The 48,081-nt window shown below is 40.1% G+C and carries 46 protein-coding genes and 1 pseudogene; 23 read left to right on the top strand and 24 right to left on the bottom strand.

Features of this window, described 5'->3' with window-relative positions:
• Positions 1 to 128: 128 nt before the first annotated feature.
• The gene (locus D9K81_RS15825) at positions 129 to 701 is read right to left on the bottom strand and encodes a peptidylprolyl isomerase (RefSeq protein WP_120375806.1); all 573 of its coding nucleotides are present in this window, start codon (positions 699 to 701) and stop codon (positions 129 to 131) included.
• A 90-nt stretch (positions 702 to 791) separates the two neighbouring features.
• Here D9K81_RS15825 and D9K81_RS15820 point away from each other — a divergent pair, with 90 nt between their 5' ends.
• A complete protein-coding gene (locus tag D9K81_RS15820) occupies positions 792 to 1,463 on the top strand; it encodes an acetoacetate decarboxylase family protein (protein WP_120375804.1) in 672 nt (223 codons plus the stop codon).
• Between the two features lie 25 nt (positions 1,464 to 1,488).
• Here the strand turns inward: D9K81_RS15820 and D9K81_RS15815 are convergent, their stop codons facing one another.
• On the bottom strand, positions 1,489 to 2,562 hold the full coding sequence (locus tag D9K81_RS15815) for an alpha/beta hydrolase (protein WP_120375803.1): 1,074 nt from the start codon (positions 2,560 to 2,562) through the stop codon (positions 1,489 to 1,491).
• A gap of 198 nt (positions 2,563 to 2,760) precedes the next feature.
• On the opposite strand from D9K81_RS15815, the gene D9K81_RS15810 reads away from it, so the two are divergent.
• A complete protein-coding gene (locus tag D9K81_RS15810) occupies positions 2,761 to 3,225 on the top strand; it encodes a hypothetical protein (protein ID WP_120375802.1) in 465 nt (154 codons plus the stop codon).
• A gap of 245 nt (positions 3,226 to 3,470) precedes the next feature.
• Here the strand turns inward: D9K81_RS15810 and D9K81_RS15805 are convergent, their stop codons facing one another.
• The gene (locus tag D9K81_RS15805) at positions 3,471 to 3,704 is read right to left on the bottom strand and encodes a hypothetical protein (protein WP_120375801.1); all 234 of its coding nucleotides are present in this window, start codon (positions 3,702 to 3,704) and stop codon (positions 3,471 to 3,473) included.
• Positions 3,705 to 4,508: 804 nt separating this feature from the next.
• Here D9K81_RS15805 and grpE point away from each other — a divergent pair.
• The 4 genes from grpE to D9K81_RS15780 all read left to right on the top strand — a co-directional run bounded on the left by grpE (position 4,509) and on the right by D9K81_RS15780 (position 8,717).
• On the top strand, positions 4,509 to 5,048 hold the full coding sequence (gene grpE / locus D9K81_RS15795; RefSeq protein WP_120375799.1) for a nucleotide exchange factor GrpE: 540 nt from the start codon (positions 4,509 to 4,511) through the stop codon (positions 5,046 to 5,048).
• A 155-nt stretch (positions 5,049 to 5,203) separates the two neighbouring features.
• Positions 5,204 to 7,150, top strand: coding sequence for a molecular chaperone DnaK (gene dnaK, locus D9K81_RS15790; protein WP_120375798.1), 1,947 nt, complete (start codon positions 5,204 to 5,206; stop codon positions 7,148 to 7,150).
• Between the two features lie 168 nt (positions 7,151 to 7,318).
• The gene (locus D9K81_RS15785; protein WP_120375797.1) at positions 7,319 to 8,230 is read left to right on the top strand and encodes a matrixin family metalloprotease; all 912 of its coding nucleotides are present in this window, start codon (positions 7,319 to 7,321) and stop codon (positions 8,228 to 8,230) included.
• Between the two features lie 103 nt (positions 8,231 to 8,333).
• Positions 8,334 to 8,717, top strand: a complete 384-nt coding sequence (locus D9K81_RS15780; RefSeq protein ID WP_120375796.1) for a hypothetical protein — start codon at positions 8,334 to 8,336, stop codon at positions 8,715 to 8,717.
• A 58-nt stretch (positions 8,718 to 8,775) separates the two neighbouring features.
• On the opposite strand, the gene erpA is transcribed toward D9K81_RS15780, so the two are convergent.
• From erpA to D9K81_RS15755, 5 genes and pseudogenes are all read right to left on the bottom strand, one after another.
• Complete coding sequence (erpA, locus tag D9K81_RS15775; RefSeq protein ID WP_106986194.1) at positions 8,776 to 9,111, bottom strand: iron-sulfur cluster insertion protein ErpA; 336 nt, start codon at positions 9,109 to 9,111, stop codon at positions 8,776 to 8,778.
• Positions 9,112 to 9,231: 120 nt separating this feature from the next.
• Positions 9,232 to 10,197 (bottom strand): putative solute-binding protein, encoded by a 966-nt coding sequence (locus D9K81_RS15770; protein WP_120375805.1) that lies wholly within the window; start codon positions 10,195 to 10,197, stop codon positions 9,232 to 9,234.
• Between the two features lie 268 nt (positions 10,198 to 10,465).
• Positions 10,466 to 11,476, bottom strand: a complete 1,011-nt coding sequence (locus D9K81_RS15765; protein ID WP_120375795.1) for a putative solute-binding protein — start codon at positions 11,474 to 11,476, stop codon at positions 10,466 to 10,468.
• A gap of 249 nt (positions 11,477 to 11,725) precedes the next feature.
• A pseudogene (locus tag D9K81_RS15760) lies at positions 11,726 to 12,741 on the bottom strand (putative solute-binding protein).
• Positions 12,742 to 12,751: 10 nt separating this feature from the next.
• On the bottom strand, positions 12,752 to 12,976 hold the full coding sequence (locus D9K81_RS15755) for a hypothetical protein (protein ID WP_120375793.1): 225 nt from the start codon (positions 12,974 to 12,976) through the stop codon (positions 12,752 to 12,754).
• On the opposite strand from D9K81_RS15755, the gene D9K81_RS15750 reads away from it, so the two are divergent.
• Positions 12,975 to 14,909, top strand: a complete 1,935-nt coding sequence (locus D9K81_RS15750) for an ATP-binding cassette domain-containing protein (protein ID WP_120375792.1) — start codon at positions 12,975 to 12,977, stop codon at positions 14,907 to 14,909. The two genes, D9K81_RS15755 and D9K81_RS15750, sit on opposite strands and share 2 nt — an antisense overlap.
• Before the next feature lie 403 nt (positions 14,910 to 15,312).
• Here the strand turns inward: D9K81_RS15750 and D9K81_RS15745 are convergent, their stop codons facing one another.
• The 5 genes from D9K81_RS15745 to dnaA all read right to left on the bottom strand — a co-directional run bounded on the left by D9K81_RS15745 (position 15,313) and on the right by dnaA (position 22,106).
• Positions 15,313 to 15,675, bottom strand: a complete 363-nt coding sequence (locus D9K81_RS15745) for a hypothetical protein (RefSeq protein WP_120375791.1) — start codon at positions 15,673 to 15,675, stop codon at positions 15,313 to 15,315.
• A gap of 166 nt (positions 15,676 to 15,841) precedes the next feature.
• Positions 15,842 to 18,310 carry a DNA topoisomerase (ATP-hydrolyzing) subunit B gene (gyrB, locus tag D9K81_RS15740; RefSeq protein WP_120375790.1) on the bottom strand — a complete coding sequence of 823 codons (2,469 nt, stop codon included), beginning with the start codon at positions 18,308 to 18,310 and terminating at the stop codon, positions 15,842 to 15,844.
• A gap of 49 nt (positions 18,311 to 18,359) precedes the next feature.
• The gene (recF, locus tag D9K81_RS15735; protein WP_120375789.1) at positions 18,360 to 19,442 is read right to left on the bottom strand and encodes a DNA replication/repair protein RecF; all 1,083 of its coding nucleotides are present in this window, start codon (positions 19,440 to 19,442) and stop codon (positions 18,360 to 18,362) included.
• Between the two features lie 23 nt (positions 19,443 to 19,465).
• Positions 19,466 to 20,614 (bottom strand): DNA polymerase III subunit beta, encoded by a 1,149-nt coding sequence (gene dnaN, locus D9K81_RS15730; RefSeq protein ID WP_120375788.1) that lies wholly within the window; start codon positions 20,612 to 20,614, stop codon positions 19,466 to 19,468.
• Positions 20,615 to 20,726: 112 nt separating this feature from the next.
• Positions 20,727 to 22,106, bottom strand: coding sequence for a chromosomal replication initiator protein DnaA (gene dnaA / locus D9K81_RS15725; RefSeq protein WP_120375787.1), 1,380 nt, complete (start codon positions 22,104 to 22,106; stop codon positions 20,727 to 20,729).
• A gap of 659 nt (positions 22,107 to 22,765) precedes the next feature.
• Between dnaA and rpmH the strand changes: the two genes are divergently transcribed.
• The 5 genes from rpmH (at position 22,766) to mnmE (ending at position 26,877) form a co-directional block, all read left to right on the top strand.
• Entirely contained in the window at positions 22,766 to 22,900 is a 135-nt protein-coding gene (rpmH, locus tag D9K81_RS15720; RefSeq protein ID WP_000831329.1) for a 50S ribosomal protein L34, read from the top strand.
• 30 nt (positions 22,901 to 22,930) lie between these two features.
• On the top strand, positions 22,931 to 23,326 hold the full coding sequence (gene rnpA / locus D9K81_RS15715) for a ribonuclease P protein component (protein ID WP_120375786.1): 396 nt from the start codon (positions 22,931 to 22,933) through the stop codon (positions 23,324 to 23,326).
• A gap of 9 nt (positions 23,327 to 23,335) precedes the next feature.
• Positions 23,336 to 23,656, top strand: coding sequence for a membrane protein insertion efficiency factor YidD (gene yidD / locus D9K81_RS15710; RefSeq protein ID WP_120375785.1), 321 nt, complete (start codon positions 23,336 to 23,338; stop codon positions 23,654 to 23,656).
• Between the two features lie 5 nt (positions 23,657 to 23,661).
• Positions 23,662 to 25,428 carry a membrane protein insertase YidC gene (gene yidC / locus D9K81_RS15705; RefSeq protein WP_120375784.1) on the top strand — a complete coding sequence of 589 codons (1,767 nt, stop codon included), beginning with the start codon at positions 23,662 to 23,664 and terminating at the stop codon, positions 25,426 to 25,428.
• A gap of 93 nt (positions 25,429 to 25,521) precedes the next feature.
• Complete coding sequence (gene mnmE / locus D9K81_RS15700) at positions 25,522 to 26,877, top strand: tRNA uridine-5-carboxymethylaminomethyl(34) synthesis GTPase MnmE (RefSeq protein ID WP_120375783.1); 1,356 nt, start codon at positions 25,522 to 25,524, stop codon at positions 26,875 to 26,877.
• Positions 26,878 to 26,957: 80 nt separating this feature from the next.
• On the opposite strand, the gene D9K81_RS15695 is transcribed toward mnmE, so the two are convergent.
• Both D9K81_RS15695 and D9K81_RS15690 read right to left on the bottom strand, forming a co-directional pair.
• Entirely contained in the window at positions 26,958 to 28,142 is a 1,185-nt protein-coding gene (locus tag D9K81_RS15695) for an MFS transporter (RefSeq protein WP_120375782.1), read from the bottom strand.
• 122 nt (positions 28,143 to 28,264) lie between these two features.
• A complete protein-coding gene (locus D9K81_RS15690; protein WP_120375781.1) occupies positions 28,265 to 28,531 on the bottom strand; it encodes a metal/formaldehyde-sensitive transcriptional repressor in 267 nt (88 codons plus the stop codon).
• 363 nt (positions 28,532 to 28,894) lie between these two features.
• Between D9K81_RS15690 and D9K81_RS15685 the strand changes: the two genes are divergently transcribed.
• Complete coding sequence (locus tag D9K81_RS15685) at positions 28,895 to 29,596, top strand: DsbC family protein (RefSeq protein ID WP_120375780.1); 702 nt, start codon at positions 28,895 to 28,897, stop codon at positions 29,594 to 29,596.
• Positions 29,597 to 29,680: 84 nt separating this feature from the next.
• Here D9K81_RS15685 and D9K81_RS15680 read toward each other — a convergent pair whose 3' ends face one another.
• The 3 genes from D9K81_RS15680 to guaD all read right to left on the bottom strand — a co-directional run bounded on the left by D9K81_RS15680 (position 29,681) and on the right by guaD (position 32,175).
• Positions 29,681 to 29,938, bottom strand: coding sequence for a GlsB/YeaQ/YmgE family stress response membrane protein (locus D9K81_RS15680; protein WP_120375779.1), 258 nt, complete (start codon positions 29,936 to 29,938; stop codon positions 29,681 to 29,683).
• Between the two features lie 176 nt (positions 29,939 to 30,114).
• Positions 30,115 to 30,642 (bottom strand): hypoxanthine phosphoribosyltransferase, encoded by a 528-nt coding sequence (gene hpt / locus D9K81_RS15675; RefSeq protein ID WP_117007997.1) that lies wholly within the window; start codon positions 30,640 to 30,642, stop codon positions 30,115 to 30,117.
• 216 nt (positions 30,643 to 30,858) lie between these two features.
• Complete coding sequence (gene guaD, locus D9K81_RS15670) at positions 30,859 to 32,175, bottom strand: guanine deaminase (RefSeq protein ID WP_120375778.1); 1,317 nt, start codon at positions 32,173 to 32,175, stop codon at positions 30,859 to 30,861.
• A 99-nt stretch (positions 32,176 to 32,274) separates the two neighbouring features.
• Between guaD and D9K81_RS15665 the strand changes: the two genes are divergently transcribed.
• On the top strand, positions 32,275 to 32,841 hold the full coding sequence (locus D9K81_RS15665) for a nucleotidyltransferase family protein (RefSeq protein ID WP_120375777.1): 567 nt from the start codon (positions 32,275 to 32,277) through the stop codon (positions 32,839 to 32,841).
• Positions 32,842 to 32,876: 35 nt separating this feature from the next.
• On the opposite strand, the gene D9K81_RS15660 is transcribed toward D9K81_RS15665, so the two are convergent.
• Complete coding sequence (locus D9K81_RS15660; protein ID WP_120375776.1) at positions 32,877 to 33,842, bottom strand: TerC family protein; 966 nt, start codon at positions 33,840 to 33,842, stop codon at positions 32,877 to 32,879.
• Between the two features lie 330 nt (positions 33,843 to 34,172).
• Positions 34,173 to 35,354 (bottom strand): sugar transporter, encoded by a 1,182-nt coding sequence (locus D9K81_RS15655; RefSeq protein ID WP_121523632.1) that lies wholly within the window; start codon positions 35,352 to 35,354, stop codon positions 34,173 to 34,175.
• 147 nt (positions 35,355 to 35,501) lie between these two features.
• Here D9K81_RS15655 and D9K81_RS15650 point away from each other — a divergent pair, with 147 nt between their 5' ends.
• Together D9K81_RS15650 and D9K81_RS15645 are read left to right on the top strand one after the other, a co-directional pair.
• Positions 35,502 to 35,783 carry a GNAT family N-acetyltransferase gene (locus D9K81_RS15650; protein ID WP_120375774.1) on the top strand — a complete coding sequence of 94 codons (282 nt, stop codon included), beginning with the start codon at positions 35,502 to 35,504 and terminating at the stop codon, positions 35,781 to 35,783.
• A gap of 423 nt (positions 35,784 to 36,206) precedes the next feature.
• Positions 36,207 to 36,491: a GNAT family N-acetyltransferase gene (locus D9K81_RS15645; protein WP_120375773.1), complete on the top strand. Its 285-nt coding sequence runs from the start codon at positions 36,207 to 36,209 to the stop codon at positions 36,489 to 36,491.
• A 95-nt stretch (positions 36,492 to 36,586) separates the two neighbouring features.
• Here D9K81_RS15645 and D9K81_RS15640 read toward each other — a convergent pair whose 3' ends face one another.
• Positions 36,587 to 36,934, bottom strand: a complete 348-nt coding sequence (locus D9K81_RS15640) for a hypothetical protein (protein ID WP_120375772.1) — start codon at positions 36,932 to 36,934, stop codon at positions 36,587 to 36,589.
• Positions 36,935 to 37,137: 203 nt separating this feature from the next.
• Here D9K81_RS15640 and D9K81_RS15635 point away from each other — a divergent pair, with 203 nt between their 5' ends.
• Positions 37,138 to 37,608, top strand: a complete 471-nt coding sequence (locus D9K81_RS15635; protein WP_120375771.1) for a BLUF domain-containing protein — start codon at positions 37,138 to 37,140, stop codon at positions 37,606 to 37,608.
• Positions 37,609 to 37,682: 74 nt separating this feature from the next.
• Here D9K81_RS15635 and mpl read toward each other — a convergent pair whose 3' ends face one another.
• Positions 37,683 to 39,047, bottom strand: coding sequence for a UDP-N-acetylmuramate:L-alanyl-gamma-D-glutamyl-meso-diaminopimelate ligase (gene mpl, locus D9K81_RS15630; protein WP_120375770.1), 1,365 nt, complete (start codon positions 39,045 to 39,047; stop codon positions 37,683 to 37,685).
• 241 nt (positions 39,048 to 39,288) lie between these two features.
• Between mpl and D9K81_RS15625 the strand changes: the two genes are divergently transcribed.
• The 4 genes from D9K81_RS15625 (at position 39,289) to D9K81_RS15610 (ending at position 43,421) form a co-directional block, all read left to right on the top strand.
• On the top strand, positions 39,289 to 39,630 hold the full coding sequence (locus D9K81_RS15625) for a DMT family protein (protein WP_120375769.1): 342 nt from the start codon (positions 39,289 to 39,291) through the stop codon (positions 39,628 to 39,630).
• A gap of 193 nt (positions 39,631 to 39,823) precedes the next feature.
• Complete coding sequence (gene purE / locus D9K81_RS15620) at positions 39,824 to 40,336, top strand: 5-(carboxyamino)imidazole ribonucleotide mutase (RefSeq protein WP_120375768.1); 513 nt, start codon at positions 39,824 to 39,826, stop codon at positions 40,334 to 40,336.
• A gap of 27 nt (positions 40,337 to 40,363) precedes the next feature.
• Positions 40,364 to 41,485: a 5-(carboxyamino)imidazole ribonucleotide synthase gene (locus tag D9K81_RS15615; RefSeq protein ID WP_120375767.1), complete on the top strand. Its 1,122-nt coding sequence runs from the start codon at positions 40,364 to 40,366 to the stop codon at positions 41,483 to 41,485.
• 655 nt (positions 41,486 to 42,140) lie between these two features.
• Positions 42,141 to 43,421, top strand: coding sequence for a lytic murein transglycosylase (locus tag D9K81_RS15610; protein ID WP_120375766.1), 1,281 nt, complete (start codon positions 42,141 to 42,143; stop codon positions 43,419 to 43,421).
• 60 nt (positions 43,422 to 43,481) lie between these two features.
• Here D9K81_RS15610 and D9K81_RS15605 read toward each other — a convergent pair whose 3' ends face one another.
• Positions 43,482 to 44,609, bottom strand: coding sequence for an anhydro-N-acetylmuramic acid kinase (locus tag D9K81_RS15605; RefSeq protein ID WP_121523630.1), 1,128 nt, complete (start codon positions 44,607 to 44,609; stop codon positions 43,482 to 43,484).
• A 63-nt stretch (positions 44,610 to 44,672) separates the two neighbouring features.
• Here D9K81_RS15605 and tyrS point away from each other — a divergent pair, with 63 nt between their 5' ends.
• On the top strand, positions 44,673 to 45,905 hold the full coding sequence (tyrS, locus tag D9K81_RS15600; RefSeq protein ID WP_171356371.1) for a tyrosine--tRNA ligase: 1,233 nt from the start codon (positions 44,673 to 44,675) through the stop codon (positions 45,903 to 45,905).
• Positions 45,906 to 46,345: 440 nt separating this feature from the next.
• Here tyrS and D9K81_RS15595 read toward each other — a convergent pair whose 3' ends face one another.
• Positions 46,346 to 46,981, bottom strand: a complete 636-nt coding sequence (locus tag D9K81_RS15595; protein WP_120375764.1) for a YczE/YyaS/YitT family protein — start codon at positions 46,979 to 46,981, stop codon at positions 46,346 to 46,348.
• Positions 46,982 to 47,193: 212 nt separating this feature from the next.
• Here D9K81_RS15595 and D9K81_RS15590 point away from each other — a divergent pair, with 212 nt between their 5' ends.
• Positions 47,194 to 47,472, top strand: coding sequence for a hypothetical protein (locus D9K81_RS15590; RefSeq protein WP_120375763.1), 279 nt, complete (start codon positions 47,194 to 47,196; stop codon positions 47,470 to 47,472).
• Positions 47,473 to 48,081 lie beyond the last annotated feature (609 nt).

Below are 48,081 nucleotides of genomic sequence, written 5' to 3'. Positions count from 1 at the left end.
TTTAATCACTTGTTTTATCGTGTGTTTCTTTTTTATGCACTGATTTGTTTCATATTTGTACATAATAAAGCCCAAACATCTGATTTTAATAATTTAATATTAATTTTTTATGAATGGGCTTTTTTTACTTACTTGTTCTCTTTTGGTGCTTTTATCTTCACACTCTGAATAACAATCGATTGTGTTGGTACATTTTGGAACATACCACGATTGCTCGTTGCTGTTTTTTCAATTTTCGCAACAACATCCATGCCTTTAGTCACCTTACCAAATACAGCGTAGCCAGCATTCATCGCACTTTTATTCAAAAAGTCATTATCTACAGTATTAATAAAGAATTGGCTACGTGCTGAATTGGGATCGTTTGTACGCGCCATAGCTAATGTGCCACGCTTATTCAGCAAGCCATTTGAAGATTCATTTTTAATAGGAGCTTTATCTGTACTTTTTTCTATTAAGTCACTGCCTAGGCCACCACCTTGAATCATGAAGCCCGGAATAACGCGATGAAATACGGTGCCATTGTAAAAACCTGATTTTGCATAGTCTTCAAAGTTTTTTACTGAAATTGGTGCTTGGTCGTTAAATAACTCAATCTCAATATTGCCCATATTGGTATTCATTTCTACCAAGGTATTTTGTGCGAATGCACCGAAACTGCTTAACGTTGCCGTTAGTGCGATAAAAGCATGTTTTAACATTTGCTCACTCATCTATATGAAGTTGTGCTTGTCACTGTATGTATTTTAGTCTTTCATGAGAAATAAAGCATTAATCAAAATGAGAAAAATATGAATACCCCTTCCAGTACCCTAGAAATGATTCAAGCACCTCCCCCTTGGAAGCTACACGGCACGGGCTTTATTTTAAACTACTGGTTAACGCCACGTTTTATTCAACAATCACACCTATTACATCACTCCCCCTCCCCAATCGGTAGAATGATTCAAGTGATATTGGTTCGTTATGAAAGCTCACCTGTTGGTGCTTATGATGAATTGTTGATTTTGGATCACCCTCTGATTAGTAAGCGAGTGTTAAGTTCTATCCCTAAAATATACGTTTCTACGCTTACTTCAGTCACTCACGGACAAGCACTTTGGGGAATTCCAAAAGAACTAGCGCAATTTGAATGGCAAGACACAGAAAACGGCCTCACGTGTACAGTCCGTGTTTCAGATCAACATTTCGCCTTAAAGCTATATAAAGCTAAAAAACCGAAGCTGTTTTATATTAATAGTCATCATATTCCATCTTCAATTTTGCAGATCCGACAATCTTGGAAAAATAAACGTTATAGTTTTGCCCCCCAATTTAGAGGGCATATTGCAAAATTAGCTGGCGTGGAATGGTCAGATACCCACGGACTATTTCCAGACTTTTCTCAGGCACGTTTATTACAGAGTTTTTTTGTGCCGAAATTTAGTCTAATTTTTCCTGAAGCTAAAATAAAAGACAGATAACATGGTTTCACGTGAAACCATGTCTTCAGCCATTTTTCTTATCCCAAAATTTACGGAAATTCTTACTTAGCTCGATATGGTATTTTTTTGCACGTGCCGAAACCGTAGTTAAATTAATAAAGCCATGGGTTTGATCTAAGTATTCTTGGTAGTGTAGCGCAACGCCCTGCTGACGTAATTTATGCGAATAAATCTCGCCTTCATCATGCAATACATCATGCCCAGCCGTCACAATAAAAGCAGGCGCCAAACCTTTTAATTTGCCATAGGTTGGTGAAATCAGCGGGTCATCAAGTGCAACCTGATGCTGTTCTGCATAAAAAGCAGTTACATGATCGACATCAACCCCTGTCAACACCAAACCATCTTTATATGCAAAGAATGAAGGATGACGGCTTTTAAAATCCACAACAGGATAAATCAACAATTGTGCATGAGGAGAATAAGCTTTTTGTGCTGTGCGCTGTGCAACCACAGTCGCAATATTAGCGCCCGCACTATCTCCTGCAACTGCAATACGGCCTTTTAGGATTTTTAGTTGCTTGCTATTTTGAAATACCCAAGCCAACGCATCTTCACAGCATTGTATGAGTTGCTGAGGGCTAGCTTCAGGTGCCAAAGGATAATCAATACTTAATACCTGTGCTTTAGCATGGACAGCCAATAAACGGCAGGCTTCATCATGTGTATCCAAACTACCCACCACAAAACCACCACCGTGATAAAACACAATTAAAGGAAGTTTTTTGCCAGGTGCAGGATGATAGTGACGCGCGAATACCGTGCCACTTTGCAAAGGTAAACGTAAATCTTCAACATGCTTGACCGCAGTAACTTTATTGCGTAGCGACTGCATCTGTAAGTCAAATTGCTTACGTGATTTTTCGTAATCTGCACCAATAAAACCCTGACGGCCTTGCTTAAGCTGTGCCGCCATCATGCATTTAATAAAAGGATCTAGGTCTGGAAATATATAAGGATAACCCAATGCTTTGGCTAAATTCTCTTGTACAAAACTAGGAAGTTTATCGAGTGCACGTGCAGCCGTGCCTTGGCCTTTTTCTAATAGTTGTTGCAAGTTTTGATTAAAAGCGGTCATTGCTATTTTTTTCCTTGGCTTTCTTCATACTTTCTACATGATCAACATTTATGTGACCATACTTGTATACAAGTCCCAACATCTGCATACACAGATATTTCATTCATTAAGCTAAGCTTATTTAAATCACTTGTCATTGACAATTATTTCTTAATTTGTGGAGTTATTTTGCTGCTCCCATTCATCAAGGACATCACTATGACGACTAAAATTATTGCAATTTCGTTGGCCACTGCTTTTATGGCCGTAGGATGTGTGGCATTTCCAGAGGATGGTTATTACGATGGACGTTATGATCAGCGCCAATCCGACCGTGGTTATGATGCGCGATACGATCGTGAAAGAGATCGTCAACGCTGGGAATATCAACAGCAACGTAACCGTTTAGAGCAAGATCGACGCAGACAGCTGTATGAGCGTCAACAATGGGAACAAAAACGCCAGCAACAACAAGCGCTCGAACGTAGAAAAAATGAAATTGAACGCCAACGTAATGAGCAACAGCGCCAACAAGCGCAAAAAGACCGTGAAAAGCGTGCAGAATGGGACCGTAAAAAACGCGAACAAAACCGTAACTATGATCAACGCAAACAATCTGCAGATCAACGACGTGATGAACAGCGTCAACGCTGGGAAGATCGCCGTCAGGACAACCGAAATTAAATCCTGTCCTTTATTCAGCACCAGTCTATAGCACAGCTATGGGCTTTTTTTATGTCTATTTTCTATGTCATAACTACAACATTACACATGTAGCGCTAAGCTGTTTAAATCTAAGTGATAACCCTGTGTAAATTAAATCACGATACACGATGCAAGTAGACAGAAAAGGGCGCCATCTTCTTTCTACTGTGTAAATCTGCCATCAGCCCAAATAATTGAACCGAATGTACAGATGAATTAAATGTTTATTGTGCTGTTGCTTGTGGTGCTTGTCCCTCTACTGCAGGTGCAGATTGAATCCCATCCATATTTTGCATACTCGGATCTGCTTGCACTGTTGCTGTAGATTGCTCTTGCGTAGCAGGCGCTGTATTTAATTGTGAAGTTTCTGGTGCTGATACCGCATCTTGAGATGTACACCCCACAGCCACTAAAGCAAAGCCTGCGAGTACGGACAGCATTAACATGGTTTTCTTCATCTTTATATATTCCTTTCATTTTCAAATAAAACGCAAAGTCACTGCTTTGCGATGCTGATTATGAAAAAAATCCTTTGCTTATGCCCACCTGCTCGGTAGTAGTTTTAAGGTGGAGCAGTACGCCTTCTGCAACGTTATATTAATTCTATAGTTAATATGTTTTAGGCTAATTTGGCTTAGGTCCTGTCAGATCTGACATCTATGCTATATGTTGCCAATTCCAGTTACATGAAACAAAAAAAAAGCTTACCCAGAGGTTGGGTAAGCCTTGAAAAACACATTCAAAATATACTAAAAGAAGAAACTTCAGCGATAGAATCTGAGATCTATAGTAGTGGTCTATCCACATTTTGTGAAAGACTTTATAAAATAGTTCTAATCGTTTTTATGTATAAATATTAACCAGTGTAAAAATCACACAACACAAATAAGTAAACAGAAGCCATATCTTGCTCTCTCTTCAAAATATGACTGCTGTTGATTTGATTATATTGCCTTGCATGACAGAAAAATGAAAACTGATAAAAATCATGATATTAATCGTTTTTTTAGATCCATTTGTATATTTTAATCTAATTTGCAGTTTTAAAGATCGAGCTTTTATCCATAAAACTGTGCTTTCTCTATGAATTCTCACAAGATGCGTAAAAATTATGATACCTCTGCTTGAATTTTTCACAGAAGCCCCGATTTCTTCTTTAATCGTGGCATTTAGCAAATCATGGCAGTTCAGAATTAACGCAGTTAGAACTGACGGCCCAAGGACTGTACATGTTTAAGAACCCATTTAAACGGAGTAAATCAATGGCGACTGAGCAAAACCCGAACTCTCAAGAATTAGAGCAAGAGCAAGCAGAAGCGCAAACTCAAGCTGAAAATGAGCAAGCAGAAGTTACCGTTGAGTCTTTACAGGAACAGATTGCTCAGCTTGAAGGCGACTTAAAGCTGGAAAAAGCGCGTACTGCAAATGCAGTATATGAAGCACAAAAAAGTGTAGAACGTATTCAACGTGAGTCTGAAAAGCATAAAGATACTGTGCTTGAAAAGTTTGCTAAACAACTTCTAGATTCAGTTGACAACCTTGAACGTGCTATTGCTGCAGCAGGCGATGAAAAAAACTCATTGTCTGAAGGTGTTGAACTCACACTTAAATCATTGCTCTCTACTTTAGAGAAATTTGGTGTGGTAGCTGTGGATACCGCAAATGGTTTTAATGCAGATCTACATCAAGCTGTAGGTATCGACCCATCTGCTAAAGCTGATCAAATTGGCACAGTTTTACAAAAAGGTTATAGCCTTAATGGTCGTTTATTACGTCCAGCTATGGTTATGGTTGGCGCATAAACCCAAGAAATTCGAGAGTTTTTGAAAAATTTTCTAAATTTAAACTTGAAAATTTTTGATTGGCTCTCATATCGGATAACAAGTAAATCCCTTTTTATTTCCCTTTGAGAAAGGGAAGAATTTGGGAATAAAAGAATTTTAGAGGAAACATCCAAATGGCGAAAATCATTGGTATTGACTTAGGTACAACTAACTCTTGCGTAGCAGTACTTGAAGGCGACAAAGTTAAAGTAATCGACAACGCTGAAGGCGCACGTACAACTCCATCTATTATTGCGTATAAAGATGGCGAGATCCTTGTCGGTCAATCTGCGAAACGTCAAGCAGTAACTAACCCTAAAAACACATTATTCGCGATCAAACGTTTGATCGGTCGTAAGTACCAAGACCAAGCAGTTCAAAAAGACATCGGTCTTGTACCTTACAAAATTATCCAAGCAGACAATGGTGATGCTTGGGTTGATGTAAACGACAAGAAACTTGCGCCACAACAAATCTCTGCTGAAATCTTGAAAAAGATGAAGAAAACAGCTGAAGATTACTTAGGCGAAACAGTAACTGAAGCGGTTATTACTGTTCCTGCTTACTTCAACGATGCGCAGCGTCAAGCAACGAAAGATGCAGGTAAAATTGCAGGTTTAGAAGTTAAACGTATCATCAACGAACCAACTGCAGCTGCACTTGCGTTCGGTATGGACAAAAAAGAAGGCGACCGTAAAGTTGCTGTATACGACTTGGGTGGGGGTACTTTCGACGTATCAATCATCGAAATCGCTGACCTTGATGGCGACCAACAAATCGAAGTGTTGTCTACAAACGGTGACACATTCCTTGGTGGTGAAGACTTCGATAACGCGTTAATCGAATTCTTAGTTGAAGAATTTAAGAAAGAACAAAGCGTAAACTTGAAACAAGATCCTCTTGCTCTTCAACGTTTAAAAGAAGCTGCTGAAAAAGCAAAAATCGAGCTTTCTTCTTCGAATGCAACTGAAATCAACCTTCCATACATCACAGCTGATGCGACTGGTCCTAAACACTTAGTGATCAACGTAACACGTGCGAAATTAGAAGGCCTAGTTGCTGACCTTGTTGAACGTACAATCGAGCCTTGCCGTATTGCACTTAAAGATGCTGGTCTTTCAACAAGCGACATCTCTGATGTAATCTTGGTGGGTGGTCAGTCTCGTATGCCACTTGTACAACAAAAAGTACAAGACTTCTTCGGTCGTGAGCCGCGTAAAGACGTGAACCCTGACGAAGCTGTAGCAATGGGTGCTGCGATTCAAGGTGCTGTACTTTCAGGTGACAAAACTGACGTACTTCTTCTTGACGTTACACCGCTTACACTTGGTATCGAAACAATGGGTGGCGTGTTAACTGCGATCATCGAGAAAAACACTACGATTCCTGCGAAGAAATCTCAAGTGTTCTCAACTGCTGCTGACAACCAGCCTGCTGTAGACATTTCTGTGTTCCAAGGTGAACGTAAAATGGCGCAGCAAAACAAATTGTTAGGTAACTTCCAATTAGGCGACATCCCACCTGCTCCACGTGGTGTGCCGCAAATTGAAGTATCTTTCGACATCAACGCTGATGGTATCTTGAAAGTATCTGCAAAAGACAAGAGCACTGGTAAAGAACAATCAATTCAAATTAAAGCAAACTCTGGTTTGAGCGATGCTGAAATTGAAGCGATGATTAAAGATGCTGAAGCGAATGCTGAAGAAGACCGCAAATTTGAAGAGCTTGCAAAAGCACGTAACGAAGCGGATGCTTTAGTTTCATCTTCACAAAAAGCAGTGAAAGATCTAGGCGAACAAGTAACAGCTGACGAAAAAACTGCAATTGATACTGCTGTAGCTGAACTTGAAGCTTCTACAAAAGAAAATGACGTAGAAGACATCAAAGCGAAAACTGAAGCACTTCAAAACATTATTATGCCGATTACACAACGTGCGTATGAAGCAGCTCAAGGCCAAGGTGGCGCTCAAGGTTTCGACCCTAACGCTTTCCAAGGTGATGCTGCTGGCCAACAACAGCAAAAAGCTGACGATGGCGTTGTAGATGCTGAGTTCACTGAAGTTAAAGATGACAAAAAATAATTTGTCGCTTTAAATGAAAAGACCGCGCGAAAGCGCGGTTTTTTTATGTGCCAAATATAAGTGCATCTCAAAGACGCACCTTTAAAACCGAGGTTTTAGAAGAGGTATCACTACTTATTTTTGTTTAAATATTATACATTAAGCCTATATTGTTCATGTGCTTGCATTATGCGTTTTATTATTATTGCTCTTGTACTGTTGTTTGTTGGGTTATTAAATTATCAACTCAGAACACATGATCAATTGCGTTATAACTCGCTGTCCGACCGCGTACTGCATCCTTTTGACACCCGTTTACGTTATCAAATTGCCGATGTCGATCCACGCTTTGATATTAGTCAACAAGAACTAATTGAACTCACCCAACAAGCGACTGATCTTTGGGAAAATGCCTCTGGGCAAAAGCTCTTTGTCTATGACCCAAATGCACAGCTCAAAATTCATCTTGTGTATGATGAACGACAAGATAACTTTAATGCATTTAAAAAAATGGAGACAACGCTCAATACTGAGCAAAATAAAAATCAACGCGTCTCAGAAAATTTAAACACTTCACAAGCATATTTAGAGCAATTGCAAACGAGTATTCAACAACGTCGTGTACTAATCGATGCTGAATATCAAAATCTCAATCAACAACGACTGAGCTGGAGTCGCCTTGAAGACAGCCAAGGGGAAAATCGTCAGCGCATTGAACTTCAATATCAACAATTAAAAGAGAAGAGTCAGCAACTCAAAAATGATATTGATTACTTCAATCAATTAAATGCGCAATATAATCAGCAAGTCGACCAATACAACCACAATATTCATCGTTTTAACCAAAATGTCACGCATGCCAAACAGCAGTTCCCTGCCCGCGAATTTCACAAGGGTGTATTTATGGGGCGAGAAATTCAAATCTATCAATTTGAGAACAAAGATGATTTACGCTTAACACTGGCACATGAGTTAGGACATGCACTTGGGCTTGGACATAACTCAGATCCTAAGGCCTTAATGTATCCGATGCTTGGCGCACAAGATTTAACACATTTTCAATTACAAGCATCAGATTTAGCGCTCTTAGCGGCACGTTAGAAACATTAAATTCCTTATTTTTTATAAGGTTTTCTATCTGCTTTCGCAACAAAACCTAGATTTCATGTTAATCTAAAATTATACAATCCGCCTGAATATATAACTGGAGAGCAATGTGAGTTACTACCATATTCTTATTGAAGTGAATGACCACATCAGCACAATTGAACAGACGCGTGATATCGAAATTTTTAATATCACAGAAATTCAACCGTATCTCCACTCGATCTTATTGCCATTTTTTAATGAGCACATGATTGAACTCGAAGATGAAAATATTGAGTTTAAAGATATTTTACATTTATCAATCAAACAGACCTTATTACCTATTCAGGATTTGATTGAAGAAGAACAAAAGTTATTGCCAAGCGATACCGACGTTTCAATTACAGCTTACGAAATTTTTAATAATCGCGACCTCAGCCAAGATGTCACTACAATTGTGTTAGATCTTTTAGAAGCCATCAAATTTGATACCAAAGACTAAAAAGCAAAAAGCCCTCAGATGAGGGCTTTTTTATGCGAATCTAAATGCCATGAAAGATTTAGATTGAGAATGAAGAACCACAACCACAGGTTGTTGTTGCATTTGGGTTTTGCACCACAAAACGCGAACCTTCTAAACCTTCTAAATAGTCAACCACTGAGCCAACTAAATATTGATAGCTCAATGAATCCACCAACATTTTTACATCGCCATTTAAAAACTCTGCATCATCTTCGTTTTGGCTTTCTGCAAAGTTAAAGCCATAAGAGAAACCTGAACAACCGCCACCAGTAACATATACACGGAGCATTAAGTCTTGGTTTCCTTCACTGTCACGCAATTGGCGCACTTTATTTGCGGCATTGTCAGTCAACACAAGTGCAGGTGCATTCATGGTGGATTCCTCTAATTGAATGGGATGTCTTAATCAAAAAGACCATAATTCAAGTATATCATACTCGAACTATGGTCATACTTTGCAAAACAAAGTTAAATCAGAGTAAATTTATCAGGTTTATTTGTAGTTTTCATCCTGCAATGCACATTCAAAGTTTTTCGCATCTTCTTTACAACGGAATTGCCATAACAGCTTCATCATGCGCTTGTCATATACACCACGTTTGGTCAAATCAATACGGGCTTCACGCATCATTTTTTGATAGCCCGCACGATCAGCAACTGGAACATCCATCCAATATTTACTTGGAATATCCGACTTCATTTTACCCAAAATAGTAAATGCGCGTGGCAATTGTGTTTTCACCCATTCACGTGATTTTTGGCCATAACCTTCTGGGAATTTATCTGGACGAATAATAATATTGCCAGTGACCTGCAAAATTGGATAATTCACAATTGCGCCTTTAGTTCCTAAACCCTTATGTAGTTCTAAAGGTTTAAATACCGCAGCTGGTGCACCAATAATATCCACCTGACCATTATTAAACTTGGCGCCAAAGTTAGTCACATCTGCACTTACGGCTTGTGCACCCACCTGCTGGACCATAATTTTTTGCGCTTCGTCATAGTCTAAAACGGCAATTTTTTTGCCTGCTGCTTTGGCCACAGTATTGATACTGCGGTCGTTTACCAATAAATAAGCATCACCTACTGGAATAACCCCGGCCACTTCATAACGACCATTGACCATGCTTTTTGCAAAGGTTGGACTGGCTAAACCTTGCATCACTTTAACCGCCAGTTTTAAATCTGGAATTGCGCCAATCGCATCTAAAGAACCTGTAAATGCATTAAATTGACGACCACGCATGCCCGTCACACTAATACCATCACATTTACCTGCTTTAAAGTCTTCCGCAATCACGGCTTCGTTTTGCCCAACGCGTAGTTCAATATCAGCTCCCCAATTTTTGGCAGCCAATTGATAATCTTTCATTAGGGTAAAAACATCTCCATTTTTACCCACTAAATCAAACACACACACCACTTGTTTTGCTTGAGCCACATTCATAGCGAGCATTAAGCCTGCACCAAGCCCGAAGACTTTTAACGCTTTTGCTTTATCCATTTTTTTCATCCTTGTTACTTTTTTTATCGTTTCATTATTGTGTTTATTTACATCTACATGGCGTTTTTGATTCATCTCGCTATGTGTATCAATGCATAAAAATTTAACACTGTTTGATTGCATCATCTTCGAATTTAATCATAGATACAATTGCAAAAATGCCTGAAAATGAGCATTAAAAAAAGCCTAGCATAACTAGGCTTTTTTGTTAAAAATCAAATCATTCACCACCAAGTGAACATTCGAAGTTTGCTTTATCGACAGAGCAACGTGCTTTTTTCAGTACACTCATCATCGCTGGGTCATAAATACCACGTTTGGTCATGTCCATACGGCCATCACGTAATAATTTTTGATATTTGGTTTTGTCTTCCGCTGTTAAATTCATTTTGTATTTTGCTGGAATGCCCGCTTCTAAGCGATTAATCATTGCAAAACCTTTTGGTAAGTTTTGAATAAACCAATCACGAGATTTTTGACCAAAACCTGCAGGGAATTGTTCAGGACGAATAATAAAGTCCGCTGTCACTTGAAGGACTGGGAAGTTAAACATTGCGCCGTTGCTACCTAAACCTTTATAAATTTCCAAAGGTTTGTACGCATAAGCAGGCGCACCCACCATATCAACCTGACCATTGTTGAACTTCGCCACAAAGTTAGATACATCAGAAATGACAGCTTGAGCACCCACACGTTGCACCATAATTTTTTGTGCATCGTCATAGCCCAATACTGCAAATTTCTTACCTGCTGCTTTTTCAATCGAGTCAATGCTCTTATCACGTACAAAGATAAAAGCTGAACCTAGAGGTGCAATACCTGCAACTTCATATTTTTTACCGCCTAGGTTGCTAATCATTTTGCTTTCATTACGTTTGTCTAAAGCAAATGTAATCGCACGTTTTGCAATTTCATTGCTTGGTGCACCACCAAGGGCATCAATTGAACCTGCAAATTTATTGTATTGGCGTGCGCGCATAGCTGTCATAAACACGCCATCACATTTGCCAGCTTTAAAGTCATTGTCTGCAACAGCTTCGTCTTGACGTGCAATCAGATTAATATCTGCGCCCCAGCCTTTTGCCGCTAGCGCCCATTCTTGCGCCATTTGGAAAGACTCACCCGACTTACCTAGTAAGTCGAATACGCAAATATCTACTTTTTCTGCTTGTGCTGTGCTTGCAAAACCAATCACAGAGAAAGTTGCCAAAGACAGGAGGGCTTTTTTCATTGTATTTATCCTTTTGAGATTTTTTTGTTCATGGGTATCCATTCATGACAAAGTTTAAGCAAGTTATTTTTAAAAAAATAGAGCATTTACTCAATTAATTCATGTCATTTTGGCCTCTTTTGCCAATTTTGATGACCTAAATCACAACTCAAAAATAAAACATATTTTAAATCAATATACTTAGCACTTTTCTCGAAAAGTGTAATTTGCATAAAGCAGATGATTGTTTACAAAGAAAATACATGATGGCTATTCACCACCGAGTGAACACTCAAAGTTAGTCCGCTCAACCGTACATCGTGCTTTTTTCAATACCGTCATCATACTGGCATCATAAATGCCCATTTGAGTCAGTTGAATACGCTCATCTCGTAGAATTTTTTGATATTCATCACGGGATTCTTTCGTCAGTGACACCTTATATTTAGCGGGAATTTCCGCTTCCATACGTTTGACCATCGCAAAGCTTTTAGGCAGTTGCTTCACAAACCATGCTCTAGAATTTTGCGCATAACCTTCCGGAAAAGCCTCAGGTCGAATAATTAAATCGGCAGTCACATTCACCACGGGAAAATCAATCATTGCGCCTTGCGCACCCAGCCCTTTGCTAATTTCTAAAGGCTTAAAGGCTTAAAGGCATAAGCAGGTGCAGCCACAATATCCACATCATTTTGATTAAATTTACGAATAAAATTAGAGATATCTGACATCACAGGCACAGCACCAATACGTTCAACCATACTTTTTTGCGCGCGATCATAATGCAAAATGGCAAATTTTTTACCTTTGACTTGCTCAATGCGATTCATATTACGATCTTTCACAAAAATATACGCTGAACCAATCTGACCAATACCCGCAACTTCGTAGGTCTCTTTACCCACTTTACTCACTAATCTACGATTATTACGTTTATCAAGCACGTAACTAATGGCTTTTTGAGCAATTTCATTATTGGGCACACCGCCTAAAGCATCAATTGAACCTGCAAATTTGTTATAGGCGCGTGCACGCATGGAGGTCATATAAAAGCCATCGCACTTGCCGTCTTTAAAGTCGCTATCTAATTTTGCTTCATCTTGATAAGACGACAGCTGTACGTCTGTGCCCCAGGTTTTACTCGCTAAAGCCCATTCTTCAATCAACTTATAAGATTCGCCCGATTTACCTAATAAATCGAAGACACAAACTGTGGGTTTTGCCTGTGCAGACATGGAACACATTAATATTGTGGTTGCAGACAATGCCAAAAATCCTTTTTGCATGCGCGTCATCCTATTCTTTTGCCGTATTTTGTTTGTTTTTTGAACTTGTTTTTTTACAATATAAGCAACTTCTATCAATAAACCTAGAAGATTTCACATATTTTCTAGAAATCTGTTGAATGACGCGGTTTTTACATCTATTTGCAACTTTCTCTATAAAGCGATGCGGTTTTTTTGTTTTTTGGTAGGCTTCCTTTAGAATAGCGCCATCTTTTTGCTGTGTTTTTAATTTCATGATTCAGTTAGACCAACTTTCTATACGTCGCGGTGGCCGTGTTTTATTTCAAAAAGCATCCATGCAACTTCACCCAGGTTGGAAAATTGGCCTAACAGGTGTCAATGGTGCGGGTAAGTCCACTTTATTTTCTGCACTACTCGGTGGAATTGAATCCGATAATGGTTCTTTAACCCGCCCAGCAGTCTGGACTGTGGCACACATGGCCCAAGAAATTAAAGCCTTAGACATGAAAGCCATCGATTTTGTATTGTCTGGCGATGAAGAATATTGGGATATTCAGCACAAATTAGAACATCCAGAACAATTGGATAATGACGAGCTTGCACATCTATATGGTCGTTTTGACGAAATCAGCGGTTATTCTGCACCGTCTAAAGCCTCTCAGCTCATGGCAGGTTTAGGCTTTTTTGAACATCAATCTCAATTGAATGTTTCAAGCTTTTCTGGTGGTTGGCGTATGCGTTTGAACTTGGCACGTACCTTAATGAGCCGTTCAGACCTATTATTACTCGATGAACCGACCAACCACTTAGACTTAGACGCAATTTTATGGTTAGAAGATTGGTTAAAAGCCTATGAAGGCACTCTAGTGCTCATTTCACATGACCGTGATTTTCTAGATGCAATTACTGACCATATTTTACATATTGAAAATCAGGAACTGATTCTTTATACAGGCAACTATTCAACCTTTGAAACCACTCGCAGTGAACGCCTAGCACAGCAACAACAAGCTTTTGAAAAACAACAAGAAGCTCGCGCACATTTGCAAAAATTTATTGACCGATTTAAAGCCAAAGCGACCAAAGCCAAACAAGCCCAAAGCCGTATTAAACAATTAGAACGTATGCAGGAACTCTCTGCGGCACATGTAGATACGCCGTTTACCTTCAGTTTCCGTGAACCAACTAAAATGAGTTCGCCACTGTTGCAGTTAGAACATGCAGATATTGGCTATGGTGACAAACTCATTGTGACCAATGTGGGCCTACAAATTACGCCAAATAGTCGTATTGGCTTATTAGGGATGAATGGTGCTGGTAAATCTACACTGATTAAATCTTTGGTGGGTGATTTAAACTTGCTTAAAGGTGAACGAAAAGCATCTGAACTGTTAAATATTGGTTATTTTGCCCAACATCAAATGGATGCCTTAGATGGTCATGCCAGCCCAATGTTACAACTGGGTCGAATTGCAGGCAAAAGTATCAGTGAAGCAACTCTTCGCTCCTTCTTGGGTAGCTTTGGCTTTAGTGGTGAACGTATGGACACCCCAAGTGAAAGCTTTTCTGGCGGTGAGCGTGCTCGATTAGCCTTGGCACTTATTGTGTGGCGACGTCCAAATGTGCTCATTCTAGATGAACCGACCAACCATTTAGATTTAGATATGCGTCATGCACTCACCATGGCCCTACAAGATTTTGAAGGCGCTGTGGTCTTGGTATCGCATGAACGTCAATTGATTGCTAGTGTTTGTGATGAGCTATTACTGGTACATCAAGGTAAATGCCGTGAATTTGATGGTGACTTAACTGCTTATGCAGAGTGGTTACGTCAAGCACGTGCTGAAATGCTTAAAACAGCAAATGTGCCTGTAGCCCCGATCAAATCTGAAGTACAAAATAAACCTATGAGCTCTAAAGGTGATAAAGAAGCTCAACGTAAAGAAGCAGCACAGCGACGTGAGCAAACTCGTCCAATTCGTAAAAACATTGAAAAATGTGAAAGCCAAATTGCCAAAATACAACCGCGCTTAACTGAGATTGAAAATTTACTGGGCGATGCAGGCTTATATGATGCTAGCCGTAAAAACGATTTACTCAAGTTAATGAACGAGCAAACTGAACTCAAAACTAAATTAGAACAAGCAGAAGAGCAAATGCTTGAATTAATGATGGAATTAGAAGAATTAGAAAGTAGTTTTGATTAATAAAAATCATTATTTAGTTTAACTAAAACAAAGCAACCGCCGTGAAATTAATGTTTCACGGCGGTTTTTAATTCAACTAAACAATAAGATTCACTAAAATAAATACTCAATATCAACATTGGATTGAGCTATTTAAAGTTCAACACTCCAGCACAAATACCCACAATCCTTGTAAGCCCTGAAAGGATGTTTTGAATTTAAAAACCAAGCACAGTTTTAAATTCAAAAATGCTCGAATTTTTTAAATTCAAAATAAATCACAGCAAACTCTATTAAATCACCCACCACATTGTGGATATTTTTTATTTTTCACGTAATAATTCTATGGATAACTATTATATATATCCACAATTTTTACACAGATCATTCTTAAAAAATCCATGTAAGCACAGATTTTTCTGCTTTATTTTGCTCTTTTTTGTTTTAAAAATCGCAATTCTTTTATTTTCCATGTCTCTTCAAATTGCCATAATTCTTGTATTTGCTGCTGGTTTTCGGCAAGGCCAATTAAAATTTTACATGCTGTTTGGTCACGATCAAACTCATAAGCTTCAAATTCGACATCTGGTTTCTTAGGTTTCCACACGCCATTTTTTACGGCATGTGCAATGCGATCATAGCGTGTGAAATTACTTTCCGTACGCCCATCTTGCTCATAAACGACTTTAAAATGCTCATCTTCATACTGCAAAAGCACCTCATAATTGCCTATAAAAAAAGCATTAACCCAAATATCACGTATTTGTTCTAACTGATTATCCATCATATCAACCTCTCATTTTTACAGCATTGTGCCCATTTTAAGAACATCATGACACAGCAATGCGTCAGTTTGATAAAACCAATATGACTATATTTTATACAAAATCAGATTCATTTAGCATAAAAAAGCACCCACATAGGGTGCTTTTTTTAAGATCTTGAATTGAACATTAAGCATCAATATCTGCGTTTAAGGCATTCTCTTCAATAAAGGCACGACGTGGTTCCACATCATCACCCATTAAGCAAGAGAACATACGGTCTGCTTCAATGGCATCTTGCACAGTCACTTGTAGCATGTTGCGGTTTTCTGGGTCCATTGTGGTTTCCCAAAGTTGCTCCGCATTCATCTCACCCAAACCTTTATAGCGTTGGATCATCATGCCACGGCGAGAGTCTTGCAAAATGTGTTGCCATACTTGATGGAAAGTGTTTACCGCAATTTTACGATCGCCTTTTTGCAAGTATGCGCCATCTTCAAGCAACGTGAACCAGCTACGAGAATTTTTCAATAATCGAGCGTATTCACCAGAACCTAACAGACCAGCATCTAATAAATATGGATGCGGTAAGTTATGAATATAAATCGTAATACGAGGCAAATAGGTTTCAACTTTTTGACCATCTGCCAGCTCTTTCTCAAACACTTCAAGCGTTAACTCTGGACGCAAGCTTGGCTGTTTTTGTGCAATAGCAGCACAAATTTGTTCGCCCCATTGCTCCACATAAGCACGATCCACAATTTGATCTAGCTTAAAGCCTTCCACAGCAATCAACGCGTCCAATAAACTTGCTGGATAACGTACGGTTAAACGGTGCAAGCTCTTTTGTGAAGTTTGATAATCTGCAATCACTCCGGCTAAAGCTTCACCACGAATGGCTGGCGCTTCTGCACTTACGTGAAGTTCGAGCTCATCAATCGCATTTGAAATCAAATAAGTTTCAAGCGCATCGTTATCTTTGATGTACTGCTCTTGCTTACCTTTTTTCAACTTGTACAACGGTGGCTGTGCAATATAGATATGACCACGTTCCACAAGCTCCGGCATTTGACGGAAGAAGAATGTCAGCAATAAGGTACGAATATGCGAACCATCGACATCGGCATCGGTCATGATGATGATTTTGTGGTAACGCAATTTATCTGGGTTATATTCTTCACGGCCAATACCACAGCCCAATGCAGTGATTAAAGTACCCACTTCAGCAGATGAAATCATCTTGTCAAAGCGTGCACGTTCCACATTCAGGATTTTACCTTTCAGTGGCAGAATCGCTTGCATTTTACGGTTACGGCCTTGCTTTGCAGAACCGCCCGCAGAGTCACCTTCGACCAAGTACAATTCTGAAAGTGCAGGGTCTTTCTCTTGGCAATCTGCCAATTTACCTGGAAGACCTGCAATATCAAGCGCACTCTTACGACGTGTCATTTCACGTGCTTTACGCGCCGCATCACGCGCACGTGCAGCATCAATAATTTTGCCAGCAATTGATTTAGCCGCTTGTGGGTTCTCTAAGAGATATTCAGAGAACGATTTATTCATGGCCTGCTCAACTGCAGTTTTAACTTCGCTCGACACCAATTTTTCTTTGGTTTGTGAAGAGAATTTTGGATCTGGCACTTTAACCGAAACAATCGCCGTTAAGCCTTCACGCGCATCATCACCAGAAACCGCAACTTTCTCTTTTTTGAGTAAGCTTTCGCTTTCCATGTAGCTATTTAAACCACGCGTTAAGGCAGCACGGAAACCAGCTAAATGCGTACCACCGTCTTTTTGCGGAATATTGTTGGTAAAACAACGTACATTTTCTTGATAGGTATCATTCCATTGCAACGCAACTTCAACACCAATGCCATTTTCTGCTTGGGTGGTGAAATGGAAGATTTCATTCAGATGTGTTTTGCCCTGGTTAATGTATTTAACAAACTCAGACAAACCACCTTCGTAATCGTACACGTGTTCTAAGTTAATACGCTCATCACGTAAAACAATACGTACACCCGCGTTTAAGAAAGATAACTCACGTAAACGACGTGCCAAAATATCCACATTAAAAATCGTTTGGCTAAACGTTTCTGCACTTGGATAAAAACGTACAGTTGTGCCTGAAGTCTCTGTGGTACCTGTTTCACGTAGCTTATAAACAGGATCACCATGGTGATATTCTTGTTCGTAGGTTTTACCCGCACGACTAATATTTAACAGTAATTTTTCAGATAAAGCGTTTACAACCGAAACACCAACGCCGTGTAAGCCACCAGAAACTTTATAGCTATTGTCGTCAAACTTACCGCCCGCATGCAGAATGGTTAAAATCACTTCTGCTGCTGAAACACCTTCTTCAGGGTGAATATCAGTTGGAATACCACGGCCATTATCTGACACGCTGACCGATTCATCTTCATGGATTGTGACAAGAATTTCATCACAATGACCTGCTAAAGCTTCGTCGATTGAGTTATCAACGACCTCAAACACCATGTGATGTAAGCCTGTACCATCGTCAGTATCACCAATATACATGCCTGGACGTTTACGAACAGCATCTAGGCCACGCAATACTTTGATACTAGAGGAATCATAAGCTTTTTCATTGGTTTGTTCTGTATTAGAGACAGATTGCTCTTCTGAACTCATGGTTTCTCCCTAGTGAAAAATAGGTCTATCCCAAAAAATGGGTAAATCGTCATTGCACAGCAAGCTGAACGCTACCGTCTTTAACATTGAATAATTGATAAGAAATAGACAAATCATGCAGGTGCTGTTGCACTGAGTCACAATCTAAAGTGGTAATAAAAACCTGGCTACCAAGTTGGCTTAATCGCTCAATTAAACGTTGTTGTGCGGTTAAATCTAATTCTGCTGTAAGATCATCTAATAATACCACAGTTTCCTTATTACACGCATGTAGCATTGCAATCTGTGATAGTTTTAGCGCCATGATCAGAAGCTTTTTTTGCCCTCTCGATAGCACCACATCAGCATCCCCCATCGGGGTTTTTAAACGTAAATCTGCCCGATGCGGACCATACTCGGTATAGCGCCTTTCTAAATCTTTATAATGCGAATTGGTCAAATCATTGAGCAACCCAGTTTCACTATGGAAGCCCGCACTGTATTCCATGCAAATTTCTAGATTAGGCAACAGTTGTGCTAAATCTTGTTGTAAATATTCCTTCCACTGTTCCACAACAGCTTGACGCTGGCGATGCAAAATTTCGCCATAATCACTCAGCATTTGGTTCCACGGTTCTAGGTCGCTGAGACTTAAATTGCGCTGTGCTTTTAATAAACTATTGCGTTGTTTGAGTGCCCGTGAATAGTATTGCCAAGCAGGATAAAATTCGGGTTCCACGTGGAACATCATCCAATCCAACATTTGTCGTCTGGGTTTTGCACCATGATCGATAATATCGCTACTTTGTGGATCAATCAGTTGTAAAGGTAAGATTTTGGCCAATTGACCTTGGGTTGCAACCAGATCACCATTCACCTTAATCAACTGCTCACCACTTTGCATTTTTTGCATTCCGATTTTATCGCTATCAGATTGCGCAAAAACAATGGCATCAACACAGGTATTTTGAATATAGTTTTTGGGAATATGCGTGCGAAATGAACGCCCTGTTGCTAACAAATGAATGGCTTCCAAAACAGAGGTTTTACCTGAACCATTTTGGCCATAAAAGACATTAAACGGCTGCAATCCTGAGAGTGCAACCGTTTTTAAGTTCCGTACACGTTCAATATGTAAACGCGTAATATGCATATAAATGGGCGTCTAAAACTTAATTAAACACGCATTGGCATCACAACGTAAGTCTGATCTTGATGCAATGGATCTTGTACCAATACAGACTGGTTCGCCTCAGTCATGGTCATCAACACATCATCACCATCAAGCACACTCAGTACATCTAACAAATACTGTGCATTAAAAGACATTTCCATCGACGCATCTGAATATTGAATCGCTAAGTCTTCAACAGCTTCGTCTTGCTCTGGGTTATTCGCACGCAATTGCAATGAATCTTCATTAAAATGTAAGAATACACCGCGAAGTTTTTCATTACTTAAAATCGCAACACGTTGCAATGATTGCTTAAATACATCATGTGCAATGCGTACATTTTTATCGCCACCACGTGGAATCACACGACGGTAGTCTGGGAATTTACCATCAATCAATTTGGTCGTGAAACGCACCATAATGTCGTATTGTTCTTTGTCGCGGCTTGGAATGCGAATAGTCACATTTAACAATTCACGGCCAATTAACAAAGCCAATTGTTCATCTTCAACACTCAACAAACGCTGTAACTCACCCACTGCCTTACGCGGTGCAATTGCTTGAACTAACTGTGTAGCATTTGAAGTCGCAGTCGTTTCGCACAACGCTAAACGGTGGCCATCTGTAGTTACTGCGCGTAATTGATTCTGATCAATTTCCAACAAGGTACCCGTTAAGTAAAAACGTACATCTTGCACAGCCATTGCAAAGGCTGTTTTTTCAAATAAACGTTTTAATTCACGTTGTGTAACGGTAACTTCTGTACCTTGTGTATTTTCAGTGGTCAACAATGGATAGTCTTCTGCAGGTAAAGTACCCAACACAAAACGGCTATTGCCTGATTTTAAAATACAACGTTGATCTTCTGTGATTTGCAAATCAATCAAAGCTGCTGAAGGCAATGATTTACAGATATCCACCAACTTACGTGCAGGAACTGTCGTCTCACCCGCTTGTAAGCATGCACCTTCAGATAAAGTAGTCGATGCAACCAGTTCCACTTCAAGGTCAGAACCTGTAATGGTCAGAGCTTGCTCAGTGACTTGGATTTTAAGATTCGATAAAATGTTGAGGGTATGGCGACGTTCAACCGCTCCTACGACATGTGATAGAACATTCAGTAAGTTTTCTTTCGCGATTTTTAAACGCACGATGCATTCCTCTAAAAACTGAAGATTAAGAACAAATAAAATTAATTTTTTAGCAGTGTACTATGCGGCAGTTATAGCCACATTGCAAGAATAGAATTTAACCAAAAATGCTTTAGCTTTGCAGCAAGCGTAACAGGTTTTTGTAATCTTCATTGAAGATTGGATCTTCCTCACGCAAGCTCTGAACTTTTTCACATGCATGCATCACCGTACTGTGATCACGCCCGCCAAAAGCCATACCAATTTCAGGGAAACTATCCCCTGTTAACTCACGTGCAAGGCCCATCGCCAGCTGACGAGGTCGCGCATAAATACGTGTACGCTTCGGACCAACCAGCTCCTTTAATGGAATTCGGAAGTATTCACTTACCACACGCTGAATATTTTCAGTACTGATGGTACGCGCACGAATCGCCAAAACATCTTTTAAAGATTCACGCACAACATCCAAATCAATTGGCGTACCTTTAAAACGTGAAATCGCAACCACTTTGTTTAAGGCACCTTCTAGCTCACGAACATTGGCGACCACTTGCTGCGCAATAAACAAAGCACAATTTCGCGGTAATTCCACATCATTGCTTTCGGCTTTTTTTAACAAAATTTCAATTCGAGTTTCAATGTCTGGTGGTTCCACACCCACAGATAAGCCCCAAGAAAAACGTGAAACTAAACGTGGATCGAGTTCAGTCAGCTCTTTGGGATAACGGTCCGAAGTTAAAATAATTTGTTTCGATTCATCTAATAAAGCATTAAAGGTATAGAAGAACTCCACCAAACTAGCTTCTTTACCTGCAAGCAAATGAATGTCATCAACCAACAACAAGTCTAATGAACGACAATTCTTTTTAAACTCTTCAACCTTACCTTGTTGTAATGAGCTAACAAAGTCTTGAACGAAACTTTCAGCCGTCATATACATGACACGTGCATTCGGCTTAGCTTGCAATAAAGCATTACCTACAGCTTGCATTAAATGCGTTTTACCTAAACCTGTCGGTCCATATAAAAATAATGGATTATGCTGTGATTCACCCAATTGCGTCAGAACTTTACGACACGTTTCTGCAGCCATTTGGTTAGAACGACCTTCAACAAATAGCGAAAAACTAAATAAAGGGTTTAATTGACGCTTACGAATCTGTTTCGATCCGCTGTCTTCGCGTTCTTTTTTAGCTTTGGCAACTGGTGCTGGGCTAGCTGATAAAGCAGCTGTCGTTGTTGCAGGCTGTTCACTGGCAGATAAAATTGCGCCAGGACGAGAATCCACCTGAATTTCAACTTTACGTACCCGACCTTCAGACAACTGCTCAGCTAAAATTGTAATTAACTCGAGATGATGCTCTTGTATATAACGTGTCCAATATGGATTGGGTGCATATAAACGTAAAGTGTCTTCTGACTCTTCAGCCACCAACGGACGGATCCACATCGTAAAGACATTTCCCGAAAGCTCTTGTCGCAAGCGATTTAAGCAGTCTGTCCAAAGCATGTGAAACCCCTATTCATTCCATTGTGCCAATAAAAAATATGCTAGCCCGCAAAGCGGGTCGCCATTCTAACCAAGTTATCCACATCTGTCATGAACAATTCAGCAGAAATTAATCAAATAAGCCATTTTTGAAAGATAAATTTAAATTTAAATCCAGTGTGGATAAGTTTATCCGCAAGCTGTGGATAAAATATAGCATAAAGTTATCCACAATGTATCAAAAAAATAAAAACATAGTTATCCACAAACCAAGTAAATGTTTTATAAGATGTAAAATAGGATTTCCACAGAAAAAAAGCTCCCTAATAGTAATAAATTTAAATTTATAAATTTGAATTTATTTATAAGATCACGATTTTCTGGGGATAAATCAGAGCATGTTTTAAATTCAAATTTCAAACAAGGAGTGAATTTAAATTTAAAGCGATTTGTGGATAAGTTTGTGGTTAAAGCTGTTAGTATCTTATTTGTCTTTAATAAACAATATTATAGCTTGTGTGTAAAACTTTATATAATTGAAAACATCTTTTTTGTTTTCATCACTTTTATTCTCTTAACTTAATTTGTTTTTTAAAGAAAGTCGGTTTTTAATTGACAGCTCAAGCAATGAGCACTAAAATCGCGAACCTTCATAGAAAGATCATTTTTGGAGTTTCGATATGAAACGTACTTTCCAGCCTTCTGAACTTAAACGTAAACGCGTTCATGGCTTCCGTGCTCGTATGGCTACTAAAGCTGGTCGTCAAGTATTAGCTCGTCGCCGTGCAAAAGGCCGTCATAGCTTAACTGTTTAATTTGTTAAAGCTATACACGACTTGGGTGTTATGACAACACTTTATGGGTTTAGCACAGATGTTCGCATACACTGTGCTGACGACTATAAAAGTGTGTTCGATGGTGCGCTTTTTAAAGTGCATCAGCCCCATCTCTTATTTCTTGCGAAATTTTCCGAACAGCCTAAAAGCCGTTTGGGTATTGTTGTTGCTAAGAAAAAAGTACGTCGTGCACATGAAAGAAATAGAGTAAAACGTCTGGCTCGCGAAAGTTTTCGCTTGCATCAGCAGCAATTAGATGTATTGGATATTGTGGTGATGCCTAAAGTAGGTATAGAAGCAGTCCCAAATGCAGAATTGCATCAGCAATTACAATTTGCTTGGCAAAAGCTTCAACGTATTGCCAAAAAGCATTCAAAAACAGCTCCCTCCTCACAGAAAAAGTAGAGGCAACCAATGGTACGTCTACTGCATTGGTTCATTCGTTTCTATCAAATCGTGATTAGTCCCTTACTCGGGCCTCGTTGTCGCTATATTCCAACCTGTTCTCAGTATTCTTTGGAAGCAATCCATCGGCATGGTGCTGTGCGTGGTGTCTGGCTGTCTGTTCATCGTATTTGTCGCTGTCATCCTTGGGGTGGCTCAGGGTATGACCCAGTGCCTGCCAAAGCAGTTCGTTTTATTTCATTTCAGCAAATAGATTCTCAAACGCGTCACGTTGTTGTACCCTTTCGTGATCGTTTATTGAACCAAAAACACTCTAACCACTTGGGGTAATAGATATGCAACAATGGGCCAGGATTGCCATTCTAGGAGCCATGTTTGTTGTCGCTTATTTGCTCATTTTGGCGTGGCAAAAAGATTACGGTCATGCAGAAGTAAAAGCACAGCCAACCGCTGCTGCAGTTTCGCATGAAGTATCAGCCGATTTGCCAAATGCTCAAACAGCGGCGTCAGCGACCACTGATGTGCCACAAGCAAATGTGCCAGCACAACAAACAGCAGATGCAACAGCACCAGTAAGCCAACAGCTTATTTCTGTAAAAACTGACCTTTATCATCTTTGGATCAATCCAAAGGGTGGTGATATTGTTCGTGTTGAATTACTCAACCATGACAAGAATAAAGACAGTGATCAACCTTTTGTAATGCTTGAAAGCGATGTAAAACGTACGTATGTAGCGCAATCAGGCCTCATTGGTCTAAACGGCCCAGACAGTAGCCGTGCAGGACGCCCATCTTATGAGATTGAAAAATCTGCATATACTTTAGCTGATGCAAAAGCATCTAAAGATAAAGATGGTAAAGAGGTAAAAGTCCTTACTGTACCAATGGTGTATAAAACTGCAGATGGCGTTGAAGTTATCAAGTCATTTACCTTCACTCAAGGTGATTACCCGATTATCGTAAATCACAAAGTTGTGAACCGCAGTGCACAAAATTGGCAAGGTCAAATGTTTGGTCAAATCAAACGTGATAATTCAGAAGATCCAGGTAAATCGGATCAAGGGATTTTCACTTTGGGCACCTTCCTTGGTGGCGCATGGGGTACACCAGATGAACATTACAACAAGCTAAAATTTGCCAACTTTAATGATGAAAAATTGAATGTTGAAGCAAAAGGCGGTTGGGTTGCTGTCGTACAACATTATTTTGTAAGTGCTTGGATTCCAGGCGAGCTTAAATTAACGCAAGCCAATGGTCAGCCTTATGTTGCGAAGTTAGAATCACGTAAAACCTCTGATGATATGAACATCATTAGTTTTACTTCGCCAACAATTAATGTTCCTGCGGGTACGGTTGCTGAATTAGATGCGACATTCTACTCAGGACCAAAAATTCAGTCTGAATTAAAAGATTTGGCGGTCGGTTTAAACCAAACTGTTGATTATGGTTGGTTATGGCCAATTGCGAAGCTTTTATTCCTTGGCTTGCAGTTCTTCCACGGTTTAGTGGGCAACTGGGGTTGGTCAATTATTTTATTGACGATTCTGGTGAAATTAATTCTTTGGCCGTTGTCATCTAAGAGCTATCGCTCTATGGCGAAAATGCGTGTGATTGCGCCTGAAATGCAACGTATGAAAGAAGAGTTCGGTGAAGACCGGATGCGCTTCTCTCAAGAAATGATGGCTTTGTACAAGCGTGAGCAAGTGAACCCACTTTCAGGGTGTTTGCCATTGTTATTACAAATGCCGATTTTCCTAGCGTTGTATTGGGTATTGATGGAGTCTGTTGAACTTCGTCATGCACCATGGTTAGGTTGGATTCAAGATTTATCTGCAATGGACCCTTGGTTTATCCTGCCATTGTTGATGGGCTTGACTATGTTTATCCAGCAAAGTTTGAACCCTCAGCCTGCTGATCCGATGCAAGCGAAAGTGTTCAAAATCATGCCAATCATCTTTACGGTATTTATGTTGTTCTTCCCAGCAGGTCTAGTACTGTACTGGATCTGTAACAACAGTATTACGATCTTACAACAAGGCCTGATTAACAAAGGTGTTGAAAAAGACCGTTTAAAACGTGAAGGCGCAGATTCAGCAAACTAAGCAGTGCTGATGGGCTGAATAAATCCGCTTAAGATGGTAATCTTAGGCGGATTTTTCTTTGCTTGTAATTTGAGATTTTTTTAGGTGAATGTTATGCAAAACCGAACCACTATTGCTGCCATTGCAACCCCGCCCGGTCGCGGTGGTGTCGGTGTCATTCGCCTATCTGGGCCAAAATCGTATGCCATTGCAGAAGCGTTGTGCAAGTCTGAATTGCCTAAAGCGCGTTATGCTGGCTTTCGTAAGTTCTTAGATGTTCATGGCGAGATTATGGATGAAGGCTTGGTGATTTGCTTTCCAAATCCGCATTCTTTTACGGGTGAAGACGTGGTTGAGTTGCAAGGTCATGGTGGGCCTGTGATTCAAAATGCACTACTTGCACGCTTACTTGAATTGGGCGCTGTGGCTGCCAAAGCGGGTGAGTTTTCCATGCGTGCCTTTGAAAATGGCAAAATGGACTTGGTGCAAGCAGAAGCGATTGCCGATTTAATTGATGCCAGCTCACAAGTGGCTGCACGCTCAGCGGTGCGTTCTTTGCAAGGTGCGTTTTCGACCAAAGTCAATGCGGTGTTAGAAAACCTGATTCATTTGCGTTTACATGTAGAGGCTGCCATTGATTTTCCAGAGGAAGAAATCGATTTTTTGGCCGATGGTAAAATTTTAGGCCTATTGGATGAGGTCAGTGCATCTGTGAGCGCTGTGCAACAGTCTGCACGTCAGGGACAGTTGCTCCGTGAAGGCCTACAGGTGGTGATTGCAGGTAAACCCAATGCAGGTAAGTCCTCTTTACTGAATGCGCTAGCAGGTGTTGAACGCGCTATTGTCACCGATATTGCAGGCACGACGCGTGATGTTCTACATGAGAAAATTACGTTGAATGGTTTGCCGATTACCTTAACTGATACTGCTGGCCTACGTGAAACGGGTGATATCGTTGAGAAAGAAGGGATTCGTCGTGCAATTAAAGAAATTGAGCAGGCGGACTTGTTACTTTTGGTGTATGACTTAAGTCAGGGTGAAGACCCATTGCAATTGGCGCAAGATTATTTTGCAGAACATATTGAACCTAAGCGTTTAATGCTGATTGGGAATAAATGTGATTTAACCGCAACGGCGTCAGCATTGAGTGATTATCAAGGCTTTCGACATATTACGGTCTCTGCCAAGCAAGAAACTGGCGTTCAGGTGCTGATAGATGCTGTTACAGCGCATGCAGGCTTCCAGCCCGAAGAAGATACCTTTATTGCACGAACACGCCATCTAGACGCAATGAAGCGCACTCAGCACTATCTTGCTGAAGCACGTGAACAATTGGTGGTTTACCATGCAGGTGAATTGGTCGCAGAGTCGCTACGCCTTGCGCAAAACGCACTGGGTGAAATTACTGGCGACTTTAGTGCTGATGATTTATTAGGCAAGATATTTGGTTCGTTCTGTATTGGTAAATAATACAGCGACATTGCGATTCTAGTATCTCAATAAAAGCCCTCAGATGAGGGCTTTTATGATGTTGAAAAACAGATCTGAGTTTAGTGCTGTAGTGGCGTATTCATACGACGTTGGCAGATGAGTAAGCTAAGGCATAGTGCACCCACTGAGATACAAAAGCCGAGAATACCGATCGTGAAGCCAAAGTGATCCGAAAGATAGCCAACAGCTAAAATTGGTAAAATGGTGCCCAAATAGCCGATAAAAAGATAAGTCGACATTACGGCAGCTCTATTTTCGGTAGTTGTCATGCCGTGAATCATGCCAAATGCGCCCAGTAAGCTCAAACCGTGTCCCATACCAGCAACAATCACACTAATGAAAAATAGCACGCTCCAGTGCATAGAAACGCAGAGTGATAACAGAATATACCCCACGATCAGTGAACACAGGCCAAATTTGAGTGCCTTGCGCGGTACCATTTTTTTAGCTGAGTACTGTGACAGTGCCGAGACCAATAAAATGCTGGCAATAGATGTACCACTGACCATCGGGCCATGCCATGGAATAATATCTTTTACAAATGAGGGTGCTAATGAGGCAAATAAACTAAAAGATGCGAATGCACTAAAGGCCGCAAAACCTGCGATATAAAACAGGCCATGATATTTTTTTGCTGGTAATTCGAGATGTGGTGCAATTGAAAATGGCTGTTTTTCCGTAATCACATGCTTCACAGTAAAAAGCCCGATTAAGCACAGAATCGCACCCGCGATAACAGGAAGATAAGGTGTGATGAGTGGCTGGACAGAAAACTGCGCAATCACACCGCCAATCAATGGACCTAGTCCAAAACCGATGACAGTAATTATTGAACTGAGTTGTGGTGCGCTCTGCTTGTGACTATTTGGGATAGTATAAATCAGACCAAGCATAGCTGATGTGCTGATGAGGCCTGAGGCGATCCCAATGAAAAAACGTGCAACAGATAAACACAGCGCATTTGGAGCGATGGCAGAGAGTGCTAAGCCCACAATCACAAAAACCATGCCTGCCTGTAGTGTTTTAAGGAAGCCAAAGCTGTTGCTAGCGCGTCCTAAAAACAGCAGTGTTGCCATGCAACCAAACATATAGGCCACAAAAATATAAGTGATATGGCTTGGCAACAAATGCCAAAGTTCTTGATACATAGGGTACAGTGGGCTGGCCAGCGCAGTGCCGATAGTTCCCATAATCAGGGCAAGGCTCACCATCAAAAATGGGTGCCAAGATTGAGAATTTGTCATGAAGCAGATCGCATCTACAGGCTCATTTCTGCCTATAAAATGCAGAGCATGAGAAAATGGGTGGGTGTACGGTCAGTGTACTGGTGATCTGCCTCTAGGGTCAATTTATCCTGTGTAAAATCTTAGTTGTACCGTTTCAGGAGTTTCATAAATTCAGCTAATTCTTCTTCATTGGTTTCGGTCTGTGTACCAATCACATGATGGCGTAAATGTGATTCAATTAATTCATTCATTAAGCCATGTACGGCGCCTTTAATGGCTGCAACTTGCTGAAGTACGGCGATACATTCGGCATCAGGTTGTTGTAGCGCCTGTTCTACCGCATTCATTTGGCCTTGTAGTCGTTTTACACGGTTTAAAAGCTTCTTATCGTGGTGTAAATGGCTCATCTTTTATATCTCAAACAATATACTATAAGGGAGTATATGAAGAATCAGGTTAAATGAACAAGCCCCTTTATTGTTCTTTTATACTGAAGGTATTGATGTTTATATCTTTATAAGTGTTTGTTATAAAATGATTTTAAAATATTTTTTAGCTATAACATTATTGAATTCTTAAAGTTGTGCGGTTCCACTTTATTAAATACCTAGAACATTTTACTTGTATTTAGCATATTAAAATTCGAAGCATCAACATGCTATGTTCCACGTGAAACGATGTTGTTTTTGGGTAAGTATTTGAAAATAAACTTCGAATTGCCTAAAAAATAACAGTAGAATCTTCAACATAAAAATGACTTGGTGAACACAATGATCAAAAAGACCTGTGCCTTAATTATTGCGGGTGTAATGTCGCAGTGGGCGTTGGCAGATGCGGCTTCTGTACAAGCTTTACTGGTAAAAAACTATCCCGCATTAAATATTGAGCAAGTGAAAAAAACTGAAGTTCCAGGTATTTATAGTGGTTATGCTGGAGACACGGTTGTTTATATTAGCGAAGATGCCGAGTATGTATTGGCAGGTAATATGATTCGCCTGAAGGATCAGGAGAACTTAACCAAATCACTTATGTACCGTCCAGGACAAGTGAACTGGAAAGCATTGCCACTAAAAGATGCAGTTAAAACTGTGCGAGGTACTGGAAAACGTCAGTTGGCGATCTTTTCTGACCCCAATTGCCCGTATTGCAAACAACTTGAAGTAGAGCTGAATAAACTAAATGATGTAACGATTTACACATTTATTCTGCCTTTGAAGTCACAATCTGTGGCGCCATCTAAACAAGTTTTTTGTGAAAAAGATCCTGCTTATGCTTGGAGTAACTTGATTAGCAAAGGCGTACAGCCGACGAGTAGCAAGAGCTGTGCAAACCCAATTGAACGAAATATTCAATTGGCACGTACTTTAGGTGTAAATGGTACACCTGCCATTATTTTTGCTGATGGTGCGAAAATGTTAGGGGCTTATCCTGCTGCAGAGATCGAAGCGCGCTTAAAGCAAATTGGTCAATAAGCTGAATATTGAGCTGAAGCAAACGCCATAAAAAAATACCCGTGTAAAACGGGTATTTTTTTATCTACTTCGTCTATTTGCGTTTTAAGCATTGGATTTTTTGGTGACCATATTATAAATGAACAAAATAATGATTGCGCCAATGACTGAGGCAATAAAGCCCGCCGCCGAATTTTCACCGTAAATTCCTAATAAGCGACCGCCATAAGTCGCAAGTAGTGAACCTGCAATACCCAGTAAAGTCGTTACGAGAAAACCGGCTTTATCTTCACCTGGGTGAATGGCACGTGCAATTAAACCAGCGATAAAACCAATAACAATTGCGACAATGAGTGACCACATAAGTGAGCTCCTTTTCTTATCATCTATTTGTTTTACGTCATGTTTCTATTTTATCTTGAGTCAATATGCTGGGTTTAAATAGTTGAATTTGGCTAATAAGTGTTGTTTTTTTGTTCAAAATAAACATGGAAATAAAAAAAAGTGGCCGAAGGCCACTTTTAAATATCTGTTCTAAATTACAGACCAATTTCACCAATAAATGGAATGTGGCGATATTTTTGATCGTAATCTAAGCCATAACCCACAATGAACTTATCTTCAACTTCAAAACCTAAAAAGCGAACATCTAAATCAATTTCACGACGTGAAGGCTTGCTTACTAAAGTACACAATTCAATTGAGTTTGGCCCACGTGTTTCTAAAATTTCTAACACTTTGCTTAATGTATTGCCTGAGTCGATAATATCTTCAACCACAAGCACATCTTTACCACGAATTTCGCCGTCTAAATCTTTTAAAATTTTCACGTCACGTGTTGATACTGTACCACTGCCATAGCTTGATACCGTCATAAAATCTAATTCATGAACTTTGCTAATCGCACGGCATAAATCTGCCATAAAAATAACAGACCCACGTAACAGACCCACCAGAACTAATTCTTTATCACTGTTAGCATAGTGCGCATCGATTTGTGCACCTAGTGCTTTAACTTTGGCTTGAATTTCTTCAGTGGAGATCAACACGCTCATTTGAACTGTCATGGGTAGATACCTAAAATACAAAAATAAAAAAGGCGTTGACCAGCAACACCTAAAAATATCTCTTAATTTTAATACAACTTGCATGCCCTTGCATTATTTTTTCTGTTGAAAATGTAAGCAATATGGTTAGGCACTTTGATTTTACAGGTATTTAATCAAGTCAAAATACTTTGAACGCTGACGAATGCCTAACCAATGTTATCAGAAAATGCAAATTTAACAGGCTTGATAAACTCGCTGACCATAGACATAGGTAGCGTGAATATTACGATCATCACCCATCAGCATCAGCGCAAATAGCGCATCTTCTAAGCCTTTTACACGCGATTGGCGTAGCTGTTGTAATGCTGTAGCTTTTAAATCTAACACCACAAAATCAGCTTCTTTACCTAGATTAAAGTTACCAAGGTTCTGATCTAAATCCAAAGCTTTTGCACCGCCTAAGGTTGCATGATACAGCGCTTCAAAAGCAGACAATTTATTGCCTTGTAACTGTTGTACTTTATAGGCTTCTTGAATGGTTTGTAATTGATTAAAAGACGTTCCCGCACCAATGTCTGTGCCTAAACCCACTTTGACTTGTTTTTCCCATGCGGTATGTAAGGGAAATAAACCACTGCCAAGGAATAAGTTTGAGGTTGGGCAAAAAGCGATGGCTGAATCTGTGTCATGCATGCAGTTCCATTCATCATCTTCTAAATGTACACAATGTGCAAAAACTGATTTTTTGCCTGTTAAACCATAATGATGATAAACATCCAAATAACCTTTTTGCGCTGGAAATAATGCTTTAACCCATTCAATTTCGTTTTTGTTTTCACTTAAATGTGTATGGACATAGACATCTGGATATTCTGCTTTAAGCTCCCCTGCCCGTTGCAGTTGCTCAGGACTCGATGTTGGGGCAAAACGTGGTGTAATGGCGTACAAATTACGGCCCTTGCCATGCCACTTTTCAATTAAAGCCTTGGACTCGTTATAAGCACGTTCAGGTGTATCACACAAATCATCAGGTGCATGGCGATCCATCATCACTTTACCTGCAATCAAGCGCATCTGATAGGTGCTTGCAGCTTCAAATAAGGCATCAACCGATTCAGGATGAACTGTGCAGAACACTAATGCTGTCGTGGTGCCATTTTTAAGCAGTTCTTGCACAAAAAATTCTGCAATCGTTTGGGCATACTCAGGATCTGAGAATTGTAATTCTGTTGGAAATGTATAGGTATTTAACCACTCTAAAAGCTGTTCGCCGTATGCACCCATCATTTCGGTTTGTGGAAAATGAATATGCGTATCAATAAAACCTGGGACAATCAGTTGATCAGGATAATGCTGCACCTCAACGTGTGCAGGCACATGTTCCTGTCCGTCTTGCCATGTTCCAAACCACTGAATTTTGCCATCTTGGCTGATGAGTAGACCATCTTCTACATATCGCACTTGGTCGTGTATTTCACGTGCTTGGGCAACTGTATTCTGAATGTCGAGGAAGCGACCATGGATCGCTGTCGTTGCATTTACAGAAGACATTTTTAACCTACGCTGTTTGATTTTTTCGATTGATTGTAGCTTAAAAAATTGTCATGGTTGTATCAATATTCACATTTTAAAGCATGATCTTGATTTTCAATGACCTCCCAAAATTATCTTGAGCAGTTCTATAAGATTGTGCGTGCGCAACCACGATTGATGCAAATTTTACTGTGCTTGGCTCAGTTCCAACCTAATGCTTATGTAGCAGCAGGTGTTTTACGTCATGTGGTTTGGGCACATTTACATGAGCGTGAATATGAAATTTTACACACTGAAATTGATGTAATTTTCTTTGATTCGACTGCATGTCATATTGAAGCTAGACTCAAAGCAAAATTAGAACAAGAATTTTCAAATATAGCTTGGGATGTCACTAATCAGGCTTTTGTGCATGAATGGTATCGTACAGATCAAGGTGCGAGAATTAAGCCACTGAGTTCAGTTAAAGATGCTTTGTCTATGTGGCCTGAAACTGCTACAGCGCTAGCTTTACGTGTAAATAAAGACGGTGATTTTGAGTTAATTGCACCATTCGGTTTAGATGATTTATTTGAATTAAAATTGCGTTGGAATGCCAATCTAGTCAGCTATGCTGTCTTTGAACAGCGAATGCTAAGCAAACAATTTTTACAAAAATGGCAAAGATTGACCTTAGAAAAATAAAAAGCCTGCTGACGCAGGCTTTTGATCACCCTAAATTAAAGGGTCGTTTCGTTATATTTTTTACTATGTCGAATAGACAGTATTGCGGTAATCGCAAGGGTAATGATGATAAAGCCGAGTGAAATCCAAATTGGCATATGAAACACATCGAGCATCAACATTTTGAAACCAATAAATACCAAGATCAGCCCCAGACCATAAGGAAGATAATGCATTTTTGACGCGGCACCCGATAACAAGAAGAACATGGCACGTAAACCCAAAATTGCCATCAAATTTGCGGTTAATACAATAAATGGGTCTGTGGTGACCGCAAAAATTGCAGGAATAGAATCGACAGCAAAAATGACATCTGAAGCTTCAACCAATATGAGCACCAAAAATAAAGGCGTTGCCCACAGCACACCATTCTGACGGACAAAGAATTTATCGTCTTGCATTTGTGGGGTAATGCGCATGTGTTTGCGTAACCATTTTAAAATGGCCATATCTTCAATATTGGTATCTTCTTCCTCTTGTCCTTTTAAGAACTTGAAGCCGGTATAGACCAAGAACGCACCGAAGATATATAGGATCCACGAAAATTCTTGTACGAACCATGCACCAATAAAGATAAAGATAGTTCGAAGTACAATCGCACCCAATACGCCGTAAAGTAAAAGCTTACGCTGTAATGCTGGTGGGATTGCAAAAGCAGCAAAGATCATGAGCCAGACAAAGACGTTATCTACAGCAAGAGATTTTTCTAACAGATAACCTGCAAAGTATTCCATGACCTTGGTATTGGCCACAGTAACGCCTACGGTTTGTTGTAGATAGAGCCAGAGTCCGCCACCAAACAATGTGGCTACTGAGACCCAAGCAATACTCCAATAGGCAGCTGTTTTAACTTTAACTTCTTGGCCCTGATTATTTTTAAAGCCTAAAAAGTCGATAATCAGCATAACGGTAACTAAACCGAAAAATGCTAAATATAGCCATAGTGAGCCGATTGTTTCCATGTGTGTATCCTCCACATCTAACAACCGGCCATAAAAAAACCTTGACCTGTTGCCAGATGAATAAAAACATCTGTAACAACATGATCAAGGTCTTGCCTACATTTTAGTATGGACATTTTGTCAGCTAAAATGCTCAGATACCGACTTTTTGCAAAGTGTAATGACGATATTCTGACACGTAATCATTAACGAATGATTGCGTTTGGAGGAGGCTACTCCCCTTGTCTTGCATAATTGAGTGATTGAATCGTGTTCAAATCTTTGGCGATCTTCTCAGATTTTGCTGAACTAAGCAAACCTTATCTGTGCAATTTTTGTATGTCTATCTGCTTAAGTCCTAAAATCATTACGCTGTACCAATACGGCGGCCAGTATTGTTCCAATCACCGCTAAGATCCCGCCAATAATGCCAATACTACTCAGCCCAAATTGCAGTGAAACGATGCCACCGAGTAAGGCACCGCCACCAATGCCGACATTGTATAAGCCTGAATAAATTGCCATGGCTACGTCAGTTGCATCGGAGGCCAAATTTAAGGTTTTAGACTGTAGTGCCAGACTAAAACCAATAATGCCAATGCCCCAAAATAGGCTTAATACGCTGAAGCTTATAAAGCTACCTGAAGCAGGAAGCATCAAAAGCATAGACGCAGCCAGTAGCACCGTGAACATTGGAATACTAATGCGTGGATATTTAGCACCAAATTTACCAAATAGGTAAGAGCCAATAAAGCCTGCACCACCATAGATTAATAGGAGTGCTGTGGTTTCTGTGGAGCTGAGCTGTGCTATGTTCAATGCAAAAGGCTCAATATAACTATAAGCAGTAAACTGCGCCGTAATCACAATTACGGTTAGTGCAAACACCATAATAAGGCTAGGACGTTGTACAAAGGATTTTAAGCTACTTAAAGAGCCAGAGTTTTGGCTAGGTAGCAATGGCAAGGTTTTAACCAATGTTAGGCACACTACAGTGGCACCCACAGCAATCAGTGCGAATGTATTGCGCCAGCCATAGGCCTCACCCACCATACGCCCAAAAGGAATACCAAGCACCATGGCCAGCGCCGTACCCGTTGCGAGCAGGCCCAGCGCCTGAAACGCCTTACCTTCAGGTGCAACACGCACAGCAAGCGAAGCAGTAATTGACCAAAATAAAGCATGTGAAAATGCAATGCCAATACGACTGACCAGAAGTGTATTAAAGCTCCATGCAAAATATGACAGCACATGACTCACAATAAATACAGTGAACAGCGCCATCAGCAGAAAGCGACGTTCAATATTTTTGGTCAGTAGCATAATCGGCAGAGAGATCGGTGCGACCACCCATGCATACAAGGTAATCATAATGCCAGTTTCGGTGGCGGCCATATCAAAGCTTTTGCCAATATCGCTCAGTAGTGCTACGGGAATAAATTCCGTGGTATTAAAAATAAAGGCTGCAAAAGCGAGTGTAATCACACTGACCCATTGGCGGGTGGTGGATGTATCGGAATGGGAGCTAGACATGGTCGGGCATTTTAAAAATTTTCGTCATTCTAGGGTTATGGTGAAGAATTGTTAAGTGCTATTGAATATCTACATAAATATCAATAAAAAATACTAAAGAACAAATCAATGGTTCTATATATCCATTCAATAAAAATAGGTGAACACATGATCGTACAGCATCAAGAAAATGGCAGTAAAGGCGCATTTTATGTGGATCAAGAAGGTGAACGATTGGCTGAAATGACCTATTCCTGGGCGGGTACAGACAAATTTATTATTGACCATACAGATGTAAGCGATCGCTTACGTGGTCAAGGTGTAGGGCGACATTTGGTTGATGCAGCGGTGCAATTTGCACGTGATCGTGAAGTGAAAATTATACCGCTATGCCCGTTTGCCAAATCAGTTTTTGACAAAGATCCAGAAATTCGTGATGTGTTGGTTTAATGGATGACGTTTCATTAATCTGACGGCAACTGATGCTGTCTTTGAAAAGATACTATCTTTTAAACATAGACAGAAGAACGGATAAAACTGATCATTGTATCATTCAGTTGAACATATCAATTGATTGAGAAGATGCCTGTTGCATTCCAGCAGGTATTTCGCTTAAAAGCGTGAGCGGTACATTGATACGGCCAGTAATATCGCAATGAGTATTAAAAATCCGATAGCAGCAAGATATAAATCCATTGAAATCCCCAAGAAAAGATCAAAACAAAAAAAGAACAGCTTTAGCTGATGAATTTAGAGAAAATTAGTATGATTTGATATCACTGAAATTAGGTATTTTTTAACGTTTTTAAATAGTTTAGTCGATTAATTCAGTTATTTTAAAATGTCATTTGGACGGTATTCAGGAGTATAACAATGCAACTTCAACATCAAGATAATGGTCAGCAGGGTGAATTTTTCAAGTTGAACGAAAACGGTGAGCGTGTCGCAGAAATTAGTTATATCTGGAATGATGAACATAAAATTGTTGCCAATCATACCTGGGTAGATCATTCATTGCGTGGTCAGGGCGCAGCCCGTGAAATGCTCGATAGCCTCGTTAATTATGCACGTGAAAAGCATTTGAAAATTATTCCAGCTTGCTCTTATGTTGATGTAATGTTTAAACGGGACAAAAGCCTTGCAGATTTGCGTGCTTAAAAAAACACCTGACAGCATCACTGGACTGGTACAGCAATGCTTCAATAAAATATCAGAGCCTATAGATGTACCTCATCCATCTTTTTATATGATTGTTAAGAATTTAAAAACTCGCGATTAGGATTCGATGCTAAGCGATGTTGCTTTTTACGGGATTTAGCATAGCGTTGCACCATATAAATTGCGATATAGCCCAATGGTGCGCTAGCTAACATCATTTGAAGCAGGTCGAATGCGCTGTGATAAAACAGCACGGCGCTCAATGCTACAAGAGTTGCAATTAGATATACACGCTGGCCAACGAAATAACACAGGGATGCGCCTAGCACAGCGGAAGTGATGAGCACGTTCAACAGGTCATTAAGGCCTAAATGATAAAACACCAGTACCAAAACGCTTGTAACAGCAATTAATCCAAATGTTTTGAAAATGTTTGGGAGCATAGATAACCTCTTTTATTGTTTTGGAGGTAAAAGCACCAGAAAATGTTGGTGCGTAATATTGGCCAATTTTATCTGAAATTTTTTGAAAAATTGAGATGCAGTTGGCATAATTGGCTGTAAGAATAAAATTACATTTGAATAAAAAACAATCGAATTAAAATTGAAAAATCGAAGCGCTTCGTGCTTATTTTAGGATGAAACTTATGATGCAGTTGTGCTATGCCAGTACCCGTCAAGAAAATCAAAAGGACTTACTTGAGGATTTAAGTGATATTTTAGTCTCTGCGCGAAATTTTAATCAGGTGCATAAAATTTACGGCGTGTTGTACTATGCGGAAGGCCGTTTTTTTCAGTGCCTTGAAGCAGAAGCGCAGGTTTTAGAAAAAGTCTACACTAAAATTGCGAGTGATCCGCGCCACCACAATCTCATACGTTTTGAAAATCGTATGATTGATCAGCTTCATTTTTCTGAATGGTCAATGAAATACGTGAATAAACATAGCTCGATTGGAACACTGTTTAAAAGATTCGGTTTGAATGCATTTTTACCGCATGAGCTTCGGACTGAACAAATTCCTGTATTTTTGGAATTATTACTACGTTTACAAAATAGTGATCCGAAGCCAAAACTCACACAAGGTTACCGTATGCGTGGCTATAAGCCCTATCTTTAAGATATTTAGACCTCTAAAAATGAAAAAAGCCCGCTACGCGGGCTCCTTTAAAAATAGCAGAACCATGTTTTAAATTATGCTGTTAAAGCAGTAATCAATTTTTGATGCAGGCCACCGAAGCCACCATTCGACATAATCACCACTGCATCGCCCTCGCCTGCTTCTGTAACGACTTTTTGAATGATGTCATCCAAAGTACGTGCAACCATTGCTTTGTTTGGTGAAGCTTGAATCACAGGTTCTAAGTCCCAATCCAAACCTTCAGGTTGATACCAAATCACTTCATCTGCCAGACGGGCCGAATGTGCTAGCCCATCTTTATGACTCCCCATACGCATGGTGTTTGAGCGTGGTTCAATAATCGCCCATAGCTTGCGTTCGCCTAAACGTTTGCGCGCACCTTCTAATGTCGTATCAATTGCTGTTGGGTGATGTGCGAAGTCATCGTACACTTCAATGCCACGGACTGTGCCGAGTAGTTCCATACGGCGTTTTACACCACCAAAATTGGACAGTGCTTCACAGGCCGTTTCAATGGATACACCCACGTGCTCAGCTGCAGCAATAGTTGCCAAAGCATTAGCAACAGAGTGTTGGCCTGTCATGTTCCATTTCACTTCACCCTTTACAATGCCGTGTTGTAGCACTTTAAAATGTGAACCATCTGCTGAGAGTTGCTCTGCGTAGAGTTCAGAATTTTCATTGGCATCTAAAGACGTACGCACTACAGGTGTCCAGCATCCTTTTTCTAATACTTCATCAATATTGCTTTCTGTAATCGGAGCAATAATGCGACCTTCACTCGGAATGGTGCGGACCAAGTGATGGAATTGTTTTTGAATAGCAGCCAAATCATCAAAGATGTCGGCATGATCAAACTCAAGATTATTTAGAATGGCTGTTTTTGGATGGTAATGCACGAACTTAGAACGCTTATCAAAAAACGCTGAATCGTATTCATCTGCTTCTACGCAGAAGTATTTTCCAGCGCCTAAACGTGCGCTTTCGCTAAACCCTAAAGGCACGCCACCAATGAGGAAGCCTGGCTGAAGACCAGCTTGATCCAAAACCCATGCCAGCATGGTTGTCGTTGTCGTTTTGCCGTGAGTCCCTGCAACGCCAAGTACGTGTTTACCTTGTAGTACATAGTCTGCAAGGAACTGCGGGCCAGAAATATATGGCATGCCTTCATTAAGCATGTATTCCACCACATCAATGCCACGTTTCATGGCATTACCTACAATCACAAGGTCAGGCTGTGGTTGGAGCTGGCTACGGTCATAGCCCTGAATTAAAGTGATGCCTGCATTTTCGAGTTGGGTCGACATTGGAGGATAAACGTTTTGATCTGAACCCGTCACCTTATGGCCAAGGTCTCGCGCCAATAGCGCCAGAGAACCCATAAAGGTGCCGCAAATACCTAAAATATGCAGATGCATACGCTCACTCCACTGCTTTTATAGACACATCACGTATTATTGGTGCTGTTGTCGTGATTAATTTGATGTGAAAGCAACCATAGCAAGGCTCTTGGCGAAAAGATAGTTTTTCTTGTTGCTGGTCGTAGAATATTCGCGCACTCTTTAAAGCTCATTTTATGGCATAAAACATGGCAATAGACTAAGAATTTGCTTAGAAAAAAAGTAAAATGGCGACACCTCTAGTGAGACCGTTGAGCCAATGTATCTGCCCTTTATATTATTGATCGTTGCGAACTGCTTTATGACCTTGGCATGGTATGGTCATCTAAAATTTTTACCGCACGATGCGCCACTCTGGAAAGCAATCCTATTGAGTTGGATTATTGCCTTGGCAGAATACAGTTTTATGATTCCTGCGACGCGCTACCTTGCTCAACAAGGTTGGTCTATGGGCGAAATGAAAATTACCCAAGAAGTCGTGACTTTGCTGGTGTTTGTGCCCTTCATGATTTTTTTGTTTAAACAGCCATTTAAACTGGATTATCTCTGGGCGGGCTTGTGTCTATTGGGCTGTGTATATTTTGTCTTTCGTAGCCAATAATTTAATTCATAGGGCTACTGCCCTATTTTTATTTGAGTTTTGCCAAGCTTCATAAAAAAATAATAAAAATCTGTGCTTAGTTTGACTCTAAGATTTTGGTGAGCTGAAAATTCAGTCTATAATATGGGGCTCTTATTAAAGCTTGGCTCTAGTCGAGATTTATCTCTCTTAACTAATCTCTGGAAACATTGCAATGAATGCGGCCGCTTCACAAGACACTCCTCTCGTTGGAATTATCATGGGTTCTCAATCAGATTGGGCAACTCTCGAACACACTGCCAATATGCTTAAGCAGCTTGGTGTCCCATTTGAAGCGGAAGTGGTGTCTGCGCACCGTACGCCAGACCGTCTTTTTGAATATGCAGAACAAGCGCGTGATCGTGGCATTCAAGTGATTATTGCGGGTGCAGGTGGTGCTGCGCATTTACCGGGTATGTGTGCTGCCAAAACAGATCTTCCAGTACTGGGTGTTCCAGTGAAGTCTTCGATTTTAAACGGCGTTGATTCATTGCTTTCAATTGTACAAATGCCTGCGGGTATTGCAGTGGGTACATTAGCCATTGGTCCTGCTGGTGCAACCAATGCTGCCATTATGGCTGCGCAAATTTTAGGTCTTACGCGTCCTGAAATTGCAAAAAATGTAGCAGATTTCCGTGCTGCACAAACAGATAAAGTGGCTAGTAACAATATTCCTGGTCAGAACTAAGAGCAAGCTTAATACGGGAGTTATATCATGGATAAAACCATTGGTATTTTTGGTGGTGGCCAGCTGGGTCGTATGATGGCGCAAGCTGCTTTACCGCTAAATGTGCAATGTACTTTTTTTGAAGCCAGTGCAGATTGCCCATCAGCGGCACTTGGTCCAGTGTTTTCGACCAAAGCTGAAAATGGCTTGCAAGACTTTATGGCCAGTGCGGATGTGTTTAGTCTAGAGTTTGAAAACACACCATTAACCGATGTTGATGTGCTGACCAAAAGCAAAACTTTGCACCCACCACGTCAAGCACTTGCAATTGCGCAGCATCGTTTATCTGAAAAAGCCTTATTTGATGAACTAGACATTCCAGTTGCGCCGTACAAGGCCGTTACATCGCTTGAAGGCCTAAATACTGCTGTGGTTGAGTTGGGTTTACCGATCGTCCTCAAAACATCTCGCGGTGGTTATGATGGTAAAGGTCAGTTTGTCCTTCGCTCTGCTGATCAAATTGCGCAAGCTTGGGCTGAGCTAGGCCCTGCGGGTGAATTAATTGCAGAAAGTTTTGTGACTTTCTCGCGTGAAGTCTCAATTATTGCCGTTCGCGGTCAAAATGGCGATGTGAAAACATGGCCATTGGCTGAAAATCACCACCACAACGGCATTTTATCGCACTCGATTGTCCCAGCACCGAACAGCGTAGACTTACAGCCTGTGGCGCAAGACTACATCACTCGCCTGCTTAATCATTTGAATTATGTGGGTGTGTTGACGCTTGAGCTATTTGTTACAGACAAAGGCTTGTATGCCAATGAAATGGCGCCACGCGTACATAACTCTGGGCATTGGTCGATTGAAGGTTCAGTGTGTTCTCAATTTGAAAACCATATTCGTGCGGTTGCAGGCTTGCCTCTAGGTTCAACAGCTGTGGTTCGCCCGACCGTAATGGTGAATATTATTGGTCAACATCCAAAATCTGAAGATGTTTTGGCTTTAGAGGGTGCGCATTTACACCTTTATAACAAGTCAGAGCGTGAAGGTCGTAAGATTGGTCATATCACTTTAATGCCGAATGACAGTGCAGCATTGACAACTTTATGTCGCCAATTGGCAAAAATTCTGCCAAATCCATTGGCACTTAGCGAAGATATGAGCATCTAAGCATCCAGTTGCTGTAAAAAAAAGCGATCACGTCAGTGGTCGCTTTTTTTATACCTCAACTTCGGGCATGATTGCGCCTCTTTTACGCAGACTGACCTTTGGTCGGTTTCAAAGCCAACGAAATTGATTGTAAATTCACCCATTTGCTATAAATATTGCTGCATAGCTGTGCTACTCAATTGAGTAAGATCGCTCAGCGAATTTAACTTTTCATTCAGATCAAATGAACAATAAAAACCAACTTTGAATTCAAAACATAAGCAATGAATTTAAATTCAAAAAAATGAATTCAAATTTAAAGTGCTACTTTTAAATTCAATGTTTGAATTTAAATTTATTGGTGTTTAAATTCATAATAAAACCTATTGAGATTATTTAAAAATTACTTATTTATCAGATTTTTACACCTTAAAAGAATGTGGATAAAAGTTTGAATTTAAAACTTTTGACTGAAAATGAATTTAAATTCATTCTTTATTTCTGGTTTTTGAATTTAAAAATACTTAAGCTAAATTGTGGGTAAGTTTTTTGAATTCAAAACTAAAAACTTGCTTTAAATTTAAAATGAATTCAAAAGTTACGTATTCCTCCATAAAAATACATAATCTGGTGTTAAGCTAAGAATCAAATACACTTCCAGAAAAATAAGGCGGATATGCGTTCATTCATTTTATTGTGTACAAGCACATTGTTTGCAGTGACGACAGCGCATGCTGAATTAATTATTAATGGGCAAAAAGTCGTTACAACTTCAACTGATATTCAATCACCAGCCCAAACTCAAAATTTCCAAGCTTGTTTAAGTCAATTACGTGGGCAGGCCCTTGCGAGTGGTGTCTATGCCAATACTTATGACCGCTATACGCAAAATTTGACGCCAGATTATTCAGTTTTAGAAAAGCTTAATTACCAGCCTGAGTTTTCAACGCCAATTTGGGATTATCTATCTGGATTGGTAGATGATGAACGTGTGCAAGTAGGTCTACAAAAGCTTCAACAGCATAAAGATGTATTAAACCGAGTGGCGAGTGCTTATGGTGTTCCTGCCGAAACGGTGGTTGCTGTATGGGGGGTAGAAAGTAATTTTGGACAAATTGCAGGTTCTTATCCTTTATTGCAAGCCTTGGGAACTTTAAGTTGTGAGGGGCGTCGTCAGGGATTTTTCCGTGGAGAATTTTTTACCACACTTCGTTTATTACAACGTGGTGATGTGCGCGAGGATCAATTAAAAGGTTCATGGGCTGGTGCTTTCGGTCATACCCAATTTATGCCATCGACTTATGATGAGCTTGCTGTCGATTTTGATGGCGATGGTCGACGTGATTTGGTTTCAAGCGTGCCAGATGCCTTGGCATCTACAGCCAATTTTTTGAGTAAGCGCGGTTGGCAAACTGGGCAACCTTGGGGCTTTGAGGTTAAAGTGCCAGCAGGAACTTATTTGGGTGGCGAAGGCCGGCGCAATAAAAAATCATTGGCATCGTGGGTAAATCGTGGTGTATTACGCGCAGATGGTTCACCATTAATTCAGGGCAATTTAAGTGAAAGTTCACAAGCGGGCTTAATGATGCCAGCAGGTGAAAATGGCCCGCTGTTTTTAGTGTTTAAAAACTTTGATGCAATTTATAGTTACAACGCGGCTGAAAGTTATGCCTTAGCCATTGCACATTTGTCAGATCGTTTGCAGGGAAAAGGTGGGTTTAGCACTGCTTGGCCAACGGATGATGCTGGGACTTCGCGTACAGAACGTCGTGAAATACAGCAGTACTTACTGAATAAAGGCTATGATATTGGCAATGTGGACGGTTTAATTGGTGATAAAACCCGTCAGGCGATCCGCCAAGAGCAAATTAAATTGGGTTTAAGTCCGACTGGTCGTGCTGGGCAAGTGGTTTTAAAGGCGTTTCGAACTGAAAATGCCAAACTTATTTTAAAATGATTCTGTCGCATTTATTAAAAAGCCTGCATTAGCAGGCTTTTTTGTGTCATTTTTTTGACGTTATACAGCGGTAATCGTACCCAATACGCGATAACCTTTTGCACCCGTCACAGCAGGAAGGTTTCCTGATTGTTGCTGAACAAAGCGCATAGCCAGCCAAGCAAAGGCTGTTGCTTCTACCCATGTTGGGCTCAAACCAAGATCAGCTGTGCTTTGCACGGTCCATTGGTGCTTACGTAAACGCCAGCGTAATTGCTCAAGTAGATGTGAATTATATGCACCGCCACCACAAACATAGACTTCACCTGTTGGCATATTGGAGCGGTAAATCGCTTTTTTAATGGCGCGTGTGGTGAGCTTCATTAAGGTCGCTTGAATATTTTCAGGTGTGTCTTCTAATTCATCATATTCAAGATCGCTACGCCAATCGGCAACTTGTTCATCTAACCATTCTAAGTTGAAGTCTTCACGGCCTGTACTTTTTGGTGGCTCTTTGGCAAAGAAGTCATGTGCTTGGAGTCGATCAAGTAGGCTACGAATGGGCGTGCCATAGGCTGCCCAATTGCCATTTTCATCATAAGCTTGACCCGTATAACGATGGCACCAAGCATCCATTAAAATATTGGCAGGGCCAGTATCAAAACCATATACACTGTCTGGATCACCTGCGGGCAGAAGGCTGACGTTGGCAATGCCACCTAAATTTAAAATCACACGATGGATGCTATTGTGTTGGAAAACATCTTGGTGAAAGGCAGGAACAAGCGGTGCACCTTGGCCACCTGCAGCCATATCACGACGACGAAAATCAGAAATAACAGGAAGTTGGGTAATTTCACTAATAATATTGGGGTCGCCAATTTGTAGCGTAAAGCCGTGTTCTGGGCGATGACGAATGGTTTGTCCATGTGAGCCAATGGCTTTAATTTGAGTTTTATCTAAATTATTTTCTGCAATTAAGCGATTAACGCCTTCGCCAATCATGGTAGCCAAAGCAACATCCGCTTTCCCCATGCGGTCAATTTCATTATCACTAGGTAAGGTGAGCGCCATCAGTTCATCACGTAAATCGGGATCAAACTCAAGGGTTAGCGTGGCATGTAGTTGTAAGGGATTAAAAGAAGCAGCGGCAATATCGACACCATCCATGCTGGTGCCCGTCATTACTCCAATATAGATCGCGGTCATGATTATTCTTAAGCCTGCAAAGTGCTGAAAAAGTGTTAGTATATCGCACAAATTGAATAACTGATGTATTTGGGTTTTGAGATGTCAAATTTCCTGCCGGCTGAAGAACAACTTGCCCTCATCCAACGAGGCACTCACGAAATTATTTCTGAAGAAGACCTTCTGAAGAAGTTAAAACAAAATCGTCCTTTAAAAATTAAGGCGGGTTTTGATCCTACAGCGCCTGATTTGCATTTAGGTCATACAGTTTTAATTAATAAATTAAAAGTATTTCAAGATTTAGGTCACGAAGTTTATTTCTTGATTGGCGACTATACTGCGATGATTGGTGACCCAACAGGTAAAAGCGCAACGCGCCCACCTTTGTCACGTGAAAAAGTTTTGGAAAATGCAAAAACTTATCAAGAACAAGTATTTAAAATTCTTGATCCAGCAAAAACCAAAGTGGTTTTCAACTCTGAATGGTTCGGTCAAAAAACTGCTGCCGATTTAATTCAGCTTGCTTCACAGCAAACAGTGGCACGTATGTTAGAACGTGATGACTTTACTAAGCGTTATAACAGCCATCAACCGATTGCGATTCATGAATTTTTGTATCCATTGGTACAAGGTTATGACTCTGTTGCATTGCAAGCAGACGTTGAGTTAGGTGGTACGGATCAGACCTTTAACTTATTAATGGGTCGTACATTGCAAGGTCGTTATGACCAAGAAGCACAAGTCTGCATTACGGTGCCTATTCTTGAAGGTCTAGACGGCGTGAATAAGATGTCTAAATCTTTAGGCAACTATATTGCTGTGTTTGATGCACCAGGCGCGATGTACCAAAAAGTACTTTCAATGCCAGATGCTTTGATTGAACGTTACTTTGATCTTTTAAGTTTCAAATCAATTGAAGAAATTCAGCAATTATTAAAAGAAGTTGCTGAAGGCCGTAATCCACAAGAAGTGAAAAAGATTCTTGCATTGGAATTGGTTGAACGTTTCCATGGTAGTGAAGCTGCAGCCAGCGCACATAAAGGTGCGGGTAACTTAATTACTGAAGGTGAATTACCTGAAGGTACGCCAGAAGTAACCGTATCACGTGCAGAATTTGGTGGCGAAATGTTTATTGCGTCTATTTTGCGTGCAGCTGGTTTAGTTAAAAATGCTGCGCAAGCCAAAGATGCAGTTGCACGTGGTGCTGTAAAAGTGGATTGGAAAGAAGTAGACGCCTCTTTTTCTGTGAAAGAAAACGTGACTTTAATCGTTCAATCGAGCAAAAAGGCCATTGCTAAAGTGATATTTGTAGACTGATAACGCACTTAAGTTCTTATAAGTGATTGAATTAAAAAGCAGGCTTCGGCCTGCTTTTTTTATTGAATATTCATATTAGTAAACTAGATAAGCAAATTCAAAAAAACCTTATAAAAACAACAATTAAATTTTTCCATATCACTTGCATTTTATATACCTTATGTATAGTATTTATTCATCTAGAGATTTTTACCATATCTAGAGGGTATAGATAATAATTACTCCACAATTTATCAGTCTCTTCCCCAAGGGACTTTTTTTTAAATACTAGAGAATAACTATAATAACTACACGATGGATCGAATAAAGATTCAACTCCGAGGGAGGGATTTTGGGAGAGATCTCTTCCTTTTTATTTTCTTAAATTTCTACACGCTTAATTTTTAATCCTTAAAATAAAAAATCCCCAGACTTGCTGAGGATTTTATGTTTATTTTTTATTATTGATTAAATTTTATAAAGCTGAGCTTCGGTAGCATTCGTTTCACCAGACTGCCGACTGCTAGCGCAGTAATGATTGTGCCTTCGCGAACTCCAATAATTTCACCCAGCACAGACCAAGCGCTAATTACTGCGATCAGGACCAATACAATATCGCCATAGGTTTTACAGCTACCAAACTCAAAGCCAAAACGCTTAGAGACAGCTGCATATAAGCCTTCGCCCGCCAAAAACACCAAATTTGCTTTCACGACAAGGCAGACACCAATGGCAGTAATTAAGCAACTGAACAGGCAGGCGCCAATTTGTAGCGCATAAACATGCATAGACCAGCCTTGTGTCGCCCACATTAATATATCAATAAACGCACCAAAAATAATGCCTACAGGAAGTTGTAGCCATTGGCGCCATTGAAACTGTTTACCCAGCAAAGCCATTTGAAGCAGAATCATTACGATATGCATCAGTACGGTTAATGTGCCAACACTCATATTAAAGATGAAGCTATAGCTATAAGGGATAGATGAAATGGGCGATGTGCCTAGATTAGAGTGAATAGAAATCGTGACACCAAATGCCATCAGCGCAAGGCCACTCAGTAGCAGGATCAAACGGGAAATGAAATGCGCAGGCATAAGTCGGGGTTCAAAAAATAAAACCCAGTCTATGTAAAAAAATAAATCGTCTCTATGCGCCTTAAGGATAAAAACGTGGCAGTTTTTATCTAATCATTGTTATATATGATGATTGTACATTCGGTCTGCACTTTAGAATGTAGGATAATTTAAAGCACTGATGTAGACGCTAAAGTATTTTATAGATAAATAAACAATAAAGTGGGAGAGACATGGCTTATTACAATACAGACAATAATGATGAGCAGATTGATGCTGTTCTGTGCTGTTTATTTCAATATCAGCCAGAAATGGTCAAACAGGCGCAATATAAGCAAATAGAGGAAATTTTCTTAAATATGGATGTTGGTGCGCATTATCAGCTGTTTGCTTTTATTCATGAACGTCTACCTATACGGGCAAAAATGATGTTTTGCGCTGAAGATTATCAAGGTAAGCGTCAGACTGTATTGGAAGTAATGGCCCATCTATGTAGACAATCGCGCGCTTAGCGATGCTTCTGACAGCACGGATCAAACAGAGGAGATAAATCAAGAAGCCGAAGATAGATGATCTATGCTTGACGACATAAGCATCAAAACACTTTTGGCTTGACTACACCTTAGGATCAGAATTCCTCAAATGGACATACCTGCAACATATAGAAGATGTCTATATGAATAGATACATAAGAGTGTGATGCATAGAGATTGAGATAGGGGGTAGATTGGTGTGGCAAATATGAAATATTTAAAACAGACAGCTTCAATCTAATAAAAGAAGCTTATTACGAAGGATTTGAAGATTTGATTTAAAAAAATATTTAAAGAAAGTGCTTTAAGTCTAAGGATAACTTGAAATTGACAGAATATTGAATGTGATTACGTGGCTTAGAAGATGCAAAATGGATTCTGATGGTTTGATGTGGTTGTTTATTGTTCATTTATACAATTTATAGCTATATTGACTCAAATATGATTTTGCGCGAAATGGCTAATTAAAAAAATAAAATCCTATTAAAAGGTTTTTTTTAAATAAAAATGGTTAAAAAATAGATGAAAAACCGCTTTTTTTATCATATTTGTAGAAAAAAAGTACATACGTGAAATATATCGTTAATT

Source organism: Acinetobacter chengduensis (genome assembly GCF_003664645.1).
In the GTDB taxonomy this organism is placed as follows: domain Bacteria; phylum Pseudomonadota; class Gammaproteobacteria; order Pseudomonadales; family Moraxellaceae; genus Acinetobacter; species Acinetobacter chengduensis.
The sequence above is the reverse complement of the archived record's forward strand: the minus strand, read 5'-3'. Positions and strand labels throughout refer to the sequence as shown.

What these genes read in the sequence shown, in the direction of transcription:
- D9K81_RS15825 (WP_120375806.1), bottom strand. Translation starts at nt 701, where the DNA reads ATGTTAAAACATGCTTTTATCGCACTAACGGCAACGTTAAGCAGTTTC.
- D9K81_RS15820 (WP_120375804.1), top strand. Translation starts at nt 792, where the DNA reads ATGAATACCCCTTCCAGTACCCTAGAAATGATTCAAGCACCTCCCCCT.
- D9K81_RS15815 (WP_120375803.1), bottom strand. Translation starts at nt 2,562, where the DNA reads ATGACCGCTTTTAATCAAAACTTGCAACAACTATTAGAAAAAGGCCAA.
- D9K81_RS15810 (WP_120375802.1), top strand. Translation starts at nt 2,761, where the DNA reads ATGACGACTAAAATTATTGCAATTTCGTTGGCCACTGCTTTTATGGCC.
- D9K81_RS15805 (WP_120375801.1), bottom strand. Translation starts at nt 3,704, where the DNA reads ATGAAGAAAACCATGTTAATGCTGTCCGTACTCGCAGGCTTTGCTTTA.
- grpE (WP_120375799.1), top strand. Translation starts at nt 4,509, where the DNA reads ATGGCGACTGAGCAAAACCCGAACTCTCAAGAATTAGAGCAAGAGCAA.
- dnaK (WP_120375798.1), top strand. Translation starts at nt 5,204, where the DNA reads ATGGCGAAAATCATTGGTATTGACTTAGGTACAACTAACTCTTGCGTA.
- D9K81_RS15785 (WP_120375797.1), top strand. Translation starts at nt 7,319, where the DNA reads ATGCGTTTTATTATTATTGCTCTTGTACTGTTGTTTGTTGGGTTATTA.
- erpA (WP_106986194.1), bottom strand. Translation starts at nt 9,111, where the DNA reads ATGAATGCACCTGCACTTGTGTTGACTGACAATGCCGCAAATAAAGTG.
- D9K81_RS15770 (WP_120375805.1), bottom strand. Translation starts at nt 10,197, where the DNA reads ATGCTCGCTATGAATGTGGCTCAAGCAAAACAAGTGGTGTGTGTGTTT.
- D9K81_RS15765 (WP_120375795.1), bottom strand. Translation starts at nt 11,476, where the DNA reads ATGAAAAAAGCCCTCCTGTCTTTGGCAACTTTCTCTGTGATTGGTTTT.
- D9K81_RS15750 (WP_120375792.1), top strand. Translation starts at nt 12,975, where the DNA reads ATGATTCAGTTAGACCAACTTTCTATACGTCGCGGTGGCCGTGTTTTA.
- D9K81_RS15755 (WP_120375793.1), bottom strand. Translation starts at nt 12,976, where the DNA reads ATGAAATTAAAAACACAGCAAAAAGATGGCGCTATTCTAAAGGAAGCC.
- D9K81_RS15745 (WP_120375791.1), bottom strand. Translation starts at nt 15,675, where the DNA reads ATGATGGATAATCAGTTAGAACAAATACGTGATATTTGGGTTAATGCT.
- gyrB (WP_120375790.1), bottom strand. Translation starts at nt 18,310, where the DNA reads ATGAGTTCAGAAGAGCAATCTGTCTCTAATACAGAACAAACCAATGAA.
- recF (WP_120375789.1), bottom strand. Translation starts at nt 19,442, where the DNA reads ATGCATATTACGCGTTTACATATTGAACGTGTACGGAACTTAAAAACG.
- dnaA (WP_120375787.1), bottom strand. Translation starts at nt 22,106, where the DNA reads ATGCTTTGGACAGACTGCTTAAATCGCTTGCGACAAGAGCTTTCGGGA.
- rpmH (WP_000831329.1), top strand. Translation starts at nt 22,766, where the DNA reads ATGAAACGTACTTTCCAGCCTTCTGAACTTAAACGTAAACGCGTTCAT.
- rnpA (WP_120375786.1), top strand. Translation starts at nt 22,931, where the DNA reads ATGACAACACTTTATGGGTTTAGCACAGATGTTCGCATACACTGTGCT.
- yidD (WP_120375785.1), top strand. Translation starts at nt 23,336, where the DNA reads ATGGTACGTCTACTGCATTGGTTCATTCGTTTCTATCAAATCGTGATT.
- yidC (WP_120375784.1), top strand. Translation starts at nt 23,662, where the DNA reads ATGCAACAATGGGCCAGGATTGCCATTCTAGGAGCCATGTTTGTTGTC.
- mnmE (WP_120375783.1), top strand. Translation starts at nt 25,522, where the DNA reads ATGCAAAACCGAACCACTATTGCTGCCATTGCAACCCCGCCCGGTCGC.
- D9K81_RS15695 (WP_120375782.1), bottom strand. Translation starts at nt 28,142, where the DNA reads ATGACAAATTCTCAATCTTGGCACCCATTTTTGATGGTGAGCCTTGCC.
- D9K81_RS15690 (WP_120375781.1), bottom strand. Translation starts at nt 28,531, where the DNA reads ATGAGCCATTTACACCACGATAAGAAGCTTTTAAACCGTGTAAAACGA.
- D9K81_RS15685 (WP_120375780.1), top strand. Translation starts at nt 28,895, where the DNA reads ATGATCAAAAAGACCTGTGCCTTAATTATTGCGGGTGTAATGTCGCAG.
- D9K81_RS15680 (WP_120375779.1), bottom strand. Translation starts at nt 29,938, where the DNA reads ATGTGGTCACTCATTGTCGCAATTGTTATTGGTTTTATCGCTGGTTTA.
- hpt (WP_117007997.1), bottom strand. Translation starts at nt 30,642, where the DNA reads ATGACAGTTCAAATGAGCGTGTTGATCTCCACTGAAGAAATTCAAGCC.
- guaD (WP_120375778.1), bottom strand. Translation starts at nt 32,175, where the DNA reads ATGTCTTCTGTAAATGCAACGACAGCGATCCATGGTCGCTTCCTCGAC.
- D9K81_RS15665 (WP_120375777.1), top strand. Translation starts at nt 32,275, where the DNA reads ATGACCTCCCAAAATTATCTTGAGCAGTTCTATAAGATTGTGCGTGCG.
- D9K81_RS15660 (WP_120375776.1), bottom strand. Translation starts at nt 33,842, where the DNA reads ATGGAAACAATCGGCTCACTATGGCTATATTTAGCATTTTTCGGTTTA.
- D9K81_RS15655 (WP_121523632.1), bottom strand. Translation starts at nt 35,354, where the DNA reads ATGTCTAGCTCCCATTCCGATACATCCACCACCCGCCAATGGGTCAGT.
- D9K81_RS15650 (WP_120375774.1), top strand. Translation starts at nt 35,502, where the DNA reads ATGATCGTACAGCATCAAGAAAATGGCAGTAAAGGCGCATTTTATGTG.
- D9K81_RS15645 (WP_120375773.1), top strand. Translation starts at nt 36,207, where the DNA reads ATGCAACTTCAACATCAAGATAATGGTCAGCAGGGTGAATTTTTCAAG.
- D9K81_RS15640 (WP_120375772.1), bottom strand. Translation starts at nt 36,934, where the DNA reads ATGCTCCCAAACATTTTCAAAACATTTGGATTAATTGCTGTTACAAGC.
- D9K81_RS15635 (WP_120375771.1), top strand. Translation starts at nt 37,138, where the DNA reads ATGATGCAGTTGTGCTATGCCAGTACCCGTCAAGAAAATCAAAAGGAC.
- mpl (WP_120375770.1), bottom strand. Translation starts at nt 39,047, where the DNA reads ATGCATCTGCATATTTTAGGTATTTGCGGCACCTTTATGGGTTCTCTG.
- D9K81_RS15625 (WP_120375769.1), top strand. Translation starts at nt 39,289, where the DNA reads ATGTATCTGCCCTTTATATTATTGATCGTTGCGAACTGCTTTATGACC.
- purE (WP_120375768.1), top strand. Translation starts at nt 39,824, where the DNA reads ATGAATGCGGCCGCTTCACAAGACACTCCTCTCGTTGGAATTATCATG.
- D9K81_RS15615 (WP_120375767.1), top strand. Translation starts at nt 40,364, where the DNA reads ATGGATAAAACCATTGGTATTTTTGGTGGTGGCCAGCTGGGTCGTATG.
- D9K81_RS15610 (WP_120375766.1), top strand. Translation starts at nt 42,141, where the DNA reads ATGCGTTCATTCATTTTATTGTGTACAAGCACATTGTTTGCAGTGACG.
- D9K81_RS15605 (WP_121523630.1), bottom strand. Translation starts at nt 44,609, where the DNA reads ATGACCGCGATCTATATTGGAGTAATGACGGGCACCAGCATGGATGGT.
- tyrS (WP_171356371.1), top strand. Translation starts at nt 44,673, where the DNA reads ATGTATTTGGGTTTTGAGATGTCAAATTTCCTGCCGGCTGAAGAACAA.
- D9K81_RS15595 (WP_120375764.1), bottom strand. Translation starts at nt 46,981, where the DNA reads ATGCCTGCGCATTTCATTTCCCGTTTGATCCTGCTACTGAGTGGCCTT.
- D9K81_RS15590 (WP_120375763.1), top strand. Translation starts at nt 47,194, where the DNA reads ATGGCTTATTACAATACAGACAATAATGATGAGCAGATTGATGCTGTT.